The sequence below is a fragment of the Bradyrhizobium sp. ORS 375 genome, from assembly GCF_000239775.1.
Classification (GTDB): Bacteria; Pseudomonadota; Alphaproteobacteria; order Rhizobiales; family Xanthobacteraceae; genus Bradyrhizobium.
Map to the genome: position 1 here is coordinate 1 of NZ_CAFI01000401.1, position 44,007 is coordinate 44,007.

Genomic DNA, 44,007 nt, shown 5'->3' on the forward strand with positions numbered 1-44,007 from the left:
CGTCTCCGGGCCAAACCCCGCCGCCTCCGGGTGCCGAGCCGCGACCGGGCCGGCCAGGCGCCGGTGGGCCGCCTCCGGGCGCCCAGCCGGGTGGACCGCCGCCGCGTGGCGCACCCACGCCTCCGGCCGGAACGGTGACCCCAGCGCCGGGCACGCCGCCGTCGCCCTCACCAGCAACGCCTCCTGCAGCCCAGACGCCTGCGCCGGGTACGCCTCCCGTTGCCGGCAATCCGCCGCCGGGCGGCCGCCCCGGCACGCCTCCGGGCGCTCCCGGCGGACCTCCGCCCGTCGCGGGACCTGGTCCCGGTGGCGCGGGTCCGGGACCTGGTGCTCCTGCAGCGGGACCGAACGCTGGACCTGGTGCGCCGCAAGCGGGCCCAGGCGCCGTGCCGCCCGCCGGTCCCCCGGCGATGTCGAACCGTCCGCCGCCGCAGGTGGCTGCGCCGATTCCGGCTCCGCCGCCGCCGACGCCTCAGCAACTCACGCCGATCGCTCCCGGCGCGCCGATGCAGGGACCGCAGCGGCTCGACGACTTCCGCGCTCAGCGCCGCGAGGTGCAGGAGGGCGGCCGGACCGTGATCTACGAGCCGGGCCGCGTCATCGTGCGCGATCCCAGCGGTCAGGCGTTCGTGCGCCACGACGAACTCGAGCGCTTCCGCTACGGGGCCCGCGACATCCGCGTGCTGCGTGAGGATCGCGGCGAGACCCGCACCGTGGTGATCCGTCCGGATGGCAGCCAGATCGTCACGATCACCGGGCCCGACGGACGGCTGCTGCGGCGCATCCGCCGCGACATCGGCGGCCGCGAGATCATCATCATCGACAACACCTACCGCGATCCCCAGGCGGTCGGCGGCTTCTACGTCGATCTGCCGCCGCCAGAGATCCGCATCCCCTACAACCGCTACATCGTCGACGCCGAGGAGGCGCCGCCGGATGTCATCTACGACACGCTCGTCGCGCCTCCGGTGGAGCGCGTGCAGCGGCGCTACTCGCTCGACGAAGTCCGCTACTCACCCTCGGTGCGTCAGCTGATGCCGTCGATCGATCTCAACACGATCACCTTCGAGACGGGATCGTGGGAGATCGGCCCTGACCAGGTGGCGAAGCTGCAGGTCATCGCCGACGGCCTCAACCAGGCGATCCAGCGCAATCCGCGCGAGGTCTTCCTGATCGAGGGTCACACCGACGCGGTCGGCAACGAGACCGACAATCTGTCGCTCTCCGATCGCCGTGCCGAATCGGTCGCCACGCTGATGACGCAGCAGTTCGGCGTGCCCGCGGAGAACCTGACCTCGCAGGGCTATGGCGAGCAGTACCTGAAGGAGCAGACCCAGGGACCGAGCCGCATCAACCGCCGCGTCACGGTCCGCCGCATCACGCCGCTGCTGAATGGCGGGCAAGCGGCGCTACCGCCACCGCCTCCGGGCGTGGCGCCGCCGCGGTGAGGTGCGACTAACAGAAATGAAAAATGGCCGGGAGCGATCCCGGCCATTTTGTTGATGGCAACCTGCCACGTCATATTCGGTGTCGTCCCGGCCTTGAGCCGGGACCCATACTCACCGGGTCTAGTTCCGTGATGGCTGGAGCTCCAGCCCGCTCTCACCACTTAACGCGGTGGTTATGGGTCCCGGCGTTCGCCGGGACGACGCCGGAGAATGTGGTGCGCGTCCCGCTCCGAGACGATGAGCTCAGCTCTTGTCGCCCTTGTCGTGGCCGAGCTGGAAGATCTGCGCGCCGTCCGCGCCCGACAGCAGCCCGGTGTCCGAATAGAGCTTCAGCTTGGCGCGGGTGTCGGTGATGTCGAGGTTGCGCATGGTCAGCTGGCCGATGCGGTCGGCGGGCGTGAAAGCGGCGTCCTCGACCTTCTCCATACTCAGCCGCTCCGGCTGATAGCTGAGGTTCGGACTCTCGGTGTTGAGCAGCGAATAGTCGTTGCCGCGGCGCAGCTCGAGCGTGACCTCGCCGGTGATGGCGCTGGCGACCCAGCGCTGCGCAGTCTCGCGCAGCATCAAAGCCTGCGAGTCGAACCAGCGGCCCTGATAGAGCAGGCGGCCGAGGCGCAGGCCGTTGATGCGGTACTGCTCGATCGTATCCTCGTTGTGGATGCCGGTCAGCAGCCGCTCATAGGCGATGTGCAAGAGCGCCATGCCCGGTGCCTCGTAGATGCCGCGGCTCTTGGCCTCGATGATGCGGTTCTCGATCTGGTCGCACATGCCCAGGCCATGGCGGCCGCCGATCGCATTGGCCTCCAGGAACAGCGCGACCGGATCGGTGAAGGTCTGGCCGTTGAGCGCGACCGGCTGGCCCTCCTCGAAGCGCACCACGACGGTCTCGGGCTTCACCGCGCAGTCCTGGCGCCAGAACGGTACGCCCATGATCGGGTTGACGATGCGGATGCCGCTGCTCAGGCTCTCGAGATCCTTCGCCTCATGGGTGGCGCCGAGCAGATTGCTGTCGGTCGAATACGCCTTCTCGGCGCTCATTTTGTAGTTGAAGCCGTTGGCGGTCAGGAACGCCGACATCTCGGCGCGGCCGCCGAGCTCGTCGATGAACTGTTGGTCGAGCCAGGGCTTGTAGATCTTGAGGTTCGGGTTGGTCAGCAGGCCGTAGCGGTAGAACCGCTCGATGTCGTTGCCCTTGTAGGTCGAGCCGTCGCCCCAGATGTTGACGCCGTCCTCCTTCATCGCGGCCACCAGCATCGTGCCGGTGACGGCGCGGCCGAGCGGCGTGGTGTTGAAGTAGGTCGCCCCTCCCGTCGAGATGTGGAAGGCGCCGGACTGGATCGCCGCGATGCCCTCGTGCACCAGCTGGGTGCGGCAATCGACCAGGCGCGCCTTCTCGGCGCCGAAGCTCATCGCCTTGCGCGGGATCTCGTCATAGTCGGACTCGTCGGGCTGGCCGAGATTGGCGGTGTAGGCGAAGCAGCGCGCGCCCTTCTGCTTCATCCAGAGCAGCGCGGCGCTGGTGTCCAGGCCGCCGGAGAAGGCGATGCCGACTTTCTCGCCCTTGGGAAGGCCTTTGAGGATCGTGGTCATGGGGAGTCCAACCGGTGTTGATGGCCGTAACGTTCGGAAATTCGCGCGCGGATAGCAGATTTCGCCCCGCTGGGCACGCGATTAATGGGGCTGGGCCGCGCTCAGGCCGCGGGGCTGGTGTCCGGCTGGCGGCGGCCGAACAGGCGGCGCATCAGGCGGAAGCCCGGCATGGCGAAGCGGGTCAGCGCGGCATCGATGCCGGCATCGGTCAGGCGCGTCGACGGCCAGCGGTAGATGTAGCCATGCGCCATCCAGATCACGAGGAAGGTGACGAGGCCGGCGGCGGAAATGTCGGTGAAGAAATGGCCGCCGAACGCCATGCGCAGGACCGACGTGGCCAGGCCGAACAGCACGGCGGCGGCATAGGCGACCGGCCGGACCGCCGGCGGCGTCAGTGCGGCCGGGGCAAGCGTCCAGAATGCCGTGGCCCCCTCGCCGGAGAAGAACGAGCAGTTGCGGCCGCAGCCGCCGCGCGGATCCCACCACGGCACGAACTGCATGTCGCCGCCGAACTCGGTCACCACCACCGGGCGTGGCCGGCCCCAATAGGATTTGAACGTGAAGTTGGTCAGCACACCAGCCGAGAGCGACAGCGTCAACAGCAGGAAGGCGATGGTGCGGCCCTTGATCAGCAGCGGCCGGTCCGGCCGGATCAGCTTCACTACCAGCGCGACGATCGAGGGCAGCGCGAGGCCCCAGGCGACCCACATCGCCGCGTCGCGCGCGAAGGCGGCGGTGCCGTCGAGCTTCAGCGGGAAGCTGCGCGTGTGCGGATCGTAGAACAGCGCGGCGAGCTTGAGGTCGAGCTCGGGATAGACGCCGAACAGCACGCCGATGACGAGCGCGAGCGACAATGCGATGAAGAGGCCGTTGCGGTTCATGGCGCGCGGTTTAGCGAAAGCGGATGGCGATGGAAAGGCGGCACCTCAGCGCGACGATCCGGCCGGGAGCGGGGGCGGCGGCAGTCGCGGCGGTGATTCGCGCCACCGGCCCGCATTGCGGCCGGCGACCAGCCAGTAGATGAGGCCGCCGAGAATGCCGGCGCCGGTCAGGATCTCGAGCTGGCGGCGGTCGATGCCGTCGAAGCGCAAGGTGTCGGGATCGAACGGAATCAGGCCGAGATAGCAGGCGGCGCCGACGATGCCGCCGCCGATTGCGTAGGCGAGCACGCTGCGGATCGAGAACGCCTCGGTGATGAGCGCAATGAGCAGCGCGGGGATCAGCGCGAAGCCGGACACGAAGATGAAGCCGAAGCCGATGACGACCTGAAGTGCGCTCTGGTCGATCGGGCCGAAGCCGATGTCGGAGAATTCCGGGATCAGGATCGCGGTCACGACGACAAGGCCCGCGACAAATGATGCGAGCACGAAGGCGAACGCGATCACGATGAGCCGGCCGATCAGCGCCATGGCTTAAACCCATAGTAGACGAGGAGGACCCCGCTCTCCCCACTCGTCATGGCCGGGCTTGACCCGGCCATCCATCTCTCAAAAACATTTTCGGCGAAGAGTGATGGATGCCCGGGTCAAGCCCGGGCATGACGATGGTGCTCGGAGATGCAGGCGCGAACAATCATCAATCCGTCATCGCCATCGCGCGCAGCGCCTGGCGCTCGCGGGCGGACAGCTTCTCGGTCTCCGACTTCAACTGGCCGCAGGCGGCGAGGATGTCGCGGCCGCGCGGGGTCCGCACTGGCGAGGAATAGCCGGCGTTGAAGACATATTCGGAGAACTTCTCGATCTGCTCCCAGTCCGAGCATTCATAGGCCGAGCCCGGCCATGGATTGAACGGGATCAGGTTGATCTTGGCCGGAATGCCCTTCAGCAGCTTGACCAGCAGCTTGGCGTCGTCGAGCGAATCGTTGACGCCCTTCAGCATCACATATTCGAAGGTGATGCGCCGCGCGTTGGACGCGCCGGGATAGTCGCGGCAGGCCTGCAGCAGCTCGGCGATCGGATACTTCCGGTTCAGCGGCACCAGCTCGTTGCGCAACTCGTCGCGCACCGCGTGCAGGGAGATCGCCAACGCCACGCCGATCTCCTCGCCAGCCCGCCTGATGTTCGGCACCACGCCTGACGTCGACAGGGTGATGCGGCGGCGGGAGATGCCGATGCCTTCATTGTCGGACACGATCAGCAGCGCGTCGCGCACCGCGTCGAAGTTATATAGCGGCTCGCCCATGCCCATCATCACGATGTTGGTGATGAGGCGGTTGCCGTGCGGCGTCTCGCGATCCGCCCAGTCATTCAACCGGTCGCGCGCCACCATGATCTGGCCGACGATCTCGCCGGCGGTGAGGTTGCGCACCAACCGCTGGGTCCCGGTATGGCAGAACGAACAGTTGAGCGTGCAGCCGACCTGCGACGAGACGCACAGCGTGCCACGGTCCGTCTCCGGAATGTAGACGCACTCGACCTCATGCGCCTTCTGCAGACCGTCGCCGCTCGGCAGCCGCAGCAGCCATTTGCGGGTGCCGTCATTGGAGATCTGCTCGGCCACGACCTCGGGGCGGTCGACCGTGAAGCGCTCGGCCAGACCGCTGCGCGTGTCCTTCGAGACCGAGGTCATCTCGTCAAAGGATTGGGCGCCGCGGAAGTAGAGCCAATGCCACAGCTGCTGCACCCGCATCTTCTGCTGCCGCTCCGGCACGCCGATGTCGCCGAGCCTGGCCGCCAGCTCCGCGCGCGACAGCCCGATCAGCGACGGCTTCGCCGGCGGCACATAGGTTTCGAGCGGCGTCTTTTCGAGGGGCGCGGCGGTGTCGCGCAGCCCGGCAGTCGTTGCCATGTCCAGGGGCCCAAAATGCTGCCCGGCCGCTGCGGCCGGAGGCTTTCAACGGCTGTATATAGCAGTCCGGCCGCCGAATGCGACCCGGATGACCACAGGCGGTATTGGCAGGCCGCTCAGCGGCGGCAATCCTGGGCGATCCGATCGAGCGCCTGGGCAAGGCCCTTCAGCGAGAACACGTCCGTGGTCTCGGTGCCCTTGGCGGAGACGCCCTTGACCACGGCCTCCGGTGCCTTGCGCAGGGCCTCGACCATGCGCTCCTCCTCGGCCGCGTTCTTGATCCAGAGCCCGTCCCCCTGGGCGTACATCGCATAGGACGCACCGCCGACATCGAGCGAACCGTCGGCGCCGGGCTTGAGCGCGTAGCCGATCATGATCGACACCTCGTTGAACACCTTCTCGGAAGGCCGGGTCGAGACGAAGGCATAGGCCGGATCACGCGGGCGGTTGGCGGGGTTGGTCTTGGAGGAGGCCGGCTTGGCCAGCGCGAAGCAGACCTTCTTGCCGCCGGGCATCGCCGTGTAGGCGCCCCATCCACCGTACTGGCCGATCAAGGTCGGTTCCGCGCCACCGATGCTCGGCACGGCCGGCTTGGCGTCGGCCTTGGGCGCGGCCTTCGGCTGTGGCGCAGGCGCAGCCTTGGGTGGCGCCTTCGGCGCAGCCGTCTGGGCCTGGGCCAGGCTCGACGCACCGAGCATGAGTGCGCCGGCCGCCAGCGCTGTCGACAATCGCAAAAACAACATGATTAAGCTAAGTCCCCCGCGATCTCGTCCACCAACATTGTGACTGGAACATGGCCCGGATTCGCAGACGGCCCGCGGCGAGGGATAGCGGCTCAGTCTGCGCTTGCAAAGCCTCTGCTGTGCACAGCTGATCCGTTCCGCCGAACGCGACCGTGGTCATCCGCGCGGTTCCTGGTGTCGAGATCAGCCTGGCCGACCCGGGGTCGATCGCCATGCTGTTCCGAGAGGCGGTATTTGCAGGCGGCCACGCGTCGCGGCCGGCGCCTTGCCGATTGTCGCGGGAACGTAAATCCGGCATGACGTTGCAAAAGCCGGGCACGATCCGGACAACACAACAAGGAGCGCGCCCGTGAAAGCCATTCTCTGCTCGCAGTTCTGTCAGCCCGACGATCTCGTTCTTGCTGACGTGCCCGATCCGGTGGCCGGCCCGGGCGAGGCGGTGATCGCGATCAAGGCGGCGGCGCTGAACTTCTTCGACATCCTGATGATCCAGGGCAAGTACCAGATCAAGCCGCCATTCCCGTTCTCACCGGGCGCGGAGGTCGCCGGTGTCATCGAGAGCATCGGCGACGGCGTGACCGACCTGAAGGTCGGCGATCGCGTGGTGGCCTCTTGCGGGCACAACGGCGCACGGCAGAAGATCGCGCTTCCGGCGGCGTCCATCGTCAAGATTCCGGACAACCTCGATTTCGATCGTGCCGCCGGCATTATCATCATCTACGGCACGGCGCTGCATGCGCTCGAGGATCGCGCCAGCCCGAAGCCCGGCGAGACGCTGGCCGTGCTGGGCGCTGCCGGCGGCACCGGCCTCGCGGCGTGCGAGCTCGGCAAGCTGATGGGGCTGAAGGTCATTGCCTGCGCCTCGTCGGACGAGAAGCTGGCGTTCGCCAAGCAGCACGGCGCGACGCTGACCTTGAACTACGCCAAGGAGGATCTGAAGGAAGGCCTGCGCCGGCTGACCGACGGCAAGGGCGCCGACATCATCTTCGATCCCGTCGGCGGCAGCTATGCCGAGGCGGCGCTGCGCTCGATCGCCTGGGAAGGCCGTTTCCTGGTGATCGGCTTCGCCGCCGGCGACATCCCGAAGATGCCGCTCAATCTCGCGCTGCTGAAGGGCTGTGACATCCGCGGTGTGTTCTGGGGCGCCTGGACCCGGCTCAATCCGGCCAAGAACCGCGCCAACCTCGAGAAGCTCGTGCAGTGGACCGCTGAAGGCAAGCTGTCGTCGCATGTCGACCGCACCTTCCCGCTGGCGCAGACCGCCGAGGCGCTCAAGGTGCTCGCCGGCCGTCAGGCCATGGGCAAGGTGATCCTGCATCCCTGACGCGGTTCACCAAGGAGGCCTTGGACTGAGTCAGTTCCGAGGCCTTCAAGTTGCGGATCGTGCCAGTCTGGCGCGCGGTCGGATCGTGAGAGACCCAGGTCCGGGATGCGCAAAAATGTTGCGAGGAAGTCGCACGTTCGGCGAAAAATGCCGCTGACGATTCCCAGGGCGCCGCAACCTGAAGCAGAAAATCCGAAAACGAGCATTTCATAGTTAACGCAACTCAGCCACATTGTGGCAAGGTTAACGACTGAGCTTGCGCGTTGTTATCTCGACGTTTCCTGGTTTGCTGCCATGCAACCGCGCTCTTAGATCGCCACAATCAGATCAAATTATTTCCAGAATCGTGCCGGGTCTCGTCCACTTTTAGTCGGATTCAATTAGTCAATTAGTTGTCGGCAGTGGGGTGCCTCTAGCAATCTTGACGCGTCTCGAGCTTCTGACGGGCTCGGGACCAAGATGTATGTTGCGTGAAGTGAGATGGGGATGAAGGCCATGGCTGAGCGGACGACGCGCGGACGGTTCGACGACAGATCATCAACCGGTCCTGAGTTCAGACCATTCCCGGATGAGACCCCTCAGGAGCGTCCGCAAACCTATCGGTTCGGACGGTCCGCTCAGGATCACTACCCCAACGACGAATCGATGCCGATGTTCCTCTCCGAATATGAGGCCGGCCATCAGATCGAGAGCACGGAGTTCGACGACCAGTGGCCGGTGCGGGCGCGGCGGACGTCGGTCTCCTCCCGAATTCTGCTTGCGGTGGTTGCCGCCGCAGGCGTGGCGGTGCTGTTCGCGCTGGTCACGTCGGATGCGACGCGCGACTTGATCGCCAGCGCCAAGGCATCGATGGTCGGCTCCGCGCCGGACCCGACCGCTCCGCCGCAGCCAAGCGCCACCCAGCTGACCGCGCGCGACATGCAGCTGAACGAGCCCGCGCGCGTCACGCCGGAGCCGCAGCCGGTCGCGGCGCCGCCGGTGCAGATGGCCGCCGTGACGCCGAGCCGCGATGACATCGCCAACGCCTACCAGACAGCGCTGCAGAACCGCGTTCCGACTCAGCCTGTGCCGCCCGCGCCGAGCGTGGCCACGGCGCCTCCGGCGATGACGCCGCCGTCGATGACCTCTCCGGGCGCCGGCGCCGCGATCGTGACCCCCGGCTTGGGCTCCGTCACGGCCGCACCGCCGCCCGCCCAGGCGCGCCGTCTTGATCCGGATGAGCTGGCCGGCATCATGAAGCGCGCCAAGGGCCTGCTCGCGGCGGGGGACATTCCCTCCGCCCGCCTGCTGCTCGAGCGCGCGGCCGAAGCGCAGGAGCCGGCAGCGGCGCTGATGCTGGCGCAGACCTACGATCCCCACGTGCTGGGAACCAAGGACATCCGCAACATCAACGCCGATCCGGCCGCGGCACGGAACTGGTACCGCCGCGCCGCCCAGCTCGGCTCCGGCGAAGCGCAGCGCCGGCTCGATCAGCTGCAGAATTGAACGCACGTGACGGCAGGAATGCCGCCACGTTTCATTTTTTTGTTTCACGCATGATTTTCGAGTCGGTCATGGGCAACGCCGGGGATCAGCTGGCGCAGCGCGCGTTTCGACCCGCGATCATGTGCCAGCTCAATCGAGGGGACACATGCGACGTTTGATTGGAGCGGCTTTGGCCGCAATGATGGTTGCGTGCGGATTTTCTGCCCACGCCGAGGATGGCGAGTTCGATCCCGCCAAGGTCAGCGACAGCCTGAAGGCGATCTTCCAGTTCGGCTCGGTGCAGACCAAGCAGGCGCTCAACGCCAACACGGTCACCCTGATCACCGGCACCATCGGCGGCACCTATGTGCAGTTCGGCGCCGACCTCGCCTCGTTGCTCGATGACGGCAACAGCCTGCGTGTGCTGCCGATCGTCGGCCGCGGCTCGGTGCAGAGCGTCGCCGACATTCTGTTCCTGCAGGGCGTCGATCTCGGCGTCGTCCGCGCCGACACGCTCGATTATCTCGAGCGCAAGGGCTTCGCCAAGGACATCAAGAAGCAGTTCACCTACGTCACCAAGCTGTACAACGAGGAAATGCAGGTCATCGCGCCGCGCGCCGTGCGCAATCTGCGCGACCTCGAAGGCCGCCGGGTCAGCGTCGACCTGCCGAACGGCGGCACCTTCGTGACGGCGCTGACCGTGTTCGAACGCCTGGGCCTGCGCGCGAACTTCCTCTACATCGAGCAGCGCATCGCAATGGAGAAGCTGAAGCGGGGCGAGCTCGACGCCGTCATCGTGGTCGGCGGCAAGCCCTACAAATCCGTCAGCACCTTCGTGAACGACGGCCGCTTCCATCTCGTCAACGTCGATTACGACCGCCCGCTGCAGACCGACTATCTGCCGGCGACGCTGACCGCCAAGGACTATCCCAATCTGATCGCCGAGGGCGAGAAGGTCGACACGATCGCCGTCCCGGCCGTGCTCGCCGCCTATAACTGGGCGCCGAACACCGACCGCTACCGCAAGCTCGCGACCTTCGTCGACGCCTTCTTCACCAAGTTCCCGGCGTTCCAGAACCCGCCCTTCCATCCGAAGTGGAAGGAAGTGTCGCTGTCGGCGCCGCTCGCCGGCTGGCAGCGGCTGCCGGCCGCCAGCAAATGGCTGGAGACCCATGCAATGGAAGGCGCCCAGCGCGACCGCTTCGACGACTTCCTGAAGCAGAGCAGCGCCGGCAGGTCGCTGCCGAGCGAGGCGGATCGCGAGGCTCTGTTCAAGCAATACCAGGCCTGGGAGGCCGAGAAGACTGGCAACGCCCGCGCCCAGGCGCGCGGCCAGCGCTGAGCCGACGATCCGTCCTATGCCCCTAGGTGGAAAAGCCCTGCTCACGCAGGGCTTTTCGTTTGTCGTTGCTGACGATCGCGTCTCACCAAGACCCAGCACCTGGCTGCGGGCGTGACCGTGGTGCTGTCAGCCGCCGTCCTCGCTCAGATCGGCGTCCGCATTGTCATGGAGCCGCGCCAGCGCCGCCTTGGCCGCTGCATGATGATCCGGCGTGATGTGCGAAGCGACCAATCGGATCGCCGTTGCAAGCACTGCGGCGTCGTCGGTGAAGCCGAGGACCGGCATCACGTCGGGCAGAAAGTCGAATGGCAGGATGAAATAGGCGAGGGCGCCAAGCAGCGCGACTTGCACATGCCGCGGGGTCTCCTTGTCGAAGGCGCAATAATAGGCGGCAAGCAGGTCCTCGGCGAACGGGATCCGGGCCACGACCTGCTTGAACTTGATCCAGAAGCGCCGGCGCACGCTGTCACGATCCCGCGCCAACCGGTCGGCCGGCTCGAAGCCAACGCTGTAATCGGTCGAATCCGACACCATGTGCGATCTCCCCACCGAGGCGGACGCCGCCTGCGCGGTCATCCTGCCGTCATGTGGGGACGGCGTCCTGCGCTGCAAGACGCCGTGAGCTCGCAGACTGGCGCGCAAGATCGTCAGGCGCTGCCCGCCGCCGCGATCCTGTCCATCGCCCGCGCCAGCTCGATGTCGAGCAGGGTCACGCCGCCGGCGTCGTGGGTGGCGAGCACCACCTCGACGGTGCGATAGACGTTGCGCCACTCCGGATGATGATCGCGCTTCTCGGCGATGAGGGCGACCCGGGTCATGAAGCCGAACGCTTCGTTGAAGTCCCGGAAGGTAAAGGTGCGGGTGATGGCCTCCCGGCCACCGAGCTCGGACCAGCCCGAAAGGCTGCGGAGGGCGTTGGCACGTGCCTCGGCCGACAGTCGCTCCACCATCTCTGAATCTCCTGTTCAACGCATCTTCGTCTCGCCGGTGCGCCGGCCCGACCCCAACCTATCCGGATGTCTACGGGCACCTGCTCGGGGAGCGGGACCCCGATCGTGCTGCGAGATTAGCAGAAACATGATCCGGATCAGAGCCTTGAGACAAAGTCGACGCAGTCGGGCCATGCAACCGCCCGGTTCATCGCGTACTTGGCCCCCGGTAACCATGACGCAGATGTCACCCCGGGCGGACAAGAAATTTGCTACAGTTTCGGCCTAGCGAAGGACGAGGCCCAACGGAGCTGCGCGTGGCGCCGCTCCCAGGCGATCGGATCACCGGAGGATCGGACCTGGCAGACCCGCAGACCACGCCAGCGCAGCGCTCGCAGATGCGCCCTGCCGTGTTCATCGTCATCGCCGGGATCCTCGCGATCATCGGCGCGCTGGCGGGCGCCTATTATTTCGCCATGCGTCCGGTGGTGCTGAAGATCGCCGTCGGACCGCCCAACAGCGACGACCTCAAGGTCGTCCAGGCCCTGACTCAGGCCTTTTCGCAATCCCATTCCTATGTCCGGCTGCGGCCGGTGCCGACCGAGGGCGCCGGCGAAAGCGCACAGGCGCTGGCGACCGGCAGGGTCGATCTCGCCATCGTGCGCGGCGATCTCGAGGTGCCGAAGAACGCGCAGGCGGTCGCGACCCTGCGCAAGAACGTCGCCGTGCTCTGGGTGCCCTCGTCCGCCAAGGGCAAGGGCAAGAAGGGCGCCGCCAAGATCACCAAGATCTCCCAGCTTGCGGGCCATAAGGTCGGCATCATCGGGCGGACGCCCGCCAACGCCAACCTCCTGAAGGTGATTCTGCACCAGTACGGCGTCGATGCCGGCAAGGTGGAGATCGTGCAATTCCCCATCTCCGAGGCGGCCGAAGCCGTTCGCAACCAGAAGGCGGACGTCTTCCTTGCCGCCGGCCCGGTCAACAGCAAGATCACCGCCGATGCGATCGCCGCCGCCACCAAGGAGGGCGGCACGCCGACGTTCCTTGCGATCGATTCCGCCGAGGCCATCGCGCAGAACCATCCCGAATACGAGGCCGCCGAGATTCCGGCCGGCGCGTTCGGCGGCTCGCCCGATCGTCCGGAGGACGAGGTCAAGACGATCAGCTTCAACCACCACATCGTCGCGCGCAAAGGCCTGGCGGATTCGACCGTGTCGGCGTTCACGCACCAGCTGTTCTCGGTGCGTCAGCAGTTGCTGTCGGAATTCCCGCTGGCGGCCAAGATCGAGACGCCCGACACCGACAAGGATGCCGCGATTCCCGCTCATCCCGGCGCGGCGGCCTTCGTCGACGGCGAGGAGAAGACCTTCCTCGACCGCTACAGCGACTACATCTGGTGGGGCCTGATGGCGCTGTCGGCGATGGGCTCGGCCGGCGCCTGGTTCGCCGGCTATCTCAAGCGTGACGAGCGGACCATCAACACCTCGTTGCGCGACCGCCTGCTGGAGATGATCACGATCGCGCGCAAGAGCGACTCGACCGATGAGCTCGACCAACTGCAGGCCGAGGCCGACGAGATCCTGCGCAACACGCTGACCTGTTTCGAGGACGGCGCGATCGAGCATGCCGCGCTCACCGCCTTCAACATCGCGCTCGAGCAGTTCCACAATGCGGTCGCCGACCGCAAGCTGATCCTGATGAGCATGCCGGCCAACCTGCAGCGCACGGGCGCGCAGTTGCGCGCCGCCGGCACTTGAGGCGACCTCACCTCGTTTCACGCCTCGCCTGGAGTCTGCCGGTCCTCGGACGCTTCGGAGCGCCGTGTAATTCCAACGTCATCAATCTTTTCTAGGTCTCCGGGCGACGTGGCAGCGCTCGTTGCGCGCCATCGCCCAGGAGATTCGCATGACCATTCACGTTCCTCGCCCGCATCTCAAACTGTCCCGCCGCCGCTTCCTGTCGACCGCCGCCGGCGCCGGCGTTGCGACGCTTTCGATGCCCTATCTGAGCCGGGCGGCCGACCGCCCGCAGATCACCCACGGTGTGCAGTCGGGTGACGTCAGCATGGACGGCGGCGTGGTATGGGCGCGCGCCGATCGTCCGTCGCAGATGCTGGTCGAGGTCGCCACCACCGAATCGTTCAAGGACGCCCGCGCGCTGCCGCCGATCGCGGCGCTGCCGGAGAGCGACTTCACCGCCAAGCTGCTGCTCGACAATCTGCCGAGCGGCCAGGACATCTTCTATCGCGTCAAGTTCCGCGATCTCTCGCACACCGCCGTCGAGAGCGAGCCGGTGGTCGGCCGCTTCCGTACCGCGCCGGGCAGCAAGCGCGACGTCTCGTTCGTCTGGGGTGGCGACGTCGCCGGCCAGGGCTGGGGCATCAACCCCGACGATGGCGGCATGTTCACTTTCGCGACCATGAAGAAGCACCGCCCGGACTTCTTCCTGCATTCCGGCGACACGATCTATGCCGACGGTCCGATCAAGTCCGAGGTCAAGCTGCCGGACAACAAGGTCTGGAAGAACCTCACGATCGAGGAGAAGGCCAAGGTCGCCGAGACGCTCGACGAATTCCGCGCCGCCCACAAGTACAATTTCCTCGACCAGAACGTCCGCGCCTTCAATGCCGAGGTGCCGATCTTCGTGCAGTGGGACGACCATGAGGTCACCAACAACTGGTCGGCCTCCAAGGATCTGCCGGCGGCCTACAAGGAGCGCAACATCCAGCTGCTCGCCGCGCGCGCGGCGCGCGCCTTCCACGAGATGTATCCGATGCGCGAAAGCATCGTGGAGCCGGGCCGGGTGTATCGCACCATCAACTACGGCCCGCATCTCGACGTGTTCGTGCTCGACGAGCGCAGCTATCGCGGCGCCAATGGCCCCAACCTCGAGGACAAATATGGCCCGGCGTCCTACTTCATCGGGCCGGAGCAGATGCGCTGGCTCAAGCAGGCGCTGCTCAACTCGCGCGCGACCTGGAAGGTGATCGCCTCCGACATGCCGCTCAGCATCATTGTCTATGATGATGCGGCCAACAAGAAGGGCTCGGAGGCGATTGCGCAAGGTGACGGTCCGGCCCGCGGCCGCGAGCTGGAGATCGCCGAGATCCTGCGCTTCATCAAGGCGGCACCGATTCAGAACACGGTGTGGCTGACGGCGGACGTTCACTACGCAGCGGCGCACTACTACGATCCCAACAAGGCGCAATTCCAGGACTTCGAGCCGTTCTGGGAGTTCGTCTCAGGCCCGCTCCACGCCGGCACGTTCGGTCCGAACGAGCTCGACAACACCTTCGGGCCCGAGGTGCGGTTCATCAAGGCGCCCGGCCTCGACAAGCAGAACCTGCCGCCGTCGGCCGGGATGCAGTTCTTCGGCCACGTCAAGATCGACGGCGCGAGCGGCCAGATGACCGTCACCTTGCGCGATCGCGCCGACGTCGCGCTGTGGTCGACGACGCTCGATCCGAAGCTCGGCTGACGCTTCGTCGGCTGTCAGCAGACGGGCCGACTGCGGCGGCAACTAATCGCGCCGCCGCAGCACTGCCGCTAGCGCGTCGGTGGGGCAGGGTTTCGGCAGGCGCGGCCGGTCCGAGTAGGCTGCCGGCACGCCGTCTGCGCCGTAGCCGGTCGAGAATGCGAAGGGGATGCCGAGCGTGCTCAGCCGCTCGGCGATCGCGAAGCTCTTTTCGCGCACCAGGCCGACGTCGAGCAGCGCGAATTCAGGAGCGCGTTCCTCGATCATGGCAAGCGCCATGGCTACATTGGCCGCGACCCGGACATCGGCCACGCCGAGGTCGGTGATGGTGTCTTCCAGTCCGAGCGCGATGATCGGGTCGTCTTCGACGACCAGCACATGCTGGTAGAGCTCGGGCACGCCAAGTTGCGAGCTGGTCATGTGATCTGCGGGTTCCAAGATGAAAGCTGGCTCCCGCAGCCGGCGTCTCGTCGCAAGCACGCTGGCGGGTTCCTGGAACCGAAGCCATCATATCTGAGTTCCTGTGTCGGTGCACTTGTGAACACAAGGGGCACAGATCACGCATATGCGTAGCGCGGGGGACCACGATGCTGAGCCAAGGTGTGACGACGCTTGCACGAGAACGGCCCTACAACAACCTGCTGCGCCGGCTCAGCCCCGCCGACTACGCGCTGATCGCGCCCTATCTGGTCGAGGACCAGGCGGCGCCGAACGAGCTCTTGTATCGCCCCGGCGACGACGTGCAGATCGTGCACTTTCCCTGTGGCCCGTCGCTGACTTCCTATCTCGTGCCCAACGAGGACGGCCGCGATGTGGAGACCATTCTGGTCGGCCGCGAGGGCGCGGTCGGCGGGATCGTCAGCGAGGGCTTCCTGCCGGCCTATACGCGCATCGTCGTGAAGTTCGGCGGGCCATTCGCGCGGCTGCCATTGTCGCGGCTGGCCGCAGCGAAGCTGCAATCGAAGACGTTGCGCAACGTGTTCGCGCGCTACGCCGATTGCATGCTGGCGCAGGTGTTTCAGTCGACCGCCTGCAACGCCATCCATTCGATCGAGCAGCGCACGGCGAAGTGGATCGTCGCGGCCATGGACCGCACCGATGGCGAGCCGATCGTGCCGCTGACGCATGAGCAACTCGCGACCTTGCTCGGCGTCGGGCGCAGCTATGTCAGCCGCGTCGTGCAGACGTTCAGAGCCGAAGGTATCCTCGATACCCGGCGCGGCGCCTTCATGGTCCGCGACTTCGACGCCCTGAAGCAGCGCTCCTGCCTGTGCAACGAGGCGGTGAAGACGCATTTCGAGGAGGTGCTGCGCGGCGTCTACCCGACCGAGCAGGCCGCGGTGGGCTGATACGAACCCGTCATTGCCTTTGACCGTGGGAACTTGCCATAGTCCGGTTGCAACCGGATGAAGGACGTTCTCGGTCAGCCATGGACGGCGCTGCTCTGCACGCGATCTTCGACGTCGTCGCCTGGCTCAGCGCCGGGATGGCCGGCTGGTGGCTCACGCGCATCGCCGGCGTGCGCTTTCCGAAGCAGTCGACCGAATGGCCCTATGTCGCCGCGCTGGTGTTTGGTGCAGGCGTCGGCGCCTATCTGTTCGGCACGCTGAATCTGTGGCTGTCCGGCGTGACCGGGCTGGCGCGCTCGGTCGAGGGCGCGCTCGCCGGTGGCATCGTCGCCGTCGAGCTCTACAAGTGGCGGCTCGGCATCGTCTTGCGCACCGGGGCCCGCTTCGCGCTGCCGCTGGCGATCGGAATCGCCGTCGGCCGCATCGGCTGCTATCTCGCCGGGCTCGATGATTTCACCTACGGCACGCCGACGACCTTGCCCTGGGGACATGACTTCGGCGACGGTATTCTGCGCCATCCGGTCCAGCTGTACGAGAGCCTGACCATGGCGGCCTTTGCGGTGATCTACATTGTCGCGGTGCTCACGCGAAACGCCGCCATCATCGCCAATGGCTTCTATCTCGCGCTGCTCGTCTACGGACTGCAGCGCTTCGGCTGGGAATTCCTGAAGCCCTATGGGCCGGTGACCGGTCCCTTCACCCTGTTTCACCTGCTGTCGCTCGCCATCGCCGTTTACGCCGCGGCCATGTTGGCGACGGCGCCGCAAGCGAAGGTCCTGCATGAACGCGCCGCTGCGTAAGTCACGTCCCTATGTGTTCTGGGGTCAGACGCAATCGCTTTGCGAGACCTGCCTCGACCTGGTGCCGACCAAGATCCAGATCCTCGACAACGAGGTCTGGTACGAGAAGCGCTGCAAGCAGCACGGCGTGCAGTCGACGCTGGTGTCAGACGACGCTGCCTATTGGCGCCGCTGCAAGTCCTTCATCAAGCCGGGCGACACCCCGCTCAGCTTCCAGCGCCGCACCGACTATGGCTGTCCCTATGACTGCGGCCTGTGCCCGGACCACGAGCAGCATTCCTGCCTGGCGCTGATCGAGATCACCGACCACTGCAACCTCACTTGCCCGGTGTGCTTCGCCGAGTCCTCGCCGCAACGCGCCCATTTTACGCCGCTCGCCACCGTCGAGCGGATGCTGGATGCGCTGGTGAAGAGCGAGGGCGAGCCGGACCTGGTGCAGATCTCCGGCGGTGAGCCGACGCTGCATCCGCAGTTCTTCGACATCCTCGCCGCCGTGCGTGCCCGGCCGATCCGCCACGTCATGATCAACACCAACGGCCTGCGCATCGCCCGCGAGCCGGACTTTGTCGCGAAGCTCGCGGAGACCAAGCGCGGGCTCGAAGTGTATCTGCAGTTCGACTCGCTGTCGCGCGCCGGCCTCACCAACATCCGCGGCGCCGACCTGCGCCGCATCCGTCAGCAGGCGCTGGAAAATCTCGAGCATCAGGGCATCTCGACCACCTTGGTCGCGACCATCAAGCGCGGCGTCAATGACGACGAGATCGGCGACATCGTCCGTCATGCGCTGCAATGGAGGTGCGTGCGCGGCGTCACCTTGCAGCCGGTGCAGGACGCCGGCCGCAACGCCGACTTCAACAAGCAGACCGACCGCATCATGCTGTCGGAGATCCGCCGCCGCGTGGTCGAGACCGGCGTGTTCGGCGAGCAGGATATGATCCCGCTGCCCTGCAATCCCGAGAGCATCTCGATCGGCTATGGCCTGCGCAACGGCACCACCGTGCTGCCGCTGACCGCGATGGTGCCGCAGGACGAATTGCTGTCGGTCATGCCGAATACGATCAGCCCGGAGAAATACCCGGTGCTGCGGGACAAATTCGTCGAGCTGTTCTCGCTGTCGTCGGGGCCGCTCAACACCAGCGAGCGCGTCGCCGAATTCCTCTGCTGCCTGCCATCCGTCCAAGTGCCCGACAATCTCGGCTACGAGCACGTGTTTCGGGTGACCATCGTGCAGTTTCTCGACCGGTTCAATTTCTGCGTCGGCAACGTCAAGCGCTCCTGCATCCATTTCGTCACCGAGCGCGGCGAGATCATCCCGTTCGACACCTACAACCTGTTCTACCGCAACGGTGCCATTGACGGCATCCGCGCGCGGTTGGCGGGGGCCGGGCATGAGTGATCCCGAGGACAAGATTCCGTCCTGGCCCGACGGACCCGAGCAGCAACGCGAGCTGCGCAGTGGCTGCATGACGGCGTTGCTGTTCCTGATCGGCGTCATCCTGCTGCTCCCCGGCGCCTGCGCCGCAGTCTTCGGCTATCTCGGCCTGCAGGAGAAGCGTTGGCCGTCGGAGTTGACCGGGTGGGTCGGCCTGGGTCTCGCCATCGGCGCGGGCGGTCTTGCGCTGATCATCAAGGCGTGGCGGCGGTGAGCACAGCAGGCATGAGGCGGGTCAGCGTTCGCCCGTTTCGAAGGTTGACGGCTTACTCGCGAAGTCGCCACTGTCGGTGCTTCGCCCTGCGTTCGCGCTGCTGATGCCGCTCGCCGGGCTGGTGCTGTCGGCGCCGGCCCTGATAGGATTGTCCTATACGTTGCGTGCGTCGAGTCCCGACCGTGTGGTCGAGGGAATTCTGTTGGGGGCGGCCGCAATCGGCCCGCTTCTCGTCTGCTTCGCGATTCGCCTGGTGATACCGCGCCGCCATGGATGATGATCCGTTCAACCGCCGTCCGCCGCTGTCGCCCTTCCTGGAGGAGGTGCGCCGGGCGCGAGAGCCTGCCAGCCTGGTTGCCACGGTGGGAGCGATCCTCACAGGCTTGGGCCTGGCCTTTCCGTTCGGCTGCACCATGGCCTTCATGCGCCGCGAATGGAATGAGTTCGGCGGCTTTTTCGGCCCCGGGGCGCTTCTCGCTTTGGCAGCCCTCGTTGGGCTCGCGAGGATCGCGTGGGCGGTGTACCGCCGTTGGGGCTGAGACTGGTCCGATGACGTCTCCCGAACGCCCTGGCTCGGACTCCGCGCGCGGCTTGCCGTTGCCGAAGGAGCGCTGGAAGGGGCCGCCGGAGGGCGTGCCGAACGAAGACGGGCCGCGCGGCAAAGGCTGCCTCGATCCGCTGATCATGGTCGGAAGCCTGGGGTTGATCGCGTGGGGGCTGTGCGCGGTGATCTACTTCACTGTCTTCGTGCGCTGGCACATGGGCGGGTATTTCGATTTCTTCCTCGAGGGGCTGGCGGCTTCGATCGTCGGGGGCGCTCTGACCTTGTACGCGCAACATCGCTTGCGCTCCGCTGCTCCAAACCGCCCCGAGCCTGGAAGGACCGCTGCGAGCGGCTGTCTGCCGAGCCTCATGCTGCTCGGCGGCTTTGCGCTGCTGCTGCCGGGGGCCTGTTCGATGTTGTTCGGGCTGAGCGCCCTGGGCTCAATCCAGCATATCGGTGACCCCAGTCCGGTGCTCGCGGGCTTCACCCTGGGAGCTGTCGGTGTTGCCGCGCTCTGGTGGGTCGCCGCAAGGCCAGCCGGCCTCGCCGGTCCGCTGATGGCGAGCGGGATCGTGCTGCTGATTCCCGGGCTCTATCTCGCCGTCTATGGCTTCAGCCGGCTATACTGGATCAACAACGTGCCGTCCGTGTTGCTTCCGATCGGTCTGCCTGCCGGGGTGATCGGGATCCTCTTCTTTCGCGCGGCCCGGCGGAGCTGGCTGGCCGAGGCGTCAGCGAGGCCGCCGCTCGACCCGCCGGGATCCGCTCCTCATTCCTGAAAGCAGTCATTGTTTTTTGGCATTTTTTGCCTATATTGCGCCGCAACGCGTGAGGTCTGCCCGGTCGAATGGCCGGGCTTCCTATTTGGGGCTGCCGGCCCCGGCCGCCGAACCGAGTTTCGCGAGCGCGCGTCGCAAAGCTAACAGCTTGATTCGACTATCATAAAGCGCGCGCCCCGCCGGGGACAGAGCACGAGCTCCAGAAAGCTTAGAAGACACCGACCATGAATCTTCGCAACATCGCCATCATCGCCCACGTCGACCACGGCAAGACCACCCTGGTCGACCGCCTCCTGCAGCAGTCCGGTACCTTCCGCGAGAACCAGAAGGTCGCCGAGCGCGCCATGGACTCCAACGACCTGGAGCGCGAGCGCGGCATCACCATCCTGGCCAAGGCCGCTTCGGTGCAGTGGAAGGACACCCGTATCAACATCGTCGACACCCCCGGCCACGCCGATTTCGGCGGCGAGGTCGAGCGCATCCTGAACATGGTAGACGGCGCGCTGGTGCTGGTCGACGCCGCCGAGGGCCCGCTGCCGCAGACCAAGTTCGTGGTCTCCAAGGCGCTCAAGGTTGGTCTGAAGCCGATCGTCGTCATCAACAAGGTCGACCGTCCGGACGCTCGTCCGACCGAGGTCATCAACGAGGTGTTCGACCTGTTCGCGGCGCTCGACGCCTCCGAGGAGCAGCTCGATTTTCCGATCCTGTACGGCTCGGCCAAGCAGGGCTGGATGGCCGACAGCCCGGAAGGTCCGCAGGACCGCGGCATGGAGCCGCTGTTCGAGCTGGTGCTCCGCCACGTGCCGGCGCCGAAGACCGAGGAGGGGCCGTTCCGCATGATCGGCACCATCATCGAGGCCAACCCCTATCTCGGCCGCATCATCACCGGCCGCATCTCCTCCGGCACGCTGAAGCCGAACCAGCAGATCAAGGTGCTGGCCGCCGACGGCAAGATGATCGAGCAGGGCCGCATCACCAAGATCCTGGCGTTCCGCGGCCTCGAGCGCACGCCGCTCGAGGACGCCGAGGCGGGCGACATCGTCGCCATCGCCGGCATGACCAAGGGCACCGTCGCCGACACCTTCTGCGACCCCTCCGTCGATATCCCGCTGCCGGCGCAGCCGATCGATCCGCCGACCGTGTCGATGTCCTTCATCGTCAACAACTCCCCGCTGGCCGGCACGGAAGGTGACAAGGTCACCAGCCGCATGATCCGCGACCGCCTGCTGCGCGAGGCCGAGGGCAACGTTGCGCTGCGCGTCCGCGAGGCCGACGACAAGGACTCGATGGAAGTCTCGGGCCGCGGCGAATTGCAGCTCGCGATCCTGATCGAGACCATGCGCCGCGAAGGTTTCGAGCTGTCGGTGTCGCGTCCGCGCGTCGTGTTCCAGAAGGACCCGACCACCGGCCAGACCCTGGAGCCGATCGAGGAAGTCGTCATCGACGTCGACGAGGAGCATTCCGGCGTCGTCGTGCAGAAGATGAGCGAGCGCCGTGCCGAGCTGATCGAGATGAAGCCGTCCGGCGGCAACCGCCAGCGCCTGGTGTTCTACGCGCCGACCCGCGGCCTGATCGGCTACCAGGGCGAGCTGCTGACGGACACCCGCGGCACCGCGATCATGAACCGCCTGTTCCATAACTATGCGCCCTACAAGGGCGAGATCCAGGGCCGCCGCAACGGCGTGCTGATCTCCAACGACCAGGGCGAGGCGGTCGCTTATGCGATGTTCAAGCTGGAGGACCGCGGCCCGATGATGATCGAGCCGGGCTGGAAGGTCTATCGCGGCATGATCGTCGGCGAGCACACCCGTGACAACGACCTCGAGATCAACGTCCTCAAGGGTAAGCAGCTCACCAACATCCGCACCACGTCGAGGGACGAGGCTGTGCGTCTGACGCCCCCGATCAAGATGACGCTGGAAAAGGCGCTCGCTTACATCGAGGACGACGAGCTGGTCGAAGTGACGCCGAAGTCGATCCGCCTGCGCAAGAAGCACCTCGATCCGAACGAGCGCAAGCGCGCGGAGAAGCAGAAGGAAGCGGTGGCGTAAGCCGCTCAACCGCTGCAGCGCCACGCGAGTGGCCCAGGGTGTGGTGCCGCAACACCCCGCTCTCGTCGTGCCCCGCTTGTGGGGCGCAGTGTCTCGACAGCCTCCGCCGTCATGCCCCGCGCAGGCGGGGCATCCAGTACGCCGCGGCCTCTCCGGGTCACACGCCCGTCTCGGCGTACTGGATCACCCGCTTTCGCGGGTGATGACAGCAGTGGGGAGGCGGTAGTCGGGTCCACGTTGCAGGAGCCGACGCCACCTCATGAGCAGTCTCCCATCCTCCATCGACGTCGCGATCATCGGCGCCGGCGCGGCTGGCCTTGGCGCCGCCCATGCGCTGCGCGACAAAGACGTCTCCTTCATCGTTCTCGAAGGCCGCGATCGCATCGGCGGCCGCGCCCACACCATCATGGCGTCGCCCGAGGTGACCTTCGACCTCGGCTGCGGCTGGTTGCACTCCGCCGACCGCAACTCCTTCGCCGTCATCGCCGAGCAGCTCGCCTTCACCATCGACAAGTCCCGGCCGCCCTGGCGCGACCAGGCCTATGAGGCTGCGTTCCCGCGCGCAGAGCGCGAGGATTTCCTCCGCGCCCTGGAGGCGTTCTTCACGCGCACCGCCGAGGCCGCCACGAGCGGCCGCGACGCGCCGGCCAGCATCTGTCTCGAGCCCGGCAATCGCTGGAACGGCATGATCGATGCGATCTGCACCTATCTCAACGGCTGCGAGCTCGACCAGATGTCGCTGCTCGATTTCGAAGCCTATGAGGATACCGAGCTCAACTGGCGCGTCCGCGGCGGCTATGGCGCGCTGGTCGCCGCCTACGGCGCAGGGCTGCCGGTTGCGCTCAACTGCAATGTCACGCTGATCGATCACAGCGACAAGCGCGTGCGTCTGACGACCTCGCAGGGCACGCTGACGGCCGACAAGGTCATCGTCACCGTCCCGACCAACTTGATCGCCGAGGAAGCGCTCCGCTTCAAGCCGGCCTTGCCCGACAAGGTCGCCGCCGCCTCCGGCCTGCCGCTCGGCCTCGACAACAAGGTCACGCTCGCGCTGGAGGGCTGGGAGCACCTGCCAAAAGATTCCGGCATGCGCGGCCGTAGCAGCACTGCACGCGTCGGCAGCTTCCAGCTCCGCCCGTTCGGCCAGCCCTGCATCGAGGGTTTTTATGGCGGCAGCTTCGCCCGCCAGATCGAGGCGGCAGGGGAGGGCGCCTTGGCGGCCCAGGCGATCGACGATGTCGTCGCGCTGCTCGGCAGCGACATCCGCAAGAGCCTCCGGCCGCTCGCCGAGTCCCGCTGGGGCGCCGACCCCTTCGCGCGCGGCGCCTATTCGCACGCGCTGCCCGGCCATGCCGGCAAGCGCGCCGTGCTGGCCGCGCCGGTCGATGAACGCCTGTTCTTCGCCGGCGAAGCGACCCCGCCCGACTTTTTCTCCACCGCTCACGGCGCCCGCGACTCGGGCGAGCGCGCGGCAAGGGAAGCGCTGGCGTCGTTAGGTAGGCCCTGAACGATCCGCGTCATTGCGAGCGCAGCGAAGCAATCCAGGGGCGTCCCGGGTGGTGGGAGTCCTGGATCGCGTCGCTGCGCTCGCGATGACGGTCAACATCTGTCATTCCGGGGCAGCCGCGCCAGCGGCTGAAGCCGGAATCCCGAGATGAGGCACGAGAGTCCGGGGTCGCCCTCCGCCTCCCCTCTTCCAGCTGCGGCGGAGGCCGCCCCGGAATGACGAGCCTCGAACTAGCTCCGGCTCTCCCCGACCATCCGCAGAAACTCCCGCGCGGCCTGCGTCTGGTGATGCTCCCAATGCCGCAGGCTGTAGAAGCGCCGCGTCGGCAGTTCGAGATTGGCGACCGCCAGCAGCCCGGCCTTCACCGCCCGCATCACCACCAGCCGCGACAGCACCGTGACGCCGGCGCCGGCTTCGACGGCGCCGCGCACGGCTTCATTGGACGGCAGATCGAACACCACGTCGAGCTCGGCCGCAGCGATGCCGAACCGTCCGACCGCCGCTTCGAGCACGGCGCGGGTCCCCGAGCCTTGCTCGCGCAACACCCAGCGCGCCGCCTTGAGATCGTGGAGCGTTACCGACGCCCCCCGGCACAGCGGATGACCGACGGGCCCGACCAGCACCATCTCGTCCTCAGCCACCGGCTGCGCCGCGAGCACGGGATCGTCGACGTCGCCTTCGACGAAGCCGAGATCGGCGGAGCCCTCCCGCACCCGGTCTGCCACCTGCTCGGTGTTGCCGATCGACAGCTGCAGCTTGATCGCGGGATGCGCGGCATTGAAGTGGTGAATGAAGGCCGGCAGCCAATAGCCCGAGATGGTCTGGCTCGCCGCCAGCGCGAGCTGTCCGCGCTTCAGACCTGCGAGATCGTCGAGCACGGTCTCGGCGGCGGCCGCGCGCGCAAGCACCGCTTTCGCTTCGACCAGAAACGCCTTGCCCGCGGCCGTCAGCACGATGCGGCGGCCGACGCGATCAAACAGTCTGGTCTGGTAGCGCGCCTCGAGCGCAGCGACGGCCGCTGAGGTGGCCGACTGAGTGAGATTCAGCTCGCGCGCCGCCTGGGTGACGTGCTCGCGGGTGGCGACCGCAACGAAGATCCGGAGCTGCTCGAGCGTCACATGGTCTCCTACGTCGTCAGCTTCACCAGCGCCAGGCTGAAGCTCGCGATGAACAGGAAGGCTGCGAAGCCCAGCGCCAGCGGCCGCAGCCCTTTGGCCATGAGCTTGGCGAAGTCGGTCTCCAGCCCCATCGCGGCCAGCGCCATGGACAGCAGAAAGGTGGTCGCGGTCACGATCACCGTCTTCGCCTCGGCGGGCACGGTGATGATGCTGTTGAAGCCGACCAGCGCGATGAAGCCGAACACGAACCAGGGCAGCGTCGGCTGCGCGCTGGTATGACCGCGCCCGCCCTGGCGCGCCCGGCGCGCCGCCAGCAGGCCGAGCGTCAGCACCACCGGCGCCAGCAGCATCACACGCGCCAGCTTGGCGATGGTGCCGAACTCGCCGGCCTGCCGTCCCTCCTGGAACGCCGCCGCGACCACCTGCGCGATCTCATGGATCGAGGCGCCGCTCCACAGGCCGAACGCGTGCGCGTCGAGGTGCAGCACGGCCGGAAGCAGCGGGTAGGCGACCATCGCGATCGAGCCGAACACGGTCACGCAAGCGACCGCATAGGCGACGTCCTCGTCATGCGCGCGCGTCACGGTGTTGGTGGCAATGACGGCCGACGCGCCGCAGATCGAGGTGCCCGCAGCGATCAGCTCGGCTAGCTTGCGATCGACGCCGAGCAGCCGTCCCATCCACACCGTGAACAGAAAGGTGCCGGTGAGGCTCAGCGCGATCACGAATAGCCCGCGGGCGCCGACCTCGGCGACCTGCGCGGCCGTGAGCTGCAGGCCTAACAGGATGATGGCGACCCGCAGCACGCGGCGCATGGCGAAGGCGACGCCGGGCTTGGCCCGTGCCGGCGTGCCGACGACATTGTGGAGCGCCATGCCCGCCACGATCGCCAGGATCATCGGGCTGAACATCCCGAGCCCCGGCAGCTGACGCAGCCCGAAGGCGCCGGCTGCGATCGCGGCCGAGAGGGCCAGTCCAGGCAACAAGCCTGATGCATGAGGCGCCGCCGGCGCGCGAGCACGTCCAGAATGACCGGCAACGGGTGCATCGGCAGTCAGGTCCTGCGAGGAGGCAGTCATGGAAAACTCTCCCAAACCAACGGTTTGAAGGAGAATTTCATGCTCATTTCAATCGATCCAACGAATTGTATCGTATAATTCGTTCGATTCAATCGATCGATCAGAGCTATCGCTCCAGAACGCGTCGACGCAGCTCCGCGTCCGGGACGAAGCACGATTCGAATTTACCGAAGATGCGGTAGCGATTGCGCGCGACGAGGCTGTAGGCGGCATCCCGCAGCGGCTTCGGCACGGTGAACAACGCGCGGGTCCAGCCCCAACCTTTGAGGTTGGAGAGCACGGTCAGCGCCGCATCGGATTTCAGATGCACCTTGCCGCCATGGACGACAGCGTTGGTGTCCGGCTCGTCCGGATCGATCCCGAACGTTTGCGCCAGCCTCACGCCGTAGGGCGATTGGATCGGCGTGAAACGAAACCGCTTGGCGGTGTCGCGTGCGATCACGAACTGCACCCATCGCGAACAGAACACGCAGACGCCGTCATACAGAATCACATCGTCGTCGGGCCAGTTCGTCATCAGCGATTGTCCATCATCAGCAGCGCGACCAGCATCAAGACGATCGCAGGTGCGGTCTTCACCAATGCGCCGAGCGGCTCGAGCCAGAGGTCGGGCGTCAGCATCGCGCATCCCAGCATGTAGCCGAGCGAGACGAAAATGCCGGCAGCGAGGCCGAAAGTCGCCGTTTTGCGGAATGCGATCAACACGCCGACGGAGATGTCCATCATGCTGGTGATCGCCGCGAACGGGATTGCAAATCCCTCCGGCCAGCCACGCGTCGTCAGGATCGCGGTGGTCGCGGGAAACGAGATGAACAGCGCAATGCTGCCGGAGGCGACCCAGAACAGCACGAGACTGGCGATGATCAGCGCCTTGATCAGGAACAGCCGGGCAAACCATTTGTCCTGGATGGCGGCGCCCTGCGCACCGAGGGTTTCGCTCAGGCTTGTCGGCGTCATGCCGGTGGCCGCGATCCAGGCCGCGGGATCGCCGCGCACGCCGCGGCGCAGCTCGGCGATGGCCGTGCGGCGCATCGGCGGCATCCAGCCAAGCCGGCTGGAGAGGTCGCCGGCGATGGCGCCGAGATCGACCAGCGGCGCGGGCACGGTGAGGCGTGGCCAATCGGTCGTGCCGAAGCTGCGGCGGAAGGCGGCGATGACGCCGCCGAGCGTCACCGGCTCCGGCTGCATCAGGTCCCAGCTCACCGCACGCGTCGCCTCGTCATCGAGCGGCCGCATGGCGAGCCAGGCGATGGTCGTCGCGATGTCTGCCACCGCGACGGGCTGGAACGGAGCCGCCGCATCCTTGGCCGGCAGATCGATCGGAAACGCCGCGAGCGCGCGCAGCATCGCGCTGCCGCCATAGGCCGAGGGCGCGATCACGAAGCCGGGGCGCAGGATCGCATATGGAATGCCTGAGGAGGCAATCAGCCGTTCCGCTTCGCGCTTGGTGGTGGCGAAGGCGGTGTGATCCTCGTCGGCTGTCCCGGGAATGGAGATGTGGATCAGTCGGACGCCGCGGCCGCTGGCCGGGATCGCGGCAAGCAGCCGTGCCACGAATTCGCGATGCACGGCCTGGGTGTCGCTGCCCGGACCATCCTGCAGCACGCCCAGGCAATTGACGACGACGTCGATCTCATGTGCGCGCATGAGCCCCGCCAATGCGGATGCATCGAGTGCCATGATCGGAAGTTCGATATCGAGCGCCGCCACGCGCTGCGACGTCGAGAACGCACGCGCGACGCCAACAGCCACAAGGCCGCGCCGGCGCAGATCATCAGTGATGAAGCGGCCGATCAGTCCGGAGGCGCCGAGCACGAGGATGCGCGAGGTCGGAGAAGCGATCATGCAAAGTCCGCTAGTACGGCTTGGCGATCATCAGCCAGAGAATGGCCATGACCGAGCCGAAGCCGGGAATGCCGCACAGGAACCAGCGGCGGAAGACGGTGAAATAGCGCGGCGGCAGCTTCTCGGCCCTGCGATCGGCAGCGCGGGCGAGATCGCGCAGCTCGATCTGCATGAAGATCACGGGCACCCAGAACAGCCCGGCGACCACGTAGAGCGCGAGCGAGGTGAGCAGCCAGCCGTCAGTGACGGCGGTCGATGACAGCCACATCAGCGTGCCGCCGGTGACCGGCTGCAGCAGCACCGACGACAGCGTGAACAGCATGTCGGCGATCACCACCACCCCCGCGGTGCGCGCGATGAACGCGGCCTCGCCGCTCAGATGCGCCATCAGCATGAAGAATGCGATTCCGGTGCCTGTGCCGAGAATGACGATGGCGCCGAGCAGGTGCAGGTACTTGACCAGGAAATACAGCGTCATCGTGGTCCTGCTAGTTCGCGAGTCCCGGCCGGGCTGAGCGCCGCACCGGCGGGCGGACGAGCACAGCGGCCAGCGCGCTCGATGCGGCAACGATACCGGCGTCCTGCTCCGCGAGCCAATGGCCTTCATGCCCGAAGGACGGCAGCACCTCGAAGTCGGCATGCGCCCCGCCGGATGTGAAGGCGTTGGCGAGCTCACGCGACAACACCGGCGGAAAGTAGCTGTCATTGGCTGCAACGAGCCAGGTGACTCGGACATGCGCATTGCGTCCAAACGCGCGGGCGGCATCGCGCAGCCGCTGTTCCGCGCACACGCGTCCCGGCACGTCATCGGCATGGCCGCCGCGGCCAGGGGCAAACGCGATGATCTTCGATACGACGTGTTGAGGTTGACCGGCGAGGGCGAGCGCTCCCCAGCCGCCGGCCGAATGGCCGATGACGACGGCGCCGCCCTTCGCGACGAACGCCTGCTCGCGCATGAGGTCGAGCGCCCGCAGGATCTGCGCGGCGGTCGCGCGTCCGGCTTCTGCGTAGTTCGGATCGGCGCAATCGCCCTGATCCTCGACATAGGGACCGCCGGTGCGGCCATGCCCGAGCCGCTCTGGCACCAGCACGGCATAGCCGCGCGCCACCAGCGCGCTCGCCAGTGCCGTGTAGCTCGGCTGCGGCAGCTGCGCCCGGCGCAGCGCATTCTGCGTCGAGGCATGTGCGATCAGCGCCAGCGAAAACGGTCCATCACCGGCGGGCCGATAGAGCAGCGCATGCGCAGGAACGTCTGGCTCGGTCGAGGGCACCAGCCACTGTTGCTGGCGCGCCGGTTCACCTTCGGACGACACCGGGCCGAACGGCTGCGCCGACGCGCCCGATCCTGTCAGGACGAGCGCGATCAACCATGAGGCGCAGCGAAGCAGCAGCATTCAGCCGGGCGGGAAGATTGTTGAGCCGGCGCCACACTAACCGAGGCCGCCGCGACTCAGTTGCAGTTTTTCGTTCGAGCTATGAACGCACGGTGACAGGACACCGTTGGCTCTCGGCAATGTTGCGAATTTGTCCCTTTTCGGCACAGGTTTCCGCCGCTGTGATGCCGAAAGTCCACAGGTTAACCGATCTTTAACGTGGCACCTTGAAGGCGGACCGCCGACTTGCTTTGATCCGGTCATGAGCACAACCCTGATCGAAGTCCGTCCGGCCAAGGCTGCAGATGCGGCTGCGGTGGCGTCAGCCCATGATGAAGCTTGGCGTTCTGCCTATCAGGGAATCATCCCTGGCGCAGAGCTGGAGAAGCTGATCAACCGTCGCGGCCCGCAATGGTGGGACAGCGCGATCCGCAAAGGCAGCCGCGTCAGCGTGCTGGTGTTCAACGACAAAGTCGCAGGCTATGCGAATTACGGCCGCAACCGCGCCCGCAGCCTGCACTTCGACGGCGAAGTCTACGAGCTTTATCTGCGACCGGAATTTCAGGGGCTGGGGTTCGGTCGCCGGCTCTTCCAGGCGGCCAAGCGCGATCTCGCGCAGAGCGGCCTGAAGAGCATGGTGGTGTGGGCGTTGTCCGACAACGACCCCGCCACCGAGTTCTACCGCGCGTTGGGCGGCCGCATGGTCGCGCGGTCGTCGGAGCGCTTCGGGCCGAAGTCGCTCGACAAGGTCGCCTTCGCCTGGACCAACTGAGCCGGGATCGCCCAAAAGGGCCTGCGAATTGAGCTCTGGCCGCGTTAAGCGTTAATGCGGCGGTAAATTGAACCGAAGCTGGTGGACTGAGGTAGCTGTTGCGCGGTCGCGATTTTTTTGCGACTGCGAATGCGAGCGCTCTCGCGAGCGTCCGATCCTCAACCGTTCAAGTTCAACCGTTCAAGTTCAACGGAGCATCCATGCGCATCGACGCCATCCCGATCGGGAAAGATCCGCCGCGCGAGGTCAACGTCGTCATCGAAGTGCCGGTCGGTGGTGAGCCGATCAAGTACGAGCTGGACAAGGAAGCCGGCACGCTGTTCGTCGACCGCTTCCTCTATACGGCGATGCGCTACCCCGGCAATTACGGCTTTATCCCGCACACGCTGTCGAACGACGGCGATCCCTGCGACGTGCTGGTCGCCAACACCCGCGCGATCGTGCCCGGCGCTGTCATGAGCGTGCGCCCGGTCGGCGTGCTGCTGATGGAGGACGAGGCCGGCGGCGACGAGAAGATCATCGCGGTGCCCTCCTCGAAGCTGACGCAGCGCTACGACAAGGTTCGCACCTACAGCGACCTGCCGGACATCACGCTGCAGCAGATCCAGCACTTCTACGAGCACTACAAGGACCTCGAGCCCGGCAAATGGGTCAAGGTGTTGCGCTGGGGCAATGCCGAGGACGCCCACCAGCTGATCGCCGAGGGCATCGCCCGCGCCAAGGCGGCGAAGAAGTAGGGATCATTCGCGCTCCGCGCCTCGCGGTTCGAGGCGATGGACTTTCGACCCCGCTCCGATGCAGTTTCACGGCGCCGCAGGTCTGACCTGCGGCGCCGTCTTGCTATGGAGCTTCTGCGATGCGCCGGCTGCTCAGGATCGTTCGAGCCGTTATTTTTCTCATCCTCGCGGTGGGCGCGGCGTTGCTTGCGGTCGTGCTGGCCAACACGTTTCACCAGGGGTCCCGGCAGCTCGAGGTCGCGGCGCTGCCGAAGGCCAGCGTCGATGCCGGTGCCGCCGCGCAGCGGCTCGCGGAGGCGGTTCGTTTCCGCACCGTCTCGAGTCCCGACGATCCCGAGCTGAACGCCGAGGCTTTCGTGGCGCTCAAGGCGCATATCGAAGCGAGCTTCCCGGCCTTCCATGCGGCCGCGGCACAGGAGGTCGTGGCCGGGCACAGCCTGCTGTACACGTGGCGAGGCAGCGACGCGGCGGCCAAGCCGATCGCGCTGCTCGCCCATCAGGATGTGGTGCCGATCGCGCCGGGCACCGAGCCCGACTGGGCCGTGCGGCCCTTTGCCGGTGTCGTCAAGGACGGCTTCGTCTGGGGCCGCGGCGCCTGGGACGACAAGGGCAATCTGTATGCGATGCTCGAGGCGGCCGAGGCGCTGATCAAGGCCGGCTTCCAGCCGAGGCGCACGATCTATTTCGCCTTCGGTCACGACGAGGAGGTCGGCGGCGTCAGAGGGGCCAAGGCGATCGCGGCCGTCCTCGCCGCCCGCAACGTGCGGCTGGACTTCGTCGTCGACGAGGGCCTGCTGATCTCGGAGGGCGGCATCAAGGGCCTCGACAAGCCGGCCGCGCTGGTCGGTATCGCCGAGAAAGGCTATGCGAGCCTGGTGCTGACCGCCAAGGCCACGCCGGGCCATTCCTCGATGCCGCCGCGGGATACGGCGATCGGCATGATGAGCGCCGCGCTGGCCAAGCTCGAGGCCAACCGGCTGCCGATGCGAATCGACGGCACGGTCGGCGAGATGTTCGCTGCGCTGGCGCCGGAAATGAGCGGCATCAACCGCGCCGTGCTGTCCAATCTCTGGCTGACCAAGCCGCTGCTGTTCGGCGAGTTCGCCAAGAGCGGTCCGACTGAGGCGATGGTGCGCACCACGACCGCGCTGACCATCTTCAATGCCGGCGACAAGGACAATGTGCTGCCGGGCAACGCCTCCGCAACCGTCAATTTCCGATTGCTGCCGGGCGACACCGAGGCTGGGATCATCGATCACATCAGGCAGACCGTGGCCAACGACCGCATTTCGATCGCAGCGTTGCGCGGCAACCGCGAGCCGCCGCCGGTCACCTCGACGACCAGCCCGGCCTATCTGCTCGTCAACCGCACCATTCGCGAGATCTTCAATGACGCGGTGGTGGCGCCCGGCCTGATGATCGCCGGCACCGATTCGAGCCACTATGCGGGCATTGCCGACAGCATCTTCCGCTTCTCGCCGCTCCGCGCGACGACCGAGGATCTCAAGCGCTTTCACGGCACCAATGAGCGGCTGTCGGTCGAAGGCTATGCCGACATGATCCGCTTCTATCGGCGGCTGCTGGAGACAGCCGCCGGTCCGGCCTAGACCGAAGGCTTCGGCAGCCCGGCGATGGCGCAGGCGGCGCGCAGCGTGTTCACCAGCAGGCAGGCCACCGTCATCTGGCCGACGCCGCCCGGCACCGGCGTGATCGCGCCGGCCACTTCGGCCACCTCGGCATAGGCGACGTCGCCCACCAGCTTGGTCTTGCCCTCGGGCGTCGGGATGCGGTTGATGCCCACGTCGATCACGGTCGCGCCCGGCTTGATCCAGTCGCGCTTCACCATTTCCGGACGGCCGACGGCGGCGTAGACCAGATCGGCGCGCGCAGTCAGCGCCGGCAGGTCGCGCGAGCGCGAATGCGCGATCGTCACCGTGGCGTTCTCGTTCAACAGCAGCTGCACCAGCGGGCGTCCCACCAGGTTGGAGCGGCCGATCACGATCGCATTCATGCCCTCCAGCGAGCCGTGCACCGTCTTGCTGAGGATGATGCAGCCGAGCGGCGTGCACGGCGCCAGCGCCGGCTGACCGCCGGCGAGGCGGCCGGCATTGTGCGGATGCAGGCCATCGACGTCCTTGGCCGGATCGATCGCGTTGATGACGACGTCGGTCTCCAGCCCCTTCGGCAGCGGCAGCTGCACCAGGATGCCATGCACCGACGGGTCCTGGTTGAGCTTGGCGATCAGCGCCAGCAACTCGGCCTGCGCGACGTCGGCGGGCAGCTTGTGCTCGAACGAGGCCATGCCGGCGGCCTGGGTCTGGGTGTGCTTGCTGCGGACATAGACCTCGGAGGCGGGATCGTTGCCGACCAACACCACGGCGAGACCCGGCGTCAGGCCATGATCGCGTTTGACCCGCGCGACCTCGCCGGCCACCTGCGCGCGCAGGTCAGCGGCGATGAGTTTTCCATCGATGATGCGCGCGGTCATGTCTGGTCCTCTGACTGTTCGTTTGCCGCGGGCCGCGCGAGCGCCGCCCGTCTCAAGATTTTCCGGTCGGCTTATGGTCTGCCGTGAGGCCGCGCAAGGCCTGATCCAGTGCGGAGGCGTCGCCATCGATGGCGACCTGCTTCAGCCGCGATGTCGTGCCGGAAGTGATTCGCACCGCCTTCTTGGTCACGCCGATCGCCTTGGCCAGCAGCTCGGTGACGGCGCGATTCGCCTCGCCGCCATCGGCAATCGCGCGCACCCGCACCTTCAGCACCTGACGCCCGTCGGACAGCGTCTCGATGCCGTCGATGGCGTCGCGGCCGCCGCGCGGGGTGACCCGCAGAGCGACGGTGATGCCGTCAGACGTTTGGCGCCACGGCATCGCGGTTGCCGCCGTCAGCGGACTACGGAACGAACGGCAGGACGTAGCGCTCGAGATAGATCTCGATCAGCAGCAGCAGGAAAAACAGGATGATCGGCGAGATGTCGAGCCCGCCCAGGTTCGGCAGCCGCCGCCGGATCGGGCCCAGCGCGGGCTCGGTGATTCGGTAGAGGAATTCGCCGATGGTCGCGACCGCGCGGCTGCGCATGTTGACGACGTCGAAGGCCACCAGCCACGAGAAGATCGCCGCCGCGATCAGCAGGTATCGGTAGAACTGGATGATCAGAATCAGAACGATGACGATGGGCTGCATAGGCTCAAACTGTCCGCGGCGGATGGGGGGCGCTGCTGCGGTAGATATCGGTTCCCCCCTGCGCAAACAAGGGAAGCCGCCCGTCAAGGCTAACAGGCGATGTGAGCGTTCTTGACTTGGCCAGGGCACCGACTGTAAATGGCGCCCGATCTGCCGGCCGCCTTCCCAATCTCGTGCGGCCGCATGACCAAGCCGTCGGACTGTCTCGGACTGTCAAAGTCGTGACTTGGGGCCATAGCTCAGCTGGGAGAGCGCATCGTTCGCAATGATGAGGTCGGCGGTTCGATCCCGCCTGGCTCCACCACGCTTCGCCCGTCGGGCTACGCGTGGCGCAGCCACGCAGTGCCCGACGGGCGAAGCGTGGTGCCCGGCGTAGCCACTTGGCGAAGCCGGGCTGGCTTAGAACTAACATCCAATCATCCTAAGCCGATCGTCCGAAGATCCCCGCCCGCTACTCCGCCGCCTCCGCCATCGCCGCGACCGGCTGCCGCTTCAACCATCCGTCCAGGAAATGCGCCAGCCAGATCCGCTCCGCCGCATCGTGCACGGCGCGGCCCTCGAAATGATGATGCCGCGGGCAGGCGCCGGGCGTGTCCAGGCGGGCATGGCCGCGGGTGGTCCAGCGGCACATCATCGCGTAGGTGACGTCGGGGTGGAACTGCAATCCGGTGGCGTTGCCATATTGATAGGCCTGCACCGGAAAGTCGCCGCCCTCGGCAAGCAGGTCGGCACCGGCGGGCAGGTCGAAACCCTCGCGGTGCCAGTGATAGACGTGATCAGGCCAATGCGGGCACAGCTTGCGTCCTGCGCGCGTCGGCCGGATCGGGTAGTAGCCGATCTCGGCGCGCCCTAGCGGATGCGGTCCCACCGTCGCGCCGAGCTGGATCGCCAGCATCTGCGCGCCCAGGCAGATGCCCAGGAACGGCCGCTGCTCGCGCAGCGGCACCTCGATCCAGTCGATCTCGCGGCGAACGAAATCGTCCGGATCGTTCGCGCTCATCGGGCCGCCGAAAATGACGGCACCTGCATGCGCATCGAGCGTCTCCGGCAGAGCATCGCCGAAGCGCGGCCGGCGAATGTCGAGCGGGTAGCCGCGCGCGCGCAGCGCGTTGCCGATCCGGCCGGGGCTCGAGGTTTCCTGATGCAGGATGATGAGGACGGGCCGATGCGGCGCAGCCGCCGCCGGCGTCGGGTGGAGATGGCGAACGTCCGCCTGGGCGGTCCCGTTCGGTTGCAGCGAAGGGTTTTGCCTGAGCATCACCTGTCGATCATAGCTAAGCGAAGGTTAACGGCGCGTGAGCAAGTCGATAGGGCATCAAGCAAGCGCCGGGCCAGCGCGATCAACTCCGCTTCAGCTGCAGCCGTCCGACCGCGTCGAGGATGAAGCCGCGCGGGAACCAGCGCAGCAGGAACGGCACGATCTTGATGCCAAGGCCCGGCAGCACGACGCGCTTGTCGGCCATCAGGCCGCGATAGCCGGCTTCGGCGACCGCCGTCGGCGACACGTTGAGGATCACGGAATCGACACCTGGCTTGAAGCCGGCGCGGTCCTGGAATTCCGACGGCACCGGCCCCGGGCACAGCACCGTGACACGCACGCCATGCGGCGCCAGCTCCTTGCGCAGCGCCTCTGTGAACGAGATGACATAGGCCTTGGAGGCGTAATAGACCGCCATCCCGGGCCCGGGCAGGAAGCCGGCCACCGAGCCGAGGTTCAGGATGCCGCCCTTGTTGCGGATCAGCTGGTCGGAAAACCGCAGCGACATCTCGGTCAGCGCGCGCACATTCACCGCGATCATGTCGAGCTGCTCGGCGCGGTCGAGCTGCACCGCCTTGCCGAACAGGCCGAAGCCGGCATTGTTGACCAGATATTCCAGCTCGACGCCGGCCGCCGCCAGCGCGCCCTGAATGGTCGCGCCGGCATCGGGCGAGGTCAGATCACAGGGGATGACGAGCGGCGCCGGGCCGCCCTTGGCGGTGATCTCCGCGGCGAGCGCCGCCAAGCGGTCCTCGCGCCGCGCCGTGAGCGCCAAACGGTGTCCGTTCGCGGCGAATACCCGGGCCAGCTCGGTCCCGATCCCCGACGATGCACCCGTTACGAGCGTGACACGTTCACCCACGATTCCTGCTCTTCGATCACATTTCGAACATCAGCCGATTGCGGCGGACGAGAGCATAGGCAGCGGGGAACATGCAAGCCGGCGGAAATGCGGCGCGGCGCCCATCTTACGGAATAACGACGGATTCACATAGGTTTACTCGACGATCGGTTCCCTGGAACAAAATTAAAGTTTGTTCATCCAAGTTCCCCAGCGTGGGAATTTTTGGGCGGATCTGGCTCAGGCTGGATTGTCCGGCCGCCGCGCCGCTACCCGGTGCTTCAGGTCGACCCGGTCGGGGGTCGAGATCCCGAGCAGCTCCGAGGCGCGCCACACCACATTGTCCTCGAACTCGGTCACCTTGCCGTCGGCATACACCAGCTCCCACATCATCTCGACGATGCGCAGTCGCCCGGCCTCGTCGACCTCGCGCATGATCACGCTGGTGAAGCGATAGAGATCGACCGCCTCGCCCTCGGCCAGCATCGCCTGCGCGATCAGCCGGTCGGCGCTGCCGTGATCGAGCCCGAAACGCAGCTCGATCAGGCCATGCAGCTTGCGGCGCTCGGCCTCGCTCGGCTCGCCGTCCAGCGAAATCACGTGGATCAGCAGTGCGGTCGCCGCCAGCTGATAGCCATTGTCGTCGAACGCCGGCGTCTCCTGCGGCGAAACGACGTCGGCGATGAATTGGCGCAATCCTTCGAGCATGGCGTCCTTCGCGCTGGTGTCCCGGGTCCTCAGCCGGCCCGCCCCCTCAATATGCGAACCAGTGTCGGATCCGGCAATCCGCCGGATCGCTTCGCGCGCATGACATTTCGGTAAACTCCGTCGACTCGCACGCGCGGCCGCTCAGCGTGGCGTGATCCGGAACAGCGGCGAGCGGTCGGGCTGGGTGGTGACAACGCCGACCGGCATCACCGGCGCGCGGTCGACGAGCTCGATCCGGAACGCGCCGACCAGCCGCGCCAGCGCCAGCACCGCCTCGACCAGCGCGAAATGCGCCCCGATGCAGACGCGCGCGCCGGCGCCGAACGGCAGATAGGCGAAGCGCTCCGGCGGCGGCGCGCCGGGCAGGAAGCGCTCGGGCATGAACGCGTTGGGCGCACGCCACAGCCGCTCGTGCCGGTGCAGCAGCCAGGGCGAGATCAGCACCACGTCGCCGCGCTTCACCTGAAAGGCCGCGATCTGGTCCGGGCCGCTGGCGGCGCGTGCGATCAGGAACGCCGGCGGATACAGCCGTAGCGTCTCGTCGACGACGGCGCGGGTGAACGGCAGTTGATCCGGATTGCTGAGGTCGCTCGCAGCGCGCGCCTCCTGCGCCAGCTTCTCCTGATTGGCCGGGTCGAGCGCGATCAGATACAGCGCCCAGAACAGCGCCGTCGCGGTGGTCTCGTGGCCGGCGAGGATCATGGTCGCGACCTCGTCGGCGAGCTGCGCATCGCTGAACGCCGCGCCAGTCTCGGGATCACGGGCCGCACCCATCAGGTCGAACAGGTCGCGCGGCGGCCCATCCTCCAGCTTGCCGGCGGCGCGGCGCTCGGCCATCAGCATTCCGACGAATGCCGTCCAGCGCTTGCGGAATCGCCGGCGCGCGAAATCGCGCGGCGTCGGCCAGGACAGCGGCAGCACGATGTCGAGCAGATGCGGCGCCGCCAGCCGCGTTCCATACTCGAACACGAAGTCGCGCAAGGTGGCGCCGTGGCGGCCCATCTCGAACGAGAACATCGTGCGCCCGGCGATGTCGAGCGTCATGCGCTGCATGATCTCGCGCAGGTCGAGCGGCTGGCCGCATTGCTGCTGCAGCCGGGCGATCGTCTCGTCGGTCACCGCGACCATGTGCGGAATCAGGCCTGAGACGGCGCGGGGCGTGAAGGCCGGCGCCAAGGTGCGGCGCTGGTGCTTCCACGCCTTGCCCTCGGCGATCAGCAGGCCCTCGCCCAGCACCGGCCGCAGCACGCGGATGGCGCCGACGGTGCGGGCGTAGTTCTCCCAATTGTCGACCAGCACGTGCTTGATCGTCTCGGGAGTGTTGAGGATGTAGCTCGAGCTGCCGAAGAAGCGGCCGCGGACGATCTCGTCCTCATAGGCGCGCTGGCTCCAGGTCGAGATCGCATTCTCGCCCATCAGCAGCACGCGGCGCAGGGCGCCCATGCTGTCCGGCGCGCGTGGCGGCATCGGGGGCACGAGCGGCGATCGCACTTGCGGCAGATAGTGAACGTCGGCGGTGCTCATGCGTGGCCTCGCGATCCCAGGAGGTGCAGCCGATGACCGAACGATGACCTCGATGCAGCGCTCGCAAATCCGCCGACGCAGGGTGAGACGAAGCGCCACGAACCATCGGATCGTGAACGACACCTCATGGCGAAGGTCGTTGCGCCCCCTGCCTTCTCACCCGGGAGGGAGAGCGCGATCGGGCGCTCTCCTTGACTGTTGCGTATCATCGTACTCCAGCAACTAATTAGTCAGCTCGATCAGCGCAATCCTACTTTCCGATGCGGGCCAAAGCCGGGCGGTGATGCGTTCCTCGTTGAACAGTCCGGTGACGCTGCGTCCGATGTCGCCCGCCGGCAGCCGCAATGTCGTTGCTGCATCCGTCGGTACTCCCTTCTGTACGTCGGCAGGTTCCTTGCCGTCGAGCAGCACGATGTCGCGGGGCAGGCCGAAATAGCCGCGCGGCCTCGTCATGATGACGATGGCGCCGGCGCCGGCATCGGCCTGGCCCAGCGGCCGCGCGGCGCGCAGATGCACGACCTCGGACGAGCGCGGGAACGGCGAGCGGTAAAAATGCGTGATCGGTGCGCCCGGCTGCGTCAGCACGATCTCGATAGAGGAGCTCGAATCGATCTGTGCAGGACCCCAGCGTCCGTCGGCGCCGGTCTGGCCGCGGTACACCGGCTCGCCCTGGCGCGCGCCGGTCTCGCCCGAGACGCGATAGACTTCGACACTGGCGCCGGCGACGGGCCGGTTGGTCGGCGCACCGCCGGGCGTTCCCGTCACGAGCCCGCTGATGCGCACCTCGCTTTCCGGCTGGATCGCGATGAACGCAGGCTCGCGGCCGGCGATGAACTTGTAGATCTCGCGGAACGCGCGCGGATGGAACGCGACCTCGCGATGATCGAGCGCGCCGATCACGAGGTTGGTCGCGCCTTTCAGCGCCGGCCCCTCGGCGGTGATCCCGGTGGGCACGCCGGGCTTGCCGACCAGGCGGCCATCGGCCTGCGCATATTTGTCCAGCCCGTCGCTGCGCAGCGTGAGGAACGCGGTGCCCGGAATGACCTCGCTGTCGCCGGCGTTCAGGCTGCGCAAGAACGGGCCGCGGCCGTTGAACTCGCTGCCCGGGCTGTCGTCCCAATCGAACACGCCGTGATTGGGCGTGCCGCACAGTACGGCATGGCTGACATCCGCGCCGCCTCCATTCTTCACGACGTTGCGGATGGCATTGCCGCCGCGCGAACTGCCGACCAGCGCGACGCGCGCGGCGCCCGTGCGCTCCTTCAGCGCCTTGATCGCATCAATGAGCTCGCGGCGCTGGTCGTCCGTCGACGAGCGGTTCGGCTGCGCCACGGCGTCGTCATTGCGGGCCAGCGGATCGGTGAAGTTCAGCGCGGCGAGGCGCGCGCGCGGCACGCCGTTGGATTCCATCCGCCACAGCGATGTCATCCACAGCGCCGCGTGATCGCCATTGCCGTGCACGAACAGCACCGGCGGCATGTCACCGGCCGGCGGCGTGGCCGCCGTTTGTGCTGATGCAGGTAAGCTCAGACCGCTCGTCAGCAGCGGCAGGGTTCCCATGCTCTGCAGAATGGTGCGGCGCGTCAGCTTCATCGGCGGTCCTCCGTCTCGTTCATTTTGTGTTCGTTGGCCACGGTCCATGATCGGGATCGAGCACTGGACAGCGGCAGACATTCGCAGGCATCACATACGTCCGGCCGGAATCAAGCGATAGTTCAATGCGACGGCGTTGGACGCGAACTGGGGACGTGGACGGACCTGCATGAATGCGCCGCAGAAACGAGAGCTGTTCGCCGCGGAGAGCATCGCCGCGCCGCTGAAGCACACGGTGTTCCGCCGCATCTGGCTGGCGAGCCTGCTGTCGAATCTGGGCCTGTTGATCCAGGCCGTCGGCGCCGCCTGGGCGATGACGCAGATGACCTCGTCGGCCGACAAGGTGGCGCTGGTGCAGACCGCGCTGATGCTGCCGGTAATGTTCATCTCGATGCCGGCCGGCGCTGTCGCCGACATGTACGACCGGCGCATCGTCGCGCTGGTCTCGCTCGCCGTCGCGCTCGGCGGGGCCACGACCCTGACGGTGCTGGCCTGGTTCGGCCTCGTCACGCCCGAGCGCCTGCTGGCGCTGTGCTTCGTGATCGGCAGCGGCATGGCGCTGATGGGCCCGGCCTGGCAGTCCTCGGTCAGCGAGCAGGTGCCGCCGGAAACGCTGCCGGCCGCGGTCGCTCTCAACGGCATCAGCTACAACATCGCGCGCAGCTTCGGTCCCGCGATCGGCGGCGTCATCGTTGCCGCTGCGGGCGCCGTCGCCGCCTTCGCCGCCAACGCGCTGCTGTATCTGCCGCTGCTCGCAGCGCTGTTCCTGTGGCGGCGCGTGGTCGAGCCGAGCCGGCTGCCGCGCGAGCCGCTCAACCGCGCCATCGTCTCCGGCGTCCGCTACATCATCCATTCGCCTTCGATCCGCATCGTGCTGATCCGCACCCTGGTCACCGGCATCATCGGCGGCTCGATCTCGGCGCTGATGCCGCTGGTGGCGCGCGATCTGCTGCATGGCGGCGCGCAGACCTACGGCATCATGCTCGGCGCGTTCGGCATGGGCGCCGTGGTCGGCGCGCTCAACATCGGCGAGATCCGCAAGCGGCTGTCGGGCGAGGCCGCGATTCGCACCTGCGCGCTGACCTTGGGAGCCGCGACGGCGGCGGTGGGGTTGAGTAGCGAACCTGTCCTGACCGCCGCGGCGCTGGTCATTGCCGGCGCCGTCTGGATGCTCGCGGTGGCGCTGTTCAACATCGGCGTGCAGCTGTCGGCGCCGCGCTGGGTCGCCGGCCGCGCGCTCGCCGCGTTCCAGGCGTCGATCTCGGGCGGCATTGCGATCGGCAGCTGGGGCTGGGGCCGGCTCACCGACGCCGCCGGCGTCGAGGTCGCGCTACTGGTCTCGGGCGCGCTGATGATGGTGTCGCCGCTGCTCGGCCTGTGGCTGCGGATGCCGCCCATCGGGGCCCGCAATGAGGATGGCGAGACGCTGGCCGATCCCGAGGTCCAGCTGACGCTGACGCCGCGCTCCGGCCCGCTGGTGGTCGAGATCGAGTACCGCGTCGCCGAGGACAACGCCCGCGTCTTCCATGATCTGATGCAGGACGTGCAGCTCAGCCGGCAGCGCAACGGCGCCTATGGCTGGTCGATCGCGCGCGACATCGCCGATCCCGAGCTGTGGACCGAGCGCTACCACTGTCCGACCTGGATCGACTATCTGCGCCAGCGCAACCGCTCGACCCGAGCCGAGCGCGAGCTGCACAAGCGCGCGATCGATTTCCATATCGGCGCCGATCCCGTGCGCATCCGCCGCATGCTGGAGCGCCCGTTCGGCTCGGTCCGCAGCCGCGACGACATCGACCGCACCGCAGAGCAGGCGCCGGCGGTGGCAAGCGCAGCACGCAGCGGGCCGTAGCTGGTCGATCTTAGCTCGTCGACATCGAAGCTGAGGGACGACTGCTCTCACCGCGTCATTCCGGGGCAATCGTCAAAGCGCAGCTTTGGCGATTGAACCCGGAATGACGGCGGGGGTGGCACGGCGAGTCAGAGCTCTGGGCTGCGCAGGCGAATCCGCACGTGCGATTGAGATCACGGCCTACTGTCCGTGCTCGGTCAGCACCTTGTCGCAGGCCTTCGACAGCTTGGCGCGGTGCTCCTTGAGGCACGCCAGCACCGCTTGGTCGCCGTTGTTCATGACCGCACGGCAATACCGCGACACGTCGCGCGCGCAGGCATCCTGACCGGGCTGCTGTTGGGCCGAGGCCGCCGAGGCCATCAGGACCAGGGGGATGACGACAAAGAATTTGCTCATGACCGACGCCTCCCGGCATTGAGGATTGGCGGCGCTTTTAGTGGTCACAACCGAGCCTCGCAAGCGCCTCGGTCGCAGCCGAGGCGCGTATTCTCGGGCTGGGAGCCGCAAATTCAGTTCGCGTCGCCAGCCTCGGCGACCTTGCCGCCGCGCTTGAGGACCTCCTTGTCCAGCACCGTCCGGCAGCCGGAGGAGAGCGAGGAGCGGTTCTTGATCATGCAGGCGGTGATCGCCGGGATGTTCGGGATCTCGCTGCTGCACAGGCGGAAGGCGTCGCCGGTGCACATCTGCTGCGCCTCGGCGCTGAAGGCGAAGCTCGTGCGCGACGCGACGGTCGAGAGGGTGGCGGCGGCGACAACCGTCAGAGCGGCGGCGCGCAGGAGATTGAAGGTCTTCGTCATGGCTGGCTCCCATTGGTCCGCATCAGCGCGGGCCCCGTGTTCAATGTCCCCATCATGGCCGGCTTGCTCTCTAGCAACAGTGACGCGGGTCACGCCAGATCGGGCCCTTCAACCCCGGCCATCCTGGCTCGCGCAGCCCCGAGGCCGCGGCGACATGTCGCTCCGGCGAATGACCGATGTGGCGTCCGCATGGTCCTGGAAATGTTCGCCGATCCTGGCGGTGTTGGGACCGCGTTAACGTTTCGTTGGCACTAATGGAAGCTGATTGAAGGGCCGGATGCCGTCGTGTCCGTCCATCGCGTGTCTCGCGTTTTCGGGAAGAGTAACCATGCGTAATGCGTTAGGCTTGCTGTTGGCCACCGTCGTCGCGGCGCTGGCGATCACCGGTGTCTGGTATTGGGTGTCGAAGCCGAATGCCGCCAAGGCCGCCGCGCAGAGCGCCGCGGCAAAGCCGTCGGATCTTCCCCCGCCGGCTCCTGCGAAGGTCGCCGCCAAGGGTGCCAAGGACGACGTCGAGTATACCGGCACCGTGCCGGCGAAGCCCGCGGCGTCCGCCGCCGCAGCGCCGGTGCAGCCGAAATCGACCTGCGCCAATCCGGATGCGCTCGGCATCTCGCGCACCGTCGTGGTCGATACGACCGGCGGTCCGGGCTTCGGCCTCGATCATTTCAAGCAGTTCGACTTCCTCGCCGACCGCGAGGTTGTGCTGACCTTCGATGACGGCCCGTGGCCGGTCAACACGCCGGCGGTGCTGAAGGCGCTGGCCGACGAGTGCACCACCGGCATCTTCTTCACCATCGGCAAGCACGCGACCTATCATCCGGAGATCCTGCGCCAGGTGCAGGCGGCCGGTCACGTCGTCGGTGTGCACACCTGGTCGCACGTCAATCTCAACGGCAAGAAGATGACCGACGAGACGGCGAAGGAGGAGCTGGAGAAGGGCTTCAGCGCGGTCAAGTTCGCGCTCGGCAACAATCCCGCGCCGTTCTTCCGCTTTCCGCAGCTGCAGCACCGCCCGTCGGCGGTGGCCTATCTCGGCAGCCGCAACGTTGCGATGTTCTCCTGCGACGTCGACAGCTTCGACTTCCGCTCCAAGGATGCGGACCAGGTCGTCAACACGGTGATGACCGGGCTCGACAAGAAGGGCAAGGGCATCATCCTGATGCACGATTTCCAGAAGAACACCGCGCTGGCGCTGCCGACCCTGCTGCGCCGGCTGAAGGCCGGCGGCTACAAGGTGGTGGCGATGAAGCCGAAGGGCACGCTCGACACGCTGCCGCAATATGACGCGATGGTCGGCCAGGATCCCAAGCTGCCGACGACGATGACCAATGCGCGGCCGATCTCCAGCGTGATCCAGACCGTCCAGCAGTGACGGCGCTCTCTCTCTGAGACGCGAAGGCCGGGCAGCAGCCCGGCCTTTTTCGTCTGGTCTGGCGCCTCACCAATAGATGCCGTGGCGGTGCAGCTCGCGCACGATGCGGGCCTCGGTCCAGCCTTTGCTCCGCGGCTTGGACGCGCGCGCCGATTTCGATCGCCGCGACGAGGTC

At 66.8% G+C, this 44,007-nt stretch carries 44 protein-coding genes and 1 tRNA gene; 21 read left to right on the plus strand and 24 right to left on the minus strand.

Translation table 11 applies throughout. The annotated features are described in order from the left end of the window. Positions 1 to 410 precede the first annotated feature (410 nt). Positions 411 to 1,448, plus strand: coding sequence for an OmpA family protein (locus BRAO375_RS26720; protein WP_175345369.1), 1,038 nt, complete (start codon positions 411 to 413; stop codon positions 1,446 to 1,448). A gap of 243 nt (positions 1,449 to 1,691) precedes the next feature. Here the strand turns inward: BRAO375_RS26720 and argG are convergent, their stop codons facing one another. The 5 genes from argG to BRAO375_RS26745 all read right to left on the minus strand — a co-directional run bounded on the left by argG (position 1,692) and on the right by BRAO375_RS26745 (position 6,568). Further along, positions 1,692 to 3,038 (minus strand): argininosuccinate synthase, encoded by a 1,347-nt coding sequence (argG, locus tag BRAO375_RS26725; protein ID WP_009030555.1) that lies wholly within the window; start codon positions 3,036 to 3,038, stop codon positions 1,692 to 1,694. Positions 3,039 to 3,139: 101 nt separating this feature from the next. Continuing rightward, positions 3,140 to 3,919 (minus strand): phosphatase PAP2 family protein, encoded by a 780-nt coding sequence (locus BRAO375_RS26730; protein WP_009030556.1) that lies wholly within the window; start codon positions 3,917 to 3,919, stop codon positions 3,140 to 3,142. Positions 3,920 to 3,964: 45 nt separating this feature from the next. Beyond that, positions 3,965 to 4,447: a hypothetical protein gene (locus tag BRAO375_RS26735; RefSeq protein ID WP_009030557.1), complete on the minus strand. Its 483-nt coding sequence runs from the start codon at positions 4,445 to 4,447 to the stop codon at positions 3,965 to 3,967. A gap of 166 nt (positions 4,448 to 4,613) precedes the next feature. After that, entirely contained in the window at positions 4,614 to 5,825 is a 1,212-nt protein-coding gene (gene rlmN, locus BRAO375_RS26740; RefSeq protein ID WP_009030558.1) for a dual-specificity RNA methyltransferase RlmN, read from the minus strand. A 116-nt stretch (positions 5,826 to 5,941) separates the two neighbouring features. Then, positions 5,942 to 6,568: an invasion associated locus B family protein gene (locus tag BRAO375_RS26745; protein ID WP_009030559.1), complete on the minus strand. Its 627-nt coding sequence runs from the start codon at positions 6,566 to 6,568 to the stop codon at positions 5,942 to 5,944. A gap of 349 nt (positions 6,569 to 6,917) precedes the next feature. On the opposite strand from BRAO375_RS26745, the gene BRAO375_RS26750 reads away from it, so the two are divergent. The 3 genes from BRAO375_RS26750 (at position 6,918) to BRAO375_RS26760 (ending at position 10,698) form a co-directional block, all read left to right on the plus strand. After that, positions 6,918 to 7,892 carry an NADPH:quinone oxidoreductase family protein gene (locus BRAO375_RS26750; RefSeq protein ID WP_009030560.1) on the plus strand — a complete coding sequence of 325 codons (975 nt, stop codon included), beginning with the start codon at positions 6,918 to 6,920 and terminating at the stop codon, positions 7,890 to 7,892. A gap of 495 nt (positions 7,893 to 8,387) precedes the next feature. Further along, positions 8,388 to 9,377 (plus strand): hypothetical protein, encoded by a 990-nt coding sequence (locus BRAO375_RS26755; protein ID WP_035642425.1) that lies wholly within the window; start codon positions 8,388 to 8,390, stop codon positions 9,375 to 9,377. Positions 9,378 to 9,522: 145 nt separating this feature from the next. Then, on the plus strand, positions 9,523 to 10,698 hold the full coding sequence (locus BRAO375_RS26760; RefSeq protein ID WP_009030562.1) for a TAXI family TRAP transporter solute-binding subunit: 1,176 nt from the start codon (positions 9,523 to 9,525) through the stop codon (positions 10,696 to 10,698). A gap of 126 nt (positions 10,699 to 10,824) precedes the next feature. On the opposite strand, the gene BRAO375_RS26765 is transcribed toward BRAO375_RS26760, so the two are convergent. Next, complete coding sequence (locus BRAO375_RS26765) at positions 10,825 to 11,232, minus strand: YkvA family protein (RefSeq protein ID WP_035642416.1); 408 nt, start codon at positions 11,230 to 11,232, stop codon at positions 10,825 to 10,827. A gap of 113 nt (positions 11,233 to 11,345) precedes the next feature. Then, positions 11,346 to 11,648, minus strand: a complete 303-nt coding sequence (locus BRAO375_RS26770) for a 4a-hydroxytetrahydrobiopterin dehydratase (protein ID WP_009030564.1) — start codon at positions 11,646 to 11,648, stop codon at positions 11,346 to 11,348. Between the two features lie 389 nt (positions 11,649 to 12,037). On the opposite strand from BRAO375_RS26770, the gene BRAO375_RS26775 reads away from it, so the two are divergent. Then, positions 12,038 to 13,384 (plus strand): TAXI family TRAP transporter solute-binding subunit, encoded by a 1,347-nt coding sequence (locus tag BRAO375_RS26775; RefSeq protein ID WP_009030565.1) that lies wholly within the window; start codon positions 12,038 to 12,040, stop codon positions 13,382 to 13,384. 148 nt (positions 13,385 to 13,532) lie between these two features. Next, on the plus strand, positions 13,533 to 15,104 hold the full coding sequence (locus tag BRAO375_RS26780; protein ID WP_009030566.1) for an alkaline phosphatase D family protein: 1,572 nt from the start codon (positions 13,533 to 13,535) through the stop codon (positions 15,102 to 15,104). Positions 15,105 to 15,146: 42 nt separating this feature from the next. On the opposite strand, the gene BRAO375_RS26785 is transcribed toward BRAO375_RS26780, so the two are convergent. After that, the gene (locus tag BRAO375_RS26785) at positions 15,147 to 15,521 is read right to left on the minus strand and encodes a response regulator (RefSeq protein WP_009030567.1); all 375 of its coding nucleotides are present in this window, start codon (positions 15,519 to 15,521) and stop codon (positions 15,147 to 15,149) included. A gap of 167 nt (positions 15,522 to 15,688) precedes the next feature. Here BRAO375_RS26785 and BRAO375_RS26790 point away from each other — a divergent pair, with 167 nt between their 5' ends. The 9 genes from BRAO375_RS26790 to BRAO375_RS26825 all read left to right on the plus strand — a co-directional run bounded on the left by BRAO375_RS26790 (position 15,689) and on the right by BRAO375_RS26825 (position 23,777). Further along, positions 15,689 to 16,450, plus strand: coding sequence for a Crp/Fnr family transcriptional regulator (locus BRAO375_RS26790; RefSeq protein WP_009030568.1), 762 nt, complete (start codon positions 15,689 to 15,691; stop codon positions 16,448 to 16,450). Between the two features lie 80 nt (positions 16,451 to 16,530). Then, positions 16,531 to 17,250 (plus strand): prolipoprotein diacylglyceryl transferase, encoded by a 720-nt coding sequence (locus BRAO375_RS26795; RefSeq protein WP_009030569.1) that lies wholly within the window; start codon positions 16,531 to 16,533, stop codon positions 17,248 to 17,250. Continuing rightward, on the plus strand, positions 17,231 to 18,646 hold the full coding sequence (locus BRAO375_RS26800; RefSeq protein WP_009030570.1) for a radical SAM protein: 1,416 nt from the start codon (positions 17,231 to 17,233) through the stop codon (positions 18,644 to 18,646). Before BRAO375_RS26795 ends, BRAO375_RS26800 begins: the two co-directional genes overlap by 20 nt. After that, positions 18,639 to 18,896 (plus strand): hypothetical protein, encoded by a 258-nt coding sequence (locus tag BRAO375_RS26805; RefSeq protein ID WP_009030571.1) that lies wholly within the window; start codon positions 18,639 to 18,641, stop codon positions 18,894 to 18,896. The genes BRAO375_RS26800 and BRAO375_RS26805 overlap by 8 nt, the downstream gene beginning before the upstream one ends. Before the next feature lie 76 nt (positions 18,897 to 18,972). Next, entirely contained in the window at positions 18,973 to 19,173 is a 201-nt protein-coding gene (locus tag BRAO375_RS36575) for a hypothetical protein (protein ID WP_009030572.1), read from the plus strand. Next, entirely contained in the window at positions 19,166 to 19,435 is a 270-nt protein-coding gene (locus tag BRAO375_RS26810; RefSeq protein WP_009030573.1) for a hypothetical protein, read from the plus strand. The genes BRAO375_RS36575 and BRAO375_RS26810 overlap by 8 nt, the downstream gene beginning before the upstream one ends. Positions 19,436 to 19,445: 10 nt before the next feature. Next, positions 19,446 to 20,219 carry a hypothetical protein gene (locus BRAO375_RS26815; RefSeq protein ID WP_009030574.1) on the plus strand — a complete coding sequence of 258 codons (774 nt, stop codon included), beginning with the start codon at positions 19,446 to 19,448 and terminating at the stop codon, positions 20,217 to 20,219. 224 nt (positions 20,220 to 20,443) lie between these two features. Then, positions 20,444 to 22,270, plus strand: a complete 1,827-nt coding sequence (typA, locus tag BRAO375_RS26820; protein WP_009030575.1) for a translational GTPase TypA — start codon at positions 20,444 to 20,446, stop codon at positions 22,268 to 22,270. Between the two features lie 259 nt (positions 22,271 to 22,529). Beyond that, positions 22,530 to 23,777: a flavin monoamine oxidase family protein gene (locus BRAO375_RS26825; RefSeq protein ID WP_009030576.1), complete on the plus strand. Its 1,248-nt coding sequence runs from the start codon at positions 22,530 to 22,532 to the stop codon at positions 23,775 to 23,777. 230 nt (positions 23,778 to 24,007) lie between these two features. Here BRAO375_RS26825 and BRAO375_RS26830 read toward each other — a convergent pair whose 3' ends face one another. From BRAO375_RS26830 to BRAO375_RS26855, 6 genes are all read right to left on the minus strand, one after another. Continuing rightward, a complete protein-coding gene (locus tag BRAO375_RS26830) occupies positions 24,008 to 24,895 on the minus strand; it encodes a LysR family transcriptional regulator (RefSeq protein ID WP_009030577.1) in 888 nt (295 codons plus the stop codon). Positions 24,896 to 24,903: 8 nt separating this feature from the next. After that, the gene (locus tag BRAO375_RS26835) at positions 24,904 to 25,878 is read right to left on the minus strand and encodes a YeiH family protein (RefSeq protein WP_009030578.1); all 975 of its coding nucleotides are present in this window, start codon (positions 25,876 to 25,878) and stop codon (positions 24,904 to 24,906) included. 202 nt (positions 25,879 to 26,080) lie between these two features. Further along, a complete protein-coding gene (locus tag BRAO375_RS26840; protein ID WP_009030579.1) occupies positions 26,081 to 26,491 on the minus strand; it encodes a thiol-disulfide oxidoreductase DCC family protein in 411 nt (136 codons plus the stop codon). Next, on the minus strand, positions 26,491 to 27,819 hold the full coding sequence (locus tag BRAO375_RS26845) for an SDR family oxidoreductase (protein WP_009030580.1): 1,329 nt from the start codon (positions 27,817 to 27,819) through the stop codon (positions 26,491 to 26,493). Before BRAO375_RS26845 ends, BRAO375_RS26840 begins: the two co-directional genes overlap by 1 nt. A gap of 10 nt (positions 27,820 to 27,829) precedes the next feature. Continuing rightward, positions 27,830 to 28,297, minus strand: coding sequence for a DUF2269 family protein (locus BRAO375_RS26850; RefSeq protein WP_009030581.1), 468 nt, complete (start codon positions 28,295 to 28,297; stop codon positions 27,830 to 27,832). Positions 28,298 to 28,307: 10 nt separating this feature from the next. Then, complete coding sequence (locus BRAO375_RS26855) at positions 28,308 to 29,213, minus strand: alpha/beta hydrolase family protein (protein ID WP_009030582.1); 906 nt, start codon at positions 29,211 to 29,213, stop codon at positions 28,308 to 28,310. A 241-nt stretch (positions 29,214 to 29,454) separates the two neighbouring features. Here BRAO375_RS26855 and BRAO375_RS26860 point away from each other — a divergent pair, with 241 nt between their 5' ends. The 3 genes from BRAO375_RS26860 (at position 29,455) to BRAO375_RS26870 (ending at position 32,308) form a co-directional block, all read left to right on the plus strand. Continuing rightward, entirely contained in the window at positions 29,455 to 29,964 is a 510-nt protein-coding gene (locus BRAO375_RS26860; RefSeq protein ID WP_008963902.1) for a GNAT family N-acetyltransferase, read from the plus strand. Between the two features lie 200 nt (positions 29,965 to 30,164). Beyond that, positions 30,165 to 30,701: an inorganic diphosphatase gene (gene ppa, locus BRAO375_RS26865; RefSeq protein ID WP_008963903.1), complete on the plus strand. Its 537-nt coding sequence runs from the start codon at positions 30,165 to 30,167 to the stop codon at positions 30,699 to 30,701. 119 nt (positions 30,702 to 30,820) lie between these two features. Next, positions 30,821 to 32,308: a M20 family peptidase gene (locus tag BRAO375_RS26870; RefSeq protein WP_035642418.1), complete on the plus strand. Its 1,488-nt coding sequence runs from the start codon at positions 30,821 to 30,823 to the stop codon at positions 32,306 to 32,308. Here the strand turns inward: BRAO375_RS26870 and folD are convergent. From folD to BRAO375_RS26885, 3 genes are read right to left on the minus strand one after another with little or no spacing between them, the layout of a single operon-like run. Then, positions 32,305 to 33,189: a bifunctional methylenetetrahydrofolate dehydrogenase/methenyltetrahydrofolate cyclohydrolase FolD gene (gene folD / locus BRAO375_RS26875; RefSeq protein WP_009030584.1), complete on the minus strand. Its 885-nt coding sequence runs from the start codon at positions 33,187 to 33,189 to the stop codon at positions 32,305 to 32,307. The genes BRAO375_RS26870 and folD overlap by 4 nt on opposite strands. Positions 33,190 to 33,241: 52 nt before the next feature. Continuing rightward, positions 33,242 to 33,571: a DUF167 domain-containing protein gene (locus tag BRAO375_RS26880; RefSeq protein ID WP_009030585.1), complete on the minus strand. Its 330-nt coding sequence runs from the start codon at positions 33,569 to 33,571 to the stop codon at positions 33,242 to 33,244. A gap of 22 nt (positions 33,572 to 33,593) precedes the next feature. Beyond that, entirely contained in the window at positions 33,594 to 33,884 is a 291-nt protein-coding gene (locus BRAO375_RS26885) for a YggT family protein (protein WP_009030586.1), read from the minus strand. 228 nt (positions 33,885 to 34,112) lie between these two features. Here BRAO375_RS26885 and BRAO375_RS26890 point away from each other — a divergent pair. Beyond that, a tRNA-Ala gene (locus BRAO375_RS26890) sits at positions 34,113 to 34,188 on the plus strand. A gap of 147 nt (positions 34,189 to 34,335) precedes the next feature. On the opposite strand, the gene BRAO375_RS26895 is transcribed toward BRAO375_RS26890, so the two are convergent. From BRAO375_RS26895 to BRAO375_RS26915, 5 genes are all read right to left on the minus strand, one after another. After that, positions 34,336 to 35,142: a glutamine amidotransferase gene (locus BRAO375_RS26895; RefSeq protein WP_009030587.1), complete on the minus strand. Its 807-nt coding sequence runs from the start codon at positions 35,140 to 35,142 to the stop codon at positions 34,336 to 34,338. Between the two features lie 82 nt (positions 35,143 to 35,224). Then, positions 35,225 to 36,004: an SDR family NAD(P)-dependent oxidoreductase gene (locus BRAO375_RS26900; RefSeq protein ID WP_009030588.1), complete on the minus strand. Its 780-nt coding sequence runs from the start codon at positions 36,002 to 36,004 to the stop codon at positions 35,225 to 35,227. 219 nt (positions 36,005 to 36,223) lie between these two features. Next, positions 36,224 to 36,691, minus strand: coding sequence for a tellurite resistance TerB family protein (locus BRAO375_RS26905; RefSeq protein ID WP_009030589.1), 468 nt, complete (start codon positions 36,689 to 36,691; stop codon positions 36,224 to 36,226). Between the two features lie 141 nt (positions 36,692 to 36,832). After that, on the minus strand, positions 36,833 to 38,215 hold the full coding sequence (locus BRAO375_RS26910) for a cytochrome P450 (protein ID WP_009030590.1): 1,383 nt from the start codon (positions 38,213 to 38,215) through the stop codon (positions 36,833 to 36,835). Positions 38,216 to 38,437: 222 nt separating this feature from the next. Then, positions 38,438 to 39,808 carry a hypothetical protein gene (locus tag BRAO375_RS26915; RefSeq protein WP_009030591.1) on the minus strand — a complete coding sequence of 457 codons (1,371 nt, stop codon included), beginning with the start codon at positions 39,806 to 39,808 and terminating at the stop codon, positions 38,438 to 38,440. A gap of 169 nt (positions 39,809 to 39,977) precedes the next feature. Here BRAO375_RS26915 and BRAO375_RS26920 point away from each other — a divergent pair, with 169 nt between their 5' ends. Then, complete coding sequence (locus BRAO375_RS26920) at positions 39,978 to 41,660, plus strand: MFS transporter (RefSeq protein ID WP_009030592.1); 1,683 nt, start codon at positions 39,978 to 39,980, stop codon at positions 41,658 to 41,660. A 180-nt stretch (positions 41,661 to 41,840) separates the two neighbouring features. Here BRAO375_RS26920 and BRAO375_RS26925 read toward each other — a convergent pair whose 3' ends face one another. Together BRAO375_RS26925 and BRAO375_RS26930 are read right to left on the minus strand one after the other, a co-directional pair. Further along, entirely contained in the window at positions 41,841 to 42,056 is a 216-nt protein-coding gene (locus BRAO375_RS26925) for a cysteine rich repeat-containing protein (protein ID WP_009030593.1), read from the minus strand. A gap of 113 nt (positions 42,057 to 42,169) precedes the next feature. Continuing rightward, complete coding sequence (locus tag BRAO375_RS26930) at positions 42,170 to 42,457, minus strand: hypothetical protein (RefSeq protein WP_009030594.1); 288 nt, start codon at positions 42,455 to 42,457, stop codon at positions 42,170 to 42,172. A gap of 328 nt (positions 42,458 to 42,785) precedes the next feature. On the opposite strand from BRAO375_RS26930, the gene BRAO375_RS26935 reads away from it, so the two are divergent. Then, complete coding sequence (locus BRAO375_RS26935; RefSeq protein ID WP_009030595.1) at positions 42,786 to 43,832, plus strand: polysaccharide deacetylase family protein; 1,047 nt, start codon at positions 42,786 to 42,788, stop codon at positions 43,830 to 43,832. Positions 43,833 to 44,007 lie beyond the last annotated feature (175 nt).

Coding starts and splice junctions, on each gene's coding strand:
- BRAO375_RS26720 (WP_175345369.1), top strand. CDS start 411: ATGTCGAACCGTCCGCCGCCGCAGGTGGCTGCGCCGATTCCGGCTCCG.
- argG (WP_009030555.1), bottom strand. CDS start 3,038: ATGACCACGATCCTCAAAGGCCTTCCCAAGGGCGAGAAAGTCGGCATC.
- BRAO375_RS26730 (WP_009030556.1), bottom strand. CDS start 3,919: ATGAACCGCAACGGCCTCTTCATCGCATTGTCGCTCGCGCTCGTCATC.
- BRAO375_RS26735 (WP_009030557.1), bottom strand. CDS start 4,447: ATGGCGCTGATCGGCCGGCTCATCGTGATCGCGTTCGCCTTCGTGCTC.
- rlmN (WP_009030558.1), bottom strand. CDS start 5,825: ATGGCAACGACTGCCGGGCTGCGCGACACCGCCGCGCCCCTCGAAAAG.
- BRAO375_RS26745 (WP_009030559.1), bottom strand. CDS start 6,568: ATGTTGTTTTTGCGATTGTCGACAGCGCTGGCGGCCGGCGCACTCATG.
- BRAO375_RS26755 (WP_035642425.1), top strand. CDS start 8,388: ATGGCTGAGCGGACGACGCGCGGACGGTTCGACGACAGATCATCAACC.
- BRAO375_RS26760 (WP_009030562.1), top strand. CDS start 9,523: ATGCGACGTTTGATTGGAGCGGCTTTGGCCGCAATGATGGTTGCGTGC.
- BRAO375_RS26765 (WP_035642416.1), bottom strand. CDS start 11,232: ATGGTGTCGGATTCGACCGATTACAGCGTTGGCTTCGAGCCGGCCGAC.
- BRAO375_RS26770 (WP_009030564.1), bottom strand. CDS start 11,648: ATGGTGGAGCGACTGTCGGCCGAGGCACGTGCCAACGCCCTCCGCAGC.
- BRAO375_RS26780 (WP_009030566.1), top strand. CDS start 13,533: ATGACCATTCACGTTCCTCGCCCGCATCTCAAACTGTCCCGCCGCCGC.
- BRAO375_RS26785 (WP_009030567.1), bottom strand. CDS start 15,521: ATGACCAGCTCGCAACTTGGCGTGCCCGAGCTCTACCAGCATGTGCTG.
- BRAO375_RS26790 (WP_009030568.1), top strand. CDS start 15,689: ATGCTGAGCCAAGGTGTGACGACGCTTGCACGAGAACGGCCCTACAAC.
- BRAO375_RS26795 (WP_009030569.1), top strand. CDS start 16,531: ATGGACGGCGCTGCTCTGCACGCGATCTTCGACGTCGTCGCCTGGCTC.
- BRAO375_RS26800 (WP_009030570.1), top strand. CDS start 17,231: ATGAACGCGCCGCTGCGTAAGTCACGTCCCTATGTGTTCTGGGGTCAG.
- BRAO375_RS26805 (WP_009030571.1), top strand. CDS start 18,639: ATGAGTGATCCCGAGGACAAGATTCCGTCCTGGCCCGACGGACCCGAG.
- BRAO375_RS26810 (WP_009030573.1), top strand. CDS start 19,166: ATGGATGATGATCCGTTCAACCGCCGTCCGCCGCTGTCGCCCTTCCTG.
- BRAO375_RS26815 (WP_009030574.1), top strand. CDS start 19,446: ATGACGTCTCCCGAACGCCCTGGCTCGGACTCCGCGCGCGGCTTGCCG.
- typA (WP_009030575.1), top strand. CDS start 20,444: ATGAATCTTCGCAACATCGCCATCATCGCCCACGTCGACCACGGCAAG.
- BRAO375_RS26825 (WP_009030576.1), top strand. CDS start 22,530: ATGAGCAGTCTCCCATCCTCCATCGACGTCGCGATCATCGGCGCCGGC.
- BRAO375_RS26840 (WP_009030579.1), bottom strand. CDS start 26,491: ATGACGAACTGGCCCGACGACGATGTGATTCTGTATGACGGCGTCTGC.
- BRAO375_RS26845 (WP_009030580.1), bottom strand. CDS start 27,819: ATGATCGCTTCTCCGACCTCGCGCATCCTCGTGCTCGGCGCCTCCGGA.
- BRAO375_RS26850 (WP_009030581.1), bottom strand. CDS start 28,297: ATGACGCTGTATTTCCTGGTCAAGTACCTGCACCTGCTCGGCGCCATC.
- BRAO375_RS26855 (WP_009030582.1), bottom strand. CDS start 29,213: ATGCTGCTGCTTCGCTGCGCCTCATGGTTGATCGCGCTCGTCCTGACA.
- BRAO375_RS26860 (WP_008963902.1), top strand. CDS start 29,455: ATGAGCACAACCCTGATCGAAGTCCGTCCGGCCAAGGCTGCAGATGCG.
- ppa (WP_008963903.1), top strand. CDS start 30,165: ATGCGCATCGACGCCATCCCGATCGGGAAAGATCCGCCGCGCGAGGTC.
- BRAO375_RS26870 (WP_035642418.1), top strand. CDS start 30,821: ATGCGCCGGCTGCTCAGGATCGTTCGAGCCGTTATTTTTCTCATCCTC.
- folD (WP_009030584.1), bottom strand. CDS start 33,189: ATGACCGCGCGCATCATCGATGGAAAACTCATCGCCGCTGACCTGCGC.
- BRAO375_RS26880 (WP_009030585.1), bottom strand. CDS start 33,571: ATGCCGTGGCGCCAAACGTCTGACGGCATCACCGTCGCTCTGCGGGTC.
- BRAO375_RS26885 (WP_009030586.1), bottom strand. CDS start 33,884: ATGCAGCCCATCGTCATCGTTCTGATTCTGATCATCCAGTTCTACCGA.
- BRAO375_RS26895 (WP_009030587.1), bottom strand. CDS start 35,142: ATGCTCAGGCAAAACCCTTCGCTGCAACCGAACGGGACCGCCCAGGCG.
- BRAO375_RS26905 (WP_009030589.1), bottom strand. CDS start 36,691: ATGCTCGAAGGATTGCGCCAATTCATCGCCGACGTCGTTTCGCCGCAG.
- BRAO375_RS26910 (WP_009030590.1), bottom strand. CDS start 38,215: ATGAGCACCGCCGACGTTCACTATCTGCCGCAAGTGCGATCGCCGCTC.
- BRAO375_RS26915 (WP_009030591.1), bottom strand. CDS start 39,808: ATGAAGCTGACGCGCCGCACCATTCTGCAGAGCATGGGAACCCTGCCG.
- BRAO375_RS26920 (WP_009030592.1), top strand. CDS start 39,978: ATGAATGCGCCGCAGAAACGAGAGCTGTTCGCCGCGGAGAGCATCGCC.
- BRAO375_RS26925 (WP_009030593.1), bottom strand. CDS start 42,056: ATGAGCAAATTCTTTGTCGTCATCCCCCTGGTCCTGATGGCCTCGGCG.
- BRAO375_RS26930 (WP_009030594.1), bottom strand. CDS start 42,457: ATGACGAAGACCTTCAATCTCCTGCGCGCCGCCGCTCTGACGGTTGTC.
- BRAO375_RS26935 (WP_009030595.1), top strand. CDS start 42,786: ATGCGTAATGCGTTAGGCTTGCTGTTGGCCACCGTCGTCGCGGCGCTG.